Source organism: Klebsiella sp. GL120222-02, from assembly GCF_003097195.1.
Taxonomy (GTDB): domain Bacteria; phylum Pseudomonadota; class Gammaproteobacteria; order Enterobacterales; family Enterobacteriaceae; genus Klebsiella; species Klebsiella variicola.
In genome coordinates this window covers 298487-356157 of the sequence record NZ_QEQO01000004.1, presented here as the reverse complement: position 1 = coordinate 356157, position 57671 = coordinate 298487, and the positions used below count along the sequence as shown (strand labels likewise).

Here is a 57671-nt window from a genome sequence, read left to right as displayed (position 1 = left end):
CTCTCCACCGCGGTTCTCGCCCTCAGCTGTGCCCTGGCAACGATCACCGGCTGCACCTCGTCAAAATCGTCACCGGAACGCCACGCTTACGCGTTTGTCGCCCACCGCTCCGATTTTGTCGGCGGCAATTTCACCGTCAACCGCCAGGAAAATTACCGTTTAAACCTGCCGACCTTCACGGCAATGTACGCCCGCGGCCAGCAGGATAAAGCCGCTGGCATGAGTGAAAGCGACGCCCGCCGCACCGCTGAGGCCATCAAACAACAGGCGGCGCAGGGCACCCGCACCGAGCACGCCTTTACCGGCAACGCCAGCGACAAATGGGATAATGCGATGGAAAATAAAGATGCCGTCCTGTTCGGCAACGAGCTCTCCGGTGCCTATCTCGACGGCTATCTTGGGGTGAAATAATCCTGCGCCCCGCCTGCGCTCAGCGTTCGACGCTGACCCAGCGCTGCTGCTGATGGCTTTTGACGATCGCCTCGATGATGTACATCACATCGGCGCCGTCGTCGAAAGCGGCGAAGCGCCGGGCCCCGGCCTCCGGCATCTTCCCGGCGCGCACCGCCTGATAAAAATGCCCCATCATATTCTTGAAGGCATCCGGCCAGCCCTCAATATGGCCGCCGGGATAATGGGCGCTGGCGGCGGCCTCCGGCCGCAGCAGGCTCGGGTCGTCGCTGAGCAGGCGATCCGGCTGCTCGCGGTGGCCGATCCACAGTCGCTGGGGCACTTCCTGATCCCAGGCCAGAGAACAGAGGCTGCCGTTAATCTCCACCGCCAGACGGTTTTTCCGCCCGGCGCTCACCTGGGAGACCATCAAGCTGCCTTTGCTGCCATCGTCAAAACGCAACAGCACCGAGCCAAAGTCCTCAGTATCGACAGGCCGGGTTTCATATGCCTGCGCCTCGTGAACGGCGCTGAAGGTCGCTTTACCATTGACCGGCGCTTTACGCGTTGGCCAGACAATCGACAGATCCGCCATCACCTCGACAATCCGCCGACCGGTCATAAACTGTACGGTATCGCACCAGTGGGAGCCGATGTCGGCCACCGTCCGCGACGCGCCCCCCTGCGCCGAATCGACCCGCCAGTTGTAGTCGGTCTCCAGCAGCATCCAGTCCTGTAAATAGCTGCCGTGCGCCGCGAAGATCCTGCCGACCTCGCCATGGCGGATCATCGCCGCCGCCTGCTGGACCATGGCGAACTGGCGATAGACGAAGCTGACGCCATGCACCACGCCGGCCCGGGCGGCAAGCGCCACCAGCTCCCGCGCCTCCTCCGCCGTCATACACAGCGGCTTTTCCGAGAAGACGTGCAGCCCGGCGGCGAGGATCTGCCGGTTAATCTGGGCATGCAGATGGTTCGGCGTACAGTTATGCACCACCTGCAGCCCCGGATGGGCCAGCAGCGCCTCCACGCTGTCGTAGGCATGGGCAATGTTCAGCGCCTGCGCCTTGCGCTGCGCCGCCTCAAGGCGGCTGTCGCACAGCGCCACGACCTCGACATCTCCCAGCCGCCGCAGCGCCTCCAGATGCGCCGGGCCAATAAACCCTGCCCCGATTATCGCAACCTGAATCATGTTATTCCCTCCCGCCGGCGGCAAAGTCATCGAAGGCCCGTCCGGCAACGGGAATGATATGGCGGCGGATAAACTCGCTGCCCTCGCGCGCGCCGGTCTCGGCGTCCTTCAGGCAGCACTCCCACTCCAGCACCGCCCAGCCGTCAAAATCATATTCGGTCAGCTTACTGAACACCCCTTTGAAGTCGATCTGCCCGTCGCCAGGAGAGCGGAAACGCCCGGCCCGCTGCTGCCAGGGCTGGTATCCGCCATAGACGCCATTGCGCCCGTTGCGGCGAAATTCGGCGTCCTTGACGTGAAACGCTTTAATACGCGAGTGATAGATATCGATATAAGTCAGATAGTCCATCTGCTGCAGATGCAGGTGGCTCGGGTCATAGAGCATATTGCAGCGCGGATGGTTATCCACCAGCGCGAGAAAACGCTCAAAGGTCACGCCATCGTGCAGATCTTCGCCGGGGTGGATCTCATAGCAGACATCGACGCCCTGTTCGTCGAAGTGGTCCAGCAGCGGCCGCCAGCGCCGGGCCAGTTCGGCAAAGGCCTCATCCAGAAGCGGCTGATTGTGCGGCGGCCACGGATAAAAAAAGGGCCATGCCAGCGCCCCGGAAAAGGTCGCATGCGCCTTCAGCCCCAGGCGGCCGGAGGCCACTGCCGCCTGGCGCACTTTCTCCACCGCCCAGCGCTGGCGCGCCTGCGGATCGCCATGTAGCGCGGCTGGGGCAAAGGCGTCAAACGCCGCGTCATACGCCGGATGCACCGCCACCAGTTGCCCTTCAAGATGAGTGGACAGCTCGCTGATGACCAGCCCATGCTCCGCCAGGGTGCCGCTGACCTCGTCGCAGTAGGTCTGGCTCGCCGCCGCCCGCTCGACATCAAAAATCGCCGGGTGGTTGCAGGGGATCTGCAATGCCCGGTATCCCAGGCCGGCGGCCCACTGCGCCACCCCCGCCAGCGTGTTAAACGGCGCCTGCGGGCCAATAAACTGCGCCAGAAAAATGCCCGGTCCCTTAATCGTTTTCATACCCCCTCCTGAAAAATTAGTGCGGCTCTTTCTCGTTGTACTGGAAAGAGAAAAGGAAAATCAGCGCGATAACCGCGGCGGCCACCGCCGGGATCCACCAAAAGGTCACCCAGGCCTGCGGCACGCTCTGGCCGGCCACCAGATGGTTATACAGCGCGCCGGAGATCTGCGAGCCCAGCAGCATGCCGATCCCGTAGGTGAACATCACAATCATGCTCTGCGCCTGGCCTTTGACCTTCTCGCCCGCCACGCGGTCGGTGTAGATAAAGCCGACGACAAAGAAAAAGTCATAGCACACGCCGTGCAGCAAAATGCCCAGATAGAGCAGGAAGCGCCCCTCTTCGCTGACCCCGAGGGCAAAAAAGGCGTAGCGGACAAACCACGCCACCATGCCGATGAGCAGCATATATTTCACCCCGAGGCGACGGAACAGCAGCGGGATCACCAGCATAAAGACGATCTCTGACATCTGGCCGAACGACATCGCGGTGCTGACATCCTTGACGCCGGCATCCGCCAGATACGACGCGGTATAGGCGTAATAGGTGCCTAACGGCACGGAAATTAAGGTGGCGCAGAGGGAGAAAATCAGGAAGTGACGGGTTTTCAGCAGCGCGAAGGCGTCCGCGCACAGCAGATCGCGAAACTGCACCGGCATGCCTTTGGCCGGCGCCGGGGTATGGGGCAGCGTCAGGCTGTAGATCGCCAGCGCCACCGAACAGAGCGCCGCCACGGTGAAGATGCCGGTGGTATCAGAGATGCCGGTCACCCCGATGCAGATCCCGGCGATAATCCAGCCGATGGTGCCGAACACGCGGACCACCGGGAAGGTTTTATCGATATTGGCCAGGCTGTGGAACGCAATATTGTTGGTCAGCGCCAGGGTCGGCATATAGCACAGCGTATAGCCGAACAGCAGGCCAATCAGCAGGGCGCCGTTCTGCGCCACCAGCGCCTGGGGGACAAACCACAGGATCGCCGCCCCGGCCAGGTGCATCACCGCCATCACCTTCTGCGAGGCGAAAAAGCGGTCCACCAGCATCCCCAGCACAAAGGGGGACAGGATGGAGGCGATCGGCCCGGCGGAGAACGCATCGCCGATCAGCAGTGACATCTCATAGCGGGTCATCACCAGCCCCAGGGTCACCGACCAGCTGCCCCAGATAAAGAACTGCATAAACATCATTAACGACAACCGCGGCACCAGAAAACGGTGGCTCACGCGGACACTTTCCCGACCTTCTGTTGTTGTGACCATGTTGCTCGCCCTCAGAAAAGTAATCGATTACAAAATCGCTCAACACAAAAGTAATCGATTACAAAAAGAAGATCGTCAGGCAAATTCCCCACCTGCGAAGAGGATCACAATAAAAAGGCAGGCAGCCCCGCCGGACGGCGGGACGTCTCGCTTACGCCGGGCGGCGCAGCAGTTTGAAGGCGATAAACAGGAACAGGATCCACACCGGCAGCAGGATTGCCGACAGGCGCATGCCGTCGATAGTGCACATCAGCACCAGAATCAACCCAAGGAAAGCAATGCAGAAGTAGTTGCTGGCGGGCGCCAGCAGCGCTTTGAACTTCGATTCACGCCCTTTGCGGCGCTGGGCGGCACGGAACTTCAGGTGCGCCATACAGATCATGATCCAGTTCAGGAGCAGCGTCGCCACCACCAGGGCCATCAGCAGCCCCAGCGCTTCATGCGGCAGCAGGTAGTTCAGCACCACCACCAGCGAGGTAATGACGCCTGACAGCAGCAGCGAATTCACCGGCACGCCGCGTTTGCTGACGCGGGCGAGGAACGTCGGCGCATTGCCCTGCACCGACAGGCCGAACAGCATCCGGCTGTTGGAGTACACACCGCTGTTATAGACCGACAGCGAGGCCACCAGAATGACGAAGTTCAGCGCGGAGGCCACCATGTTGCTGTCGAGATGATGGAAAATCATCACAAACGGGCTGCTGTCGGATTTGATCTCCACCCACGGGTAGAGCGCCAGCAGCACCACCAGCGAACCGATATAGAACAGCAGGATACGATAAACCACCTGGTTCACCGCTTTCGGGATGCTCTTTTCCGGGTTTTGCGCTTCGGCGGCGGTGATGCCGATAAGTTCCAGCCCGCCGAAGGAGAACATAATCACCGCCAGCGACAGAATAAGACCGTGCCAGCCGGTGGCGAGGAAGCCGCCGTGTTTCCACAGGTTGTCGAACCCGGCTTTGCTGCCGCCGTGGCCGCCAAACAGCATCCACAGGCCAAAGGCAATCATGCCGATAATCGCCAGCACCTTAATCAGTGCGAACCAGAACTCCGCTTCGCCATACAGACGGACGTTGACCAGGTTGACGGCGTTAATAATGAGGAAGAAGGCCGCCGCCCAAACCCAGGTGGGCACGTCGGGGAGCCAGTACTGCATGTAGATCCCGGCGGCGGTCAGCTCCGCCATCCCTACCAGCACGAACATCACCCAGTAGTTCCAGCCGGACAGGAAACCAGCGAACGGGCCCCAGTATTTGTAGGCAAAGTGGGCAAAGGAGCCGGATACTGGCTCTTCCACCACCATCTCGCCCAGCTGGCGCATGATCAGAAAAGCGACAATCCCGGCCACGGCGTAGCCCAATAAGACCGCCGGGCCAGCCATTTGAATCGCAGGACCAATGCCAAGAAACAGGCCGGTACCAATCGCGCCGCCAAGGGCGATAAGTTGAATGTGTCGGTTCTGTAAACCGCGATGAAGCGTCGGGCCGCTCTCTTCTACGGCATCCGACGACGTTGACGCGTCTTTCACGTCGTTCCCCTGTGTGTTTTTGTGAAGGGGCACCTTTTATCACTTAGGGGGAATTGTCGCAAGTTGCGCGGGGCGAGCGTCAGCCGCCCGCCCCGCTTTTTTAGCGTCAGAAGTCGTAGCTCATTGAGACGCGCACGGTACGCGGATCGCCTTCGAACAGATAGGTACCGGTATCGTCAATGCCAGACCAGTACTTCTCGTTGGTCACGTTGGTCACCCCGACGCGCCAGGTCATTTCGTTCTGGTCGGCGTTCAGGCGCATACGATAGCGCAGGCCTAAATCCAGGGTGGTGTAGCTATCCAGCTTCTTGGTATTGGCCGCATCGGCATACTGCGACCCGCTATGATTGACGCGCGCGGTGGCGGTCAGGCCTTCCACCGGCTTGATATCATACTCGGCGCCGAGCACTGCGTAGAAGTTAGCCACCCCGATGGCATCTTTACCGTCGGTTGCGCCTTTAGCGGTTTTAGTTTGTTTGGCATCCAGCCACACCGTACTGGCGTTAAGACGCAGCCCCAGCATCGGCTCGCCGAAGACGTTCATCTCTACGCCGCGGTTACGCTGCTCGCCGTCGAGGCCGTAATTGCCAGCGGTATCGGAAATAGCGTTCGGTTTTTTGATTTCAAACAGCGCCAGCGATCCGCCGATCGTTCCGTAGTCGATCTTGACGCCCACTTCGTCCTGCTTCGAGTGCGCGATCCCGGTACTCTGCCCGGCATTGGCCGCCGTCGTCGGCGCCACAGAGCCCGGCTGCAGCGCTTCGGTATGGTTAGCATACAGCGACAGCTGCTCCCACGGCTTGTACACCAGGCCAAACGTCGGCATCCAGCGGCTTTGGTTATAACGCGAAGAAGTATCTTCCAGCCCGGTGGCGTTGCTGTAGTTGCGCACAACCACTTTCTGATGACGAGCGGCGGCGGTAAACAGCACTTTATCGTTAAAGAAGCCGAGGGTATCACTCAGCAGCCAGCCCTGCGTACGGCTGCGCGAGGTGACCAGCGGATCGTGGTAGTTGCCGCCAAAATAGGCGTTATCCGGCATCGCCACATCACGGTTGTCATAGATATTGGTGGTCGGATTCTTCGCCGACATCCGCCAGGCGGTAGCATCGGTATGCACCTGCGCCGCATAGCCGAGGTTCACCTTATGCGAAATCGCGCCGGTATTGAAATCGCCGCGTACCCCGCCCATGCCGCTGATCGCGTCAATAATGCGGTTAGTATCCAGGCGGCCCACCGTCGCATCGCCGTTTTTATTCAGAAGCTTCGGCGCGCTGTAGGTGCCAATTTCATGCGAATGCTGGCCGCCGAGGGCGCTGTATACCGTCCAGCTATCGGTCAGGTCATATTCTGCCTTCGCCATGCCGAATTCGCTTTCGATATCGCTATAGCCCCACTTCTGGCTGTAGTTTTTGCTGTTGTCCGGCAGCGCCGGAACGAAATCCACGCCGCTGATATTGACGCCCATCGTACCGCCGTGGAACGTTTTCTTCTGGTAGCCGAAATCGAGCGAGGAGCGGAAACGGTCGCCGCGGTAATCAAGCCCCAGCGAAGCCAGCGTAGTACGACGTTTATCATTATCGATAGCGCCTTCACCCTCGCGATGCACCAGGTTGACCCGGGCGCCGAACTGGTTGTTGTCGCCGAAACGGCGTCCCAGGTCGAGGGTGCCGCCCACCTGAGAATCAGAGGTATAGTCGACGCCAACGCGCGCGGTCGGCAGATCTTCCGCCCGTTTCGGCTCAAGGTTAATCATCCCGCCGACGCCGCTGCTGGCCGCACCGTTAAGCAGGCTGTTAGCTCCTTTGAAAATTTCAACGCGCTCCAGCATCTGGGTGTCCATCACCTGACGCGGCACCACGCCCGCCAGGCCGCCCATGGTCATGTCATCGCCATCGAGCTTAAACCCGCGGATTCGATAGGTCTCGGCGAAGTTGCCGTAGCCCTGTACGGCCTGCACGCCAGCGTCGTTACTGACGACATCGGCGATGGTTTTCGCCTGCTGATCCTGAATCAGCTTCGAGGTATAGCCGATAACGTTAAAAGGAACGTCCATCGCCTTTTGTTCGCCAAGCATCCCCAGACGGCCGCCGTGAGCGATCTGCCCGTCGAGGAATGCCGGAACCACCAGGTCGCCGCCGGATTTAAAATCGCTGGTTTCGTTAGCCTCGACGATGAGGCTCTCTTCGCCAGGTTGCTTCGCGGCGGCAGCGTCCGCGGCCATCGCCGTTTGACTGGCAGCGCCGATGGCTAAGGCCAGCAGCGTTTTACGCAGCGGGAAGGATGAATAGTGCGTGGTGTGCATAATTTGCCCCATGGATGAGGATAAATGAATCAAAGGGCCCGTCGCCGGACCCGTTATTTTTATTGCGCGTTCAGGTCAATGCGTACGACGCTGTCCGGGCCTTTTGTGGAGTGGTCTTTATTGAAGGGCTGTTTGACGGTGACAAATAGCGTCTGACCATCGGCGGAAAGCAGCAGGCTGTTGGGATTGGCCGGCAGCGCCCAGCTTTTCTTCAGCGTGTAGCGGCTGGCGTCAAGGCTGATAACCTTGCCGGATTCACGCTGCGAAATATAAATTTCGTGGCGTTTCTTATTGAACTGCACTGCCAGCGAATCGCCGACGTCGAGCTGTTTAAGCAGCTTGCCGCTGTGGATATCCAGCACCAGAGTGGTTTTCGCTTTCGAGTTATCAGTCACAAACAGGCGGCCGGTGTCGCTATCTTCGGCCATATTAAGCAGCAGCGCTGGCTTGTCGCCCAGCGGCTTCCAGCGCTGTTCAATGCGCTGGTTATGTGGGTTGATCACCAGAATTTCACCGCTGCCGTTAGCGGCGTACACGCGACCGGTTTGTGCGGAGTAGTGCAGGCCGGTCATCCATTTACCGGTATTTTTAATCCGCGTTTTCAGCTTCAGAGTGGTGGCGTCAACCACCCAGATTTGCGCCGGGTCGGCGACCGCACCAACGTAGAGAGTATTATTCAGCAACAGCAGCTGACGGGCCCCATAAGGGCGACCTTTTTCGTTGCGCTCGCTGAACAGCAGGCGGTTTTTTACCTTGCCGGTGGCGGTGTCGATAGCGCTGATGCCGCCGTCAAGCGAATTGCTGACATACAGCGTTTTACCCTCCGCAGAGAGCTGTAAAGCGAAGTTTTTCAGATCGGTGTGCGTCAGGCCGATGGTATTGAGGGTGTGCGGATCCAGTGTGTAGACCGCCCCGCCCTGCACATTTTTAAAGCCTTCGGCGCTGGCGACGTACAGCGCATCACCCTGCGGGCTTAACGCCATCTCGTACAGCCCTTCCGCTAGCTGGCGCTGCAGCGGTTGCGCCACGTTAGGGGCTGGCGAGTCGACAACCGGTTGGGAAACGGCAGAGGAATGAGGCGTCGCGCAGCCGCTTAACGCCGCGCTGATGGCCAGCGTCAACGTCGGAAGTGTGTATTTCATTGGATCAACCCTATAAAAAATCAATGACCCGATGGACGCGCAGCGACCGATATTGTCTGTTTCCAGCCTGCTGTCTTTACGTCACCCTACGCCTTCGCGACTCTTAGTGAACGACTCACTGGCGCAGCTCGAACCTTGCCAAAATTACGAATGAAAAAGAGAATGAGAACTATACTCATTATCCAATGTCAAACAAGTCCTGGCGGGCAAAAAAGATAATCTGCTGATTTTTTTTACGGCAATGGCGGATTACGAGGGGAAGACAGGATCCGTGACGGGAAAAGAGTCCCGGAAGCGATGCCGTGCACCGCCCGGGTTGCAGGCCAGAAGGCACACGATGTGTTGCCCATCTGGCGCAAAGCGACACATGACAGCGCTATGTCGCTGAACGGCGATTAATAGCGCACCATCACCGACTTCAGCTCCGTATAATCATCGATAAACGCGCTGCCGAATTCGCGCCCGATGCCCGAGCCCTTCATGCCGCCGAACGGTACCGCCGGGTCGAGGAAGGTATGCATATTGACCCACACGATGCCGGCCTCAATCGCCTCCGAGTAGCGCAGCGCCAGGCGGATATTATCCGACCAGACGCTGGCCGCCAGGCCATATGGCGACGCATTGATCCGCGCCAGCGCCTCTTCTTCACTGCGATAGCCGATAAAGCTGCATACCGGACCGAAGGTCTCCTCGCGCATCAGGGTGCTCTCTTCGCTGCGGACTTTGACCGCAGTCGGCTGCAGGAAATACCCCTCTCCCGGCAGCGCTTCGCCGCCGCAGACGATGGTATCCCCCTCGTCGCGCGCGGTCTGGATCAGTTTGAGCACTTTCTCGTACTGCTGGCGGTTGGCCAGCGGCCCCATCAGCGTCTGTTCATCCAGCGGCGATCCCGGCGCGAAGGCGCTGAGCTTGTCTTTCAGCAGCGCCAGCACTGCATCCAGTTTGCCCTGCGGCAGATAAAAACGCTCCGCAGCGGCGCAAATCTGCCCCTGGTTCAGGTAGCCGGCTTCAATAATGCCGTTGACCATCGCCTCCGGCGTTAGGTCATCGAGGAACAGCGCGGCGTTTTTGCCCCCCAGTTCAAGGGTCACCCGTTTACCTGACGCGCAGGCCGACTGCTGGACTTTTTCACCGGTGGCCACCGAGCCGGTGAAGCTCACCTTGGCGCAGGCCGGATGCGTCATCAGCCGCTGGGCAATCTCGCCGCCGGTGCCGTTGACCACGTTAATCACCCCATCCGGGATACCCACCGCTTTCGCCAGCTCCGCCACGCGCAGCAGCGTCAGCGGCGTATACTCGCTCGGTTTGAGGACGATGGTGCAGCCGCAGACCAGGGCCGCCGCCAGCTTCCAGATGGCAATCATGATGGAGAAGTTCCACGGCACGATGCCGACCACCACCCCCAGCGGCTGGCGGCGGGTGAAGGCGGTATATTTCTCACCGTTCATGGAGGGGAGCGAGATATCCAGCGTTTCGCCGGTGACTTTCCCCGCCCAGCCGGCGAAGTAGCGCAAAAACGCCACCGATTGATCCAGCTCCAACATCCGCGCCAGCATGATGGTCTTGCCGGAGCAGAGACTTTCCAGCTGCGCCAGCGCTTCGCGATGCTCAGCCAGGGCATCCGCCAGCTTCAACAGCAGCGTACCGCGCGCCAGCGTCGGCATCTCACGCCACTGACTGAACGCCTGGCGGGCGCTCTCCATGACGCGATCCGCCTGATCCACATCCGCTGCCGTCACCTCAGCAATTGCCTGACCGGTGGCCGGGTTAACCACCGCGAACGGCGCGCCGTGGCCCGCCTCACGTTGACCGGCAATAAACTGCCCGTGTGGCTGGCGTAAAAAGGCGGTCACTTCCGCCAGTAAGGTTATCTCGCTCATCGTCAGCACCCGTTTTTTTAGCAAAGTTGGCCTATCACAGCACGGTTGCTCTGCGCCGCCCATCGTTCTAAAGAACGTCATTCTTCCGGACGATATTCAACGCCCGCATGGCGTGCTGTGATGAGGACCTTGAGCCAGGCAAGACCACAGGGTAACGCGATGAACATTAAAATCGATGCGCTGAACTACTACGGCGCGACGAAGAAATACCACCTCCATTTCCCGGCGCTGCGGGAAGATATTGAAGCCGACGTGGTGATTATCGGCGGCGGCTTCTCGGGGATTAACACCGCCCTTGAGCTGGCGGAACAGGGTATCACCAACGTGGTGGTGCTGGAGGCGCGCCATCTTGGCTACGGCGGTACCGGGCGCAACGGCGGCCAGGTGATGGCCGGTATCGGTCACGACATCGAAGCGGTGAAAAAGCACGTCGGCAAAGAGGGGCTGGAGACGCTGTTTAAAATCGCCAACCTCGGCGCGGGCATCATTCGCGAACGCATCCGCAAATACCATATCGACGCCGATTTCGTCCCCGGCTACGGCTATCTCGCCTATAACCAGCGGCAGCTCAAAACGCTGCGCCAGTGGGAGAAGGAGTTTAAAGCCGCTACCCCGGATGAAGAAATCGAACTGTATACCGGCAAAGAGGTGCAGCAGGTGGTTGGCTCCGAGGTCTACTGCGGCGCGCTGAAACATATGGGCGGCGGGCAGATCCATTCGCTCAATATGCTGCTCGGTTCGGCGCAGGCCGCCCATTCGCTGGGGGTAAAGATCTTCGAATCCTCGCCAGTGGTGGAGGTGAATTACGGCAAACAGGTGCGGGTACGCACCGCGATGGGCAGCGTCAAAGCCGCCAAACTACTGTGGGCCTGCGACAGCTTCCTCAACAATATGGAGCCGGAGATCTACAACAAGACGCTGGTGACCTACTCCTATCAGGTGTCGACCGAGCCCCTTTCCGATGAACTGATCGAGCGCATCAGCCCACTGCACGGCGCCTTCAGCGATATTCGCCCGGTGATTAACTACTACCGCGTCACCCGGGAAAATCGCCTGTTGTTCGGCAGCGCGACTCGCTTTGTGGAATATACGCCGAACGATTTCGCCGCCTGGAATCGCACCCTGCTGGCGGAGGTCTTCCCCTATCTGAAGGATGTGAAGATCGATTTCGCCTGGGGCGGGCCGATGGCCTGTAGCGCCAACCTGTTCCCGCAGATCGGCACCCTACGCGATCACAACAACGTCTTTTACGTCCAGGGGTACTCCGGCTTCGGCGTCACCCCGTCGCACATCGTGTGCAAAATCCTCGCCGAAGGGATCAACGGCGGTTCCGACCGCTATCGCCTGCTGAGCAGCATCCCCCACGCGACCATCCACGGCCGTGACAGCCTGCGCTTGCTATTAGTCACAGCCGGAAAATTGATGCATCAAACCGCCGGTTTCTGGAAAGGCCGGAGTTAACCAGGAGAACGCTATGCACGCTTTTAAACTTAAACACCCGGTACCTGACCTGCAGCCGATCGGCAGCGTCAGCCTGCTCGGCGCGACGCCGACCGCGGGAGACCCGCAGGTGGCCGGGGCGATGATCTACGGCGAGCCGCAGGACGCCTTTACCTGCGGACTGTTTTCGTCCACTGAGGGGAGCTTTACCATGACCTATCCGTTTACCGAGCATGCCACCGTGCTGGAAGGCGAAGTGGAGCTGACCGTCGCCGGTGGCGAGCCGCAGCGCTTTGCGCCGGGCGACAGCTGGTTTGTTAAACAGGGCACCGAAGTGGAGTGGAAAATCCTGACGCCGCGCTTTGTGAAGCACTACCTGGCGAACGTCGAGACGCGCTAACACGCTGATAATGCCCGGCGGCGCAGGGAGCGCACAGGGGGACCCGGAGGCGGCGCATTGCGCCTTCTCCGGGCTACCAAATCGCACAGCGCTGTAGCCCCGGTAAGCAGCAGCGCCACCGGGGGTTTTGAGGCCGCCAACACCGGCGTTTCAGTCAGCATGGTGAATAAATTAAAGGCAGGCCGCACGGACCGTAGGCCGGATAAGGCGCAGCCGCCATCCGGCAGAAATACGCGCAACGTGGCAAGACGGATGGCCCCGGTTTTCGGGGTCATGTTGTTTATCCACCGCGACATTCATCGACTGCGTCACAGAATCATGCGCCGCCCTCCACCTTCCGGACGATATTCATTGAGCAGGATGCCCGCCTAAATTATGACTATCCGGGAGTGGCGCTGGCTATTCCCTGCCCTACCCCATTATTGTGCAGAGGTTGACTATGTTTAGTAACAGACTCGCCAGCCATCTTGAGCGCGGCGTCGTCGGCTTCCCGACCACCCTCGCCAGCTCCGTCGGGCTGATCATGGCCAGCCCGGTGATCCTGACGGTCACCAGCGGCTTCGGCATGGGCGGCGATACCTTCGCGCTGGCGGTGCTGCTGGCCTTTATTATGATGCAGGCGCAGGTCACCACCTTTGCCGAGGCGGCGACGCTCATTCCTACCACCGGTTCGGTGTACGACTATATCGCCTGCGGCATGGGCCGCTTCTTCGCTATCACCGGCGCGCTGTGCGCCTATCTGATCGTCCATATTTTCGCCGGGACGGCGGAGACGATCCTGGCGGGCATTATGGCGCTGGTAAACTTCGAATCGATCAACGCTCAGATGGCCGCCCACCAGAACACCTGGATGGTGGGTGTCGGCATGGTGGTGATTTTCGGCTTGCTCAACGCCATCGGCGTGGAAATCTTCGGCAAGGTCGAAGTGGTGCTGACCTTCGGCATGTGGACCACACTGACTATTTTCGGCCTGTGTGGCATTTTTATGGCGCCGGTAACTCATCTTTCCGGCTGGTTCGGCACGCCGCTGAACATCAGCGATATCAACGGTCTGTTCGGCTATATCGGCATGGCGATGTTTATGTTCGTCGGCTGCGAACTGGTGACGCCGATGGCGCCGGAGATTAAACAGGCCCACCGCACTATTCCGCGGGCGATGGCGCTGGGCCTGCTGGGGGTCGCCAGCTGCATGTTTATCTACGGCGCGGCGATCAACCGCCAGGTGGAGAATACCGTGCTCGACGCGGCCAACAACGTCCATCTGCTGGATACACCGATGGCGATCCCGGCCTTCGCCGAACGGGTGATGGGCCACGCCGGCCAGTACTGGCTGGGGGTTGGGCTGCTGTTGGCTGGCTGCGCCACCATCAATACGCTGATGGCCGCCGTGCCGCGTATTATCTACGGCATGGCGCTGGACGGCGCGCTGCCCCGTTTCCTGACCTGGCTGCATCCGCGCTTTAAGACGCCGGTGATCGCCATCGCCATCGGGGTGGCGATCCCCTGCCTGCACGCCTGGTATCTGAACGGCGATCTGGACCGCATCGTGCCGCTGATCCTCGCCGCGGTCTGCGCCTGGGGCGTCGCCTATCTGCTGGTGACGCTGTCGGTGGTGATGCTGCGCATTCGCCGCCCGGACCTGCCGCGCGCCTACCGCTCGCCGTGGTTCCCGCTGCCGCAGATTATCTCCAGCGTCGGGATCATCATCGCTATCGTCAATATCACGCCACCGGGGATGGACAGCCGCCAGGTGCTGGTACCGTTCGGCATAATGCTCGGCCTGACCGCCGCTTACGCCCTGTTCTGGACGGTGTGCGTGCAGCGCGTCAATCCGTTCAAGCCGCTGGTAGTGGAAGAGGTGGTGGAGCGCGCCATCAACAATTATGAAAAACAGACCCGCGGGGAGATGACGCCAGATGTCCTCCGTCCCCTGGTTTGAGACGCCGTTAATGAACGCGGTGCAGCGCGATCTGGCGGGCTGGCCGTGCGAAAAGCTGAGCGAACGCAGCGCGCTGCTGCGCTTGAACGACGCCACCGCCGTGACCTTCAGCGTGCGTCAGAAGCGGCTGTTTATGGCCAGCATTCACAGCTGCGAGTTTGTCGTCGAGGGGCCGGTGACCCGGCCCGTGCGCGGTAACATTCGCGCCCATCAATCCGGCTGGTGGAAACGCCAGCCGATCCGCTTTATCGGCGGCAAAGGCAGCGAGGAACTCGCCAGCTATCTCAACGGTTTTCCTAATCTCCAGCAGACCTTAAGCGAGCTGGATTACCGCCGCTTTTCGCTGACCTTTGATAGTAGCGGCTGGCGCTGCAGCATTGAACCCTGGGCCGCCAGCGAAGTGGTCTGTAAAATGCCGCCGCTGCGCCGTTATCTGCGGCTGGAAGCGCAGCAGCGGATGCTGCTGCTCAGCGTGCTGGCGATGATTAATCAGGCGGTAAGTCAGTGGATGGATGAGTGAGCGGATGCCCGCGCCATCACGCGCCGATCAGGCTCTCAAGGGGGATGCCGAACTGCGCATGAAGCCGGCGAATCATCGGGAGCGTCAGGTTGCGCGTACCATTGAGAATTTCATAGACACGATTCGATTTACCAATCGCCGGCTCCAGATCTTTGACGGTCAGCCCCTGCTGCTCCATGCGAAACTTGATCGCCTCTATCGGCGTCGGCGGCTCGATGGGATAGTGCTTTTTTTCATACTCAGCAATCAGCAGGCACATCACCTCAAAAAAATCGCCCTCTGGCGTATCAAGCGCTGGTTCATTATCAAAAAAAGGTTCAACCGCGCTTAGCGCGGCTTCGTAATCTTGTTCAGTGCGGATAGGTTTTATTTTCATCATTTACTTCCTCTCAATCGTCTCAGCGTTTATCTCGTCATATTCCTTATGCGAACCGATAAACTTAACGAACACCCACCCCCGCAGATAAGCAACGGCTACGATTAACCGGTAATCATTTCCTTTAATGTTGAATACCACCCGCTTATTTTTCAATATGCTTGCGCTGCGGTATTGGTCCTTTATCTCCGCCGGGGTTTTCCAGTCTGCTTTTGTCGCTTCGTCTACCCAGGCCTTTAGCGGTTGTTCAGCGTCGGGATTCTCCGCCCAGAAGTCCCTTAAGGTTTTCACTGAGATTATCTTCATGTGCAGAGACTAGTCCCATTTCGGGACTAAGTAAAGAAAAAGTCCCGTACCGGGACTTTAGCGATCACCGTGAGCGTGAGCGATTACTGCAGGCCAAACCGTTGCGCCAGCCGATCGAGAGCCAGCCTCTGGAACTGCGCAAACTCCGCCCGCGGCTGCTGCTGCTGAATAAATTCCAGCAGCGGATCCTGGACCTCGGTACGGATACCGCTCAGCGTTTCCATCACCGCCAGGCCGCAGAACGGCACGTAGGATTCGGCGTAGCCGCCCTCGTGCACCATCACCAGTTTCCCGCCGCACAGGCGATCCGCCGCCTGCTGGACCTGTTCGGTCATCGCCCGGAAGCTGTCGCTATGTAGCTGCATCCGCGCTAATGGATCCATGGCGTTGGCGTCATAGCCGCAGGCGATAATAATCAGCTCCGGCTCAAAACGCGCCAGCGCAGGAATGACGATAGTTTCCAGCGCATAGCGCCAGCTGTCATCCCCCGCCCCGGCCAGCAGCGGAATATTAATGTTGTAACCTTCGCCCGCGCCCACGCCGCGATCGTCCTCGCCGGCGTAGCCCGGCGGGAAGCAGCCGTCCTGATGCAAGGAAATAGTCAGTACGTCGTCGCGCTGCAGGTAGATATGCTGGGTGCCGTTGCCGTGGTGAACATCCCAGTCAATGATCGCCACCTTGCCCAGCCCCAGCTGCGCTTTCGCCCGCTCGACGGCAATGGGAATATTGGCGAGGAAACAAAATCCCATCGACTGGTCCGGCAGACAGTGGTGTCCGGGCGGGCGCGACAGCGAATAGGCATTATCCAGCTCCCCCTCCAGCACCGCTTCCACCGCCGCACAGGCCAGCCCGGCGGAAAGACAGGCGATTTCATAACTGCCCGGCCCCAGCGGCGCCTCTTTGCCGAGCATGCCGCCGCCGTTATCGCTGATCGCCTTGAAGCGCTCCAGATAGCTGTCGGGGTGGATCCGCCGCAGGTCCTCAAGGCTCGCCGGCGCCGCGCTGCGCAGCGCCAGCTGCGGCGTCAGCCCGGAGACGTCCATCAGGTTTTTCATCCGCCGTTTGGTCTCCGGCGATTCAGCATGACCGCCGCCTGCGGGCGGCTGCACCCACCCGCCCACCGGCAGCGTCACCGCGTGCAGACCGGTACTGTGCCAGAAACAACGTTCATCAAAAAAGAAACCGGTTTTTCTTTTCACTCTATCCTCCCGTGGGCTAACTCTTCCCGGCGGCGGACGCCGCCGCAATCAAAATCAATGACAGCAGCGCGCAGACGCCTGCCGCCGCCAGCAGCGGGTCGGCGCTGGCAAAACGCTGCAGTAAGGCCCCGGCTAAGGCCGGACCGGCCGCCATGCCGCCGCCGATCACCAGATTGATGCTGTTCATCAGCCGGCCGTTGTTATCGAGCCCGGCCACACGGGCAAGAATAAAGGGCAGCACGAAGGTCCAGGTGAACTTAAACAGCAGCGCCGCGATGGCGTAGCGCACCAGCAGCGGCTGGCCGATCAGCAGCCCAACGCTGACGATCAGCAGGCCGTAGCCCAGCCACACCGGTAAACGATCGGCCCGCTGGGTACCCCGCAGCGCCGCGCCGCCGGCGCCGATAATGCCGCAAACCGTCGCCGCCGCCAGCACCAGACCGACCTGCGTCGGGGTTAGCCCCGCCGCGCTGCCGATGGTGCCGATAAAGGTCCACACTGCGCTGAGGCTGATATAGAAAGTGAGTACCGCCAGCACCGCCAGCGCCTGACGCCACAGCGCCGTCGACGGCTGCTGGTGGGAGGCAGAGAGCGGTTGAAAGCGCGGAGGGAAAGCTGACACCAGCGGCAAACAGCAGAGCATAATGGCGGCGAGGATCAGATAAACCACCTTCAGGCCAAAGGTCGCGAACAGGCCGGGCAGCACCAGCAGGCCAAGCATGCCTAACAGCAGTTGCCCGAGCACCCAAAAGGCGTAGACCCGCGACGGGTTCGGCGTCCCCGCCGCGCAGCTGATACACAAAATCATCAGCGTGCCGCCCGCCAGCGAGGCGAGAAAGCGCGCCGCCAGCAGCGTCTCGTACTGGGTGACCACCGCCGAAGCGAGGTTGGCGGTCAGAAACACCACCCCGGCCATCAGGGCGACCCGCCGCCAGTCGAGGCGGCTCATCCACCACCACGCCGGGAGCGTCGCCAGACTCATCGCCCCCAGCTCCGCCGAGAACAGCCAGCCGATCTGCCCAGGTTTAAGCTGCCATTCGCTGGCCAGCTGCGCCGCCACCGCCGGCGCGGTCATCAGAATACCCGGCGCAATAGCGGCAAAAATCACGATCGCCGCCAGCAAACGCAGGGAGACCACCAACCCGGCGGGCCGGGAAAGCGCATTATCAGTGAGAGGGGTACTCGACATCGTAGGCGTGCTCCGGTCAAAAAAGCCTCCCCCCGGAGGATCCTCCAGGGAGTGATACCCACAGGCATCAGGAAAACGCCGTGCTGCCACGGCGCGCGCGGGATGCGAAAGTCAGATCACAGATGCAGCGTACGCTGAGCGGCCGGCATCCAGGTTCGGGAAACCAGTTCGGTACGATTGACGACTTCGGTCTTGGCGAAAATGTTGCGCAGGTGCGTTTTTACCGTCGAGAGCGAGATATCCAGCTGGCGGGCAATCAGCTTATTGCTGGCGCCTTCGCGCACCATGCCGACGATTTCCCGCTCTTTCGCCGTCAGGATGGCGGGCAGGTCATCGTCTTCCTGCAGACAGTCGCGAATGGCCAGCTCCACCAGCGGCAGCACCGCCTGAGCCCGTTGGCGCTCTTCGCTGGAGAAAGGCACGTCGCGCATCAGCGAGATACCGGCGATGATCCGCCGCTCGCGGCGAATAAAGATCTCGGTCATGTCGCGTACGTTATTCGGCAACATGAATTCATGATAGTAATGGCGGTTGCGGTCGCAGAGCCGCGGCGTCATCGCCGCCACGGTGGTGTTCTGGTGGCTAAAATGCGAGGGCAGAAGCGGATCCAGCGGCTGGAAGTTTTCCAGATATTGTTGGTGCGTATTATCGGAAATATTATGCAATATATAGCTTTCGGGTTTTAAACGATTATTTACTCGATAAAAGACCGCTGAAGTCAGTGGAATTAGCTGGGAAATAGTCTGTAAACAACGGGCTATTATCGCATCATTACGGCTGGCTTTTAACAAAGCAGACATGATAGGGCCTCCCCGTCGAGATGATGGTACATGACACATGGATGACTACTGATAATTGAAGCATACATTTCACATTTAAGTAACACAATCATTAACATATTAACAATGTGATAGCCGTTACATAATTTTCAACAAACCATTGTTATATAAAGCATTTAAAAAACACACCCGCCATGCTTTACGATAGCCGCGTTAAAATATAAACAAAAAAGATTAACACCCGGCGTACCTGCCCCTGGTGATAAAAAAAACCTATTCCCGACGCGTCATTCTCATCCTAAAGAACGATGGATTTCTGTTTTTTTTCACTTATACCCTTAACAGGATGCAATTAATTTTCGCCGCGGCGTAATCATGTGATGACGCCTGACCCACTGTTGCCGAAATAATGAGAACGGCGCCCTGTGAGAGAGATCCATTAACCGCCACGGCTATCGTTCTTCCGGACGATAGCCGGGACCTGACGCGCTTTTTAAGGTAATCGAAGACCCCATAACAGGAGAGAGCGAATGGCGAGAGTCGTGGTGATCACCGGCGGTGGAACCGGAATTGGCGCCGCCTGCGCGCGGCTGATGTGCGCCGCGGGCGACCGGGTGTTTATTACCGGACGGCGCGAAGCGCCATTGCAGGCTGTCGCCGATGAGACCGGCGCCACGGCGCTGGTGGGCGATGCCGCCGACGGCGAGGTCTGGGGTCAGCGGCTGCTGCCGGCGATCCTCGACCAGGCTGGCGGTATTGATGTCCTCATCTGCAGCGCCGGCGGGATGGGCAACAGCCCCGCCGCCGAGACCAGCGACAGCCAGTGGCGCGAGGCGCTGGACGGCAATCTCACCAGCGCGTTCGCCAGCGTTCGCGCCTGTCTGCCCTCGCTCATTGCCCGCCGAGGCAATGTCCTGTTTGTCGCCTCCATCGCCTCACTCGCCGCCGGGCCGCAGGCCTGCGGCTACGTCACCGCCAAACACGCCTTAATTGGCCTGATGCGTTCCGTCGCCCGCGATTACGGCCCACAGGGGGTACGCGCCAACGCCATCTGTCCCGGCTGGGTCACGACGCCGATGGCGGATGAAGAGATGCGCCCGCTGATGCAGGCAGAAGGGCTATCGCTGACGGAGGCTTATCAGCGGGTCTGTCGCGATGTTCCGCTGCGCCGCCCCGCCAGCCCCGAGGAGATAGCCGAGGCCTGTCAGTTTCTCTGTTCGCCGCAGGCCGCCATCATCAGCGGCGCCACGCTGGTCGCCGACGGCGGCGCCAGTATCGTCGATGTTCCCACTCTGGCGTTTGCCTAACGCCCTACTCTGTTCAGGAGCCCCTATGACTTCAGAAGCCGTATTTATCCAGGTCGGCGCGCTGGCCGATGGTTTTGCGCCACACGGTAATTTACTCGCCACCACCAGCCTGCCCGCCGGCGAAACCTTTACTTTTTATGTCGCAGGCAGTAAGCCGCAGCAGTTGGTTATCGAAGATGACCAGACGCTCAGCTGGAACGACAAGCGCGCGCCCTGGCGGGCAACCGCCCTGCGCCCGGACATTCTGTTTATCGACTTCCTTGACCCGGAGCGGGATAACGCCAGCATTAGCGCGGTATGCAACCTGACGCAGCGCAACGCCACCCTGGTCTACGGCCAGCTGCCGGACGAAGCCGCCGCGCGGCTGGACGCCTTCAGCCGGGTGGAGCAAGGCCTGCCGCTGACCGCGGTAGAGGCACGGTTTGTTTTTGCCCGCCTGGATGAGCAGTCGGGGCCGCTGCCGGACTTTACCGATGCGCTCATTGGCATGCGCAATCAGTACACCTACAGCCCGACCGAGCGCTATGAGCACATCTATCTCAACAACAATTTTTACACCTGGCAGTGTCTGGACGGTGTGGAAAAGGGGCTGGCGGATGTCGATCGCTGCCACTATGTGCAGGTGGCTGAGGATCTCTATCTGTTCGTCTGGCGGGAGAAAATCATTCCCACGCTGGGGGTGATCCTGATCGATCTGCAGCAGATGCGCACCGACGGCAAGATCATGGGCTATCAGGGCAGCGATTTCGGCGCCCTCAGCAATTTCCCGGTCGGCGCCAGCGCGAAGATCCTCAACGTCACCCGCCATCAGGAATAAAGGGGCGCCGCCGGGCACGCTTTCAGGCACCACACCCGTCATTTCGCCGGGTGGCGGCTGGCGCCTAACCCGGCCTACGGGAGCCTCTCACAGGATCACACTTCCCAGGCCCGGTAAGCGCAGCGCCACCGGGCGATGCCATCAGGCACGGAGCCGCTTTATTGCCGGGTGGCGGCTGCGCCTTACCCGGTCTACGTTCGTACGACCTGTCGTTAATTTATTTACCATTGTTGCTGAAACTGCCGGTGCTGACGGCCTCAACATCGCTGAGACGTTCCCGGAAGGCCGGGGCAGCCCGCATGGATGCGGGCTGAGGGCCGTGTTTTGCAGGGACGCTGCCTCGGCCCGACCCGAAGCCTGCAGGGAAAAGTCGAAGGTACCACGCAGTGGCGATGTTGCTGGCCGGAGCCCGGGGGTACAGGGGGCGGCGGCGACTGGCCGCCCCCTGTGCGCTCCCTGTGCCATGAGTGACATAACGCAGAAAAAATATCGGGAGCGCAATCAGCCCGGAAATAGCACAGGAGTGGTAGCCCTGCTAAGCGCAGCGCGAGCAGGGGCATTTCCGGTTGCGCCGTCATTTCGCCGGGTGGCGGCTGGCGCCTTAACCGGCCTACGGTCCGCGTCATGTATAGCCCTTCTCCCTCTCCCCGCCGGGGAGAGGGAGTGACTCAGGCGCTGGCGCTGTCCAGTCGCGCCACTTGCTCCGCGCTCAGGCTCAGCGCCGCCGCGCGGGCAAAACTCTCCACCTGAGCCACGCTGGTGGCGCTGGCGATCGGCGCGGTCACGCCTTCGCGGCCGATCAGCCACGCCAGGGCCACCTCAGCCGGCTTCGCCCCCTGCTCGTCCGCGACCGCCACCAGGGTATCGATAATCCGCATCCCGCGCGGATTCAGGTACTTACCAATCCCCCCTCCGCGCTGGCTCTGGGCCAGATCCGACGGCTGGCGGTACTTACCGGTTAAGAAACCGGAGGCCAGGCTGTAGTAGGTCACCACCCCGATATCGCGGCTGACGCAGAGATCGCACAGCGCGCCTTCAAACGCGGAGCGGTGGTAGAGGTTATATTCCGGCTGCAGCACCTGCCAGGCAGGCAAGCCGCCTTTACGCGCTACCTCCAGCGCCCCCGCCAGCTGCATCGCATCCAGGTTAGAGGCCCCCATGGCGCGGATTTTTCCGGCCTGCTGCAGGCTGTGGAAAGCCTCCAGCGTTTCCTCCACCGGGGTTTGCGGATCCGGCCAGTGGGAGAAGTAGAGATCAATGTAGTCGGTATTAAGGCGGCGTAAGGAGTCATCTACCGCCTGTTGGATCCAAGCTTTGCTGAGCCCTTTATGGCCGGGTAGGCCTAAATCGGAGCCGACTTTGGTGAAGATTTTGACCTTATCGCGCATGCCGGGGCGCGCCTGCAGCCAACGACCGATGATGGTTTCGGATTCGCCGCCCTGGTTGCCTTCCGCCCAGCGGGAATAAACATCCGCCGTATCGATAGCGTCAAAACCGTGGTCAACAAAAGCATCAAGAAGAGCAAAACTGGTTTTTTCATCGATGGTCCAGCCAAAGACGTTGCCGCCAAAGACTAATGGGGCGATGGAAAATCCGGTTTTACCCAATGGACGTGTCATCATGCCGAGTACTCCTTAGCTTATATTCTGCTTCCCTCAGGTAACCGCAGGGGTCAGGAGAGGAGGTGATTGGATAATCAGAAAAGGAATCTTACGGCGGGCGCTCCACGCCCGCAGGTACACTCAGACATTATGTCCCGGAATAAACATCAAAGCTAAAATATTTGCCGGCTAATTTTTTATAGGTGCCGTCGGCCAGAATCTTCGCAATGGCACCGTTAATTTCCTGACGCAGTGCCTCATCGTCTTTACGCAAGCCGATCGCCGCCCCGGCGCCAAACAGCGTATCGTCCTGCAGATGGCCGCCGACAAAGGCGAATTCCTTACCCTGCGGCTGCTGCAGGAAGCTGTAGTCGGCCATCATCCCGGAGAGCACTGCGCCGTCGATGCGCCCGGACTCCAGGTCACGCACCACGCTATCGGCCCCCTGGTAGGCCACAATGTTAATCCCCTGCGGCCGCCAGTGCTGGTTAACATAAGTCTCCTGCGCCGAGCCCTGCTCCACGCCGATGGTTTTGCCCTTCAGCTGTTCCGGCGTATTGCCCTGCAGGGTATTTTTACGCGCCACGAGGAACACCGGCCCGTTATATAGCTTGTCGCTAAAGGCAATCTGCGCTTTGCGCTTCTCGGTCATGTACATCCCGGAAAGGATCGCGTCGAATTTACGCGCCTTCAGCGCCGGGATAATGCCGTCGAAATTGCTTTCCACCCACACGCATTTCGCCTGCAGCTGCTGGCAAATGGCGTTGCCTAAATCGATATCAAACCCCGCCAGCTTGCCCTGCGGATCTTTCCATTCAAACGGCGCGAAAGTCGGGTCGACGCCGAAGCGGATCTCCTTTCCCCCTTCGGCCAGCGCCGACGTCGACGCCATTAATGCCAGCCATAGCAACAGTGATTTTTTCATTCGCGTTCTTCTCCAGAGATTAGCGACAGTGCTTTTCCACCAGGCGGGCGAACAGCGTCGCGCCGGTGGTGATAATGTCATCGTTAAAGTCGTAGCCGGGGTTGTGCACCATGCAACCGCCCTTCTCCCCTTTCTCACCGTTGCCGAGCAGGAAGTAGCTCCCTGGGCGTTCGCGCAGCATAAAAGCGAAATCCTCGCTGGCGTTCATCGGCGAGACCGACTCCAGTACCCCTTCGCGGCCAAACACTTCCAGCGCCAGCGCCCGGGCGAAATCGGTCTCTTCAGGGCTGTTGGTTAATACCGGGTAGGAGTCGTACACCTCCACTACGCTGCTGGCGCCATAGCTTTTGGCGGTAAAATCAGCGAGCTCGTGAATACGCTTGATCAGCAGATCGCGAATGTCCGGCTTCATCGCCCGCACGCTCAGCTCCATCACCACGCTCTCCGGAATGACGTTGGAGGCGATACCGGCCTGGAAGGTGCCGACGCTGACCACTGCCGTTTCCCCCGGCGGCACGTTGCGCGCCACGATGCTCTGCAGGGCCATCACCAGCGCTGCGCCGGCGACGATCGGGTCGACGGTACGCTCCGGATGGGCGCCGTGGCCGCCGTAGCCGGTAATCGTAATTTTGACGGTGTCCGCCGAGGCCATAAAGTTGCCGGCGTAGAAGCCCAGCTTGCCCACCGGTAGCCCCGGCATGTTGTGCAAGCCAAAGATGCGTTCGCAGGGGAACTGCTCGAACAGCCCGTCTTTAATCATTAAATCGGCGCCGCCGATAGCCTCTTCCGCCGGCTGAAAAATCAGATGCACCGTGCCGTTAAACTGGCAGGCCGGCGAGGCGATGTATTTCGCCGCCGCCAGCAGAATGGTGGTATGGCCGTCATGGCCGCAGGCGTGCATTTTTCCGGGTACCGTACTGGCCCAGGGCAAATCAGTAGTTTCATGGATCGGCAGCGCGTCCATATCGGCGCGCAGGCCAATAGTACGCGGCGAGTCGCCCTTGCTCAGGCTGCCGACGACGCCGGTTTTACCGAGGCCGCGGGTGACCTGATAGCCCCACTCCGCCAGTTTGCCAGCCACCAGCTCACTGGTATTAAACTCTTCCAGACTTAATTCCGGATTGGCATGTAAATAATGACGGATAGAAATCATTTCATCTTCCGTCGCTTTAATTTCGGGGATTACATAATCACTCATGCCGTTCTCCGGGAAATAAATTAAGGACTTAACACGGTAACGTGGTGGAAACTTTATGCAAGCAGCATTTCTAATACCTGGAATGAACTCATCTTATTTAATAATCCGCACATTACAGAGTAATAAATAATCAAAATAGTGAAATTTAAAAATAAACGTTTATTTTATGGAGGATTTACCGTTATTTAACCTACCATTCCCGACCATATTCAGATTTAAATAAAATAAACGTGTATGAAATTACAGACGCTTTCCCTCGCCGCCATCGTCATGCTAGCGGGCTGCAGCGCGCAGGGCGATACCGCCAGCCAGCAGCGGGCCAGCATCCAGAAGATGCGCAGCGAAACCCTCAACAAGCTTTACGCCCTGCAGCCTGAGGCCCGCAGTGATATTCAGCATGCGAAGGGGTATGCGGTGTTTGCCAATAACAGCAGCAAGATCCTGCTGTTCGGGTTTGGCAGCGGTTACGGCGTGGTGCGGAATAAGGCCACCGGGAAGGATACCTATATGAAAATGGCCCAGGGCGGCGCCGGCCTGGGGATGGGGATTAAGCAGCAGCGCACGGTGCTGGTTTTCCATGATAAAGCGGCCCTGGAGACCTTTATTCGCCAGGGATACATGGTTGGCGCCGATGCGAATGCCGCCGCAAAATATGATGACAAAGGCATCGCGCCGATCGCCGCCTCCACCAGCGGCGTGGCGTCAGATACCGCCTCCCTGCCCTCGAAGGTCAACGTCTACGACCTGACCGAAAAAGGGCTGGCCGCCCAGGCAATGATCAATGGTTATAAATACTGGCCGGATGCTGCGCTGAACCCGTAGCTTTCCGCGAGTGCGCCATCGCCGGATCAGGCTTTCCCTGACCCGGCGTCGCGGAGCAGCGCATTTAGTGGCCGAGGGCGCCGCTCACCAGAATCGAGGTGATGATCCCGGTCGCCGCAGCGATCAGCACATAGTTACCGTCGATATAGGACCAGTGATGGCCTTCCGGCGGGGGCGGCAGGCCGCGGTCGCTCCAGTCGCGGACGCGATATTCATCGCCACGGAACGGCGCCGGAGCCGGGTGGCCTTTGCGGAAATCGTTCCCGCGCCAGGCGAAATGGTCCTGCTCATGACGTGCCTGATCGCGTTTGTCATGACCGTCGCGATCCGGGCCACGCTGGTCATGGTCGCCCTGATGATGCGCGTCAGGTCCGCCCTGCGGCGCATGCCCATCATGGTCCGGACCGTTCTGCCACACCGTTGGCTGCCCCGGGCGATGGCCGTCGTTCGGGCCATCGGCAAAGGCCGGGACGCTCAGCACACACGATAAAATTACTGCCAGAGAAATCATCTTTTTCATGGTACACCTCCTGATTCAGCTCCTTTGTACCGGGCAAATGTGAAGAAAGAGTGAGTAACTGGTTAACCAGGACGATTCCTGGCATCGGCTGTCGGGAAGAGGTGTGCTGATGGCGGGGCAATAAAAAAGGCCGCTTTCGCGACCTTGATTCAGACAGGTAAAAGGACTTATTCAGTCACTTTATTTTTTAACTCTTCGGCGCCGGTTTTGGTTTTATCCCAGCCCTTTTCCGCACCGGATTTGGTGGCATTCCAGCCTTTTTCACTGACCTCTTTGGTCTTATCCCACCCCTTCTCGGTGCCTTCTTTGGTCTTGTTCCAGGTTTTCTGCGCGCCTTCGCTCACCTGGCTGCCAACGCTGTCCTGCTTGCCTTCGGCAGCATGTTTCGCCTTCAGCTGCTGCTCTTCGCCCTCATGCTGGGCCTGGTGCAGCTTCTCTTTGGCGGTGTTGGCATTGGCATTCGCCGCCGCGACGGTATCATCTGTTGCATGTGTTGTCGCAGCAAAAACCGGAGCTGCAACCAGAATAGCCGATAACGCAATCATTGCTTTTTTCATAATATCCTCTCTCACGTGTCGTGTTATGAGTCGCATTCAGGATGGCACAACGAACCGGGGATGACATTAGGAATTAGCCTGAAAAACGTCTTCGACCTCCAGCCATGGCAGAAAATGCTGCCGCCGTGCGCGCCCTGTCGGCGTTGGCATAATTTCCAACATGTTTGTTACATTTTATGAAATTTGTCCTTGATATACTTGCCGTTGATGTTTGTTCGAGAATAATTCTCAGAATCATTATATTTATAAATTGGCAAACGGAACTCCTTTTATGGCAAGAAAATCAGTAAGATCGCTGTTACTTACTGCGCTGATCGCGACGCCCCTCTTCAGCTATGCAACCCAATATCCCCTGACGGTCACTGACCTCGACGGCCGGCAGGTCACCCTGGCCAAAGAGCCGCAGCGTATTATTTTGCAGGATGGCCGCGACATTATGACCCTCGCCCTGCTGGACCGGGACAATCCGTTTAAACGGCTGGTGGCATGGAATAATCTGGCGAAAAAGCAGGATGTTGCCACCTGGCAGATGCTGAAAACGACGTGGCCGCAGTCGGCCACGATCCTTGACATGGGCTTCAGCGACAAAGGGAACGTCGATCTTGAAAGCGTCATCGCCCGTCAGCCGGATCTGATGATCGCCCAGCTGCGCGCCAGGCCAGCGCTGATGGAGAGCGGCGTCATCGACAAGCTCAGCGCCCTGCACGTTCCGGTGCTGTTTGTCGACTATGAGATAGACCCGGCGAAAGATACCGCCCCCAGCATCGACCTGCTGGGCAAAGTCCTTAACCGCGAGAGCCAGGCCAAAGCCTTTACCGATTACTATCGTCAGCAGCTGCAGACGATTCGCCAGAAAACCGCGGCCATCACGCCGAAGGCCAACGTCTTCGTGGAAGCGCTGGCCGGCAACAGCGACGCCTGCTGCTTTACCCACGGCCACAGCGGCTGGGGCGGGCTGGTGGAGGCGGTCGGGGCGAACAATATCGGTTCGCAGCTGCTGCCGGGCGCCTCCGGGTTCGTCTCGCTGGAGAAAATCATCAGCATGAAGCCCGACGCCTGGATCATGACCGGCTCGAAGCGCGGCAACAGCCAGGTGCTGCCCCTGGGTTATGAGGTTAAGCCGGAGGCGGTGAAGGCCCAGGCGCAGATCCTGCTGGCGCGACCTGGGGTCAGCCAGATCCCGGCGGTACAGGCAAAGCGGACCTATGGCGTCTATCACCACTTCTATAACCACCCGTGGAATATTGTCGGCATGGAATACCTGGCGAAAGATATCTACCCGCAGGCCTTCGGCGATCTCAACCCGGATGAGACTTACCATTATATCGTGCGCCATTTCACCGACCTGCCGGACCAGCCGTTCGTCTTCTCCTGGCAGCAGAGCGAGTAATCCGGCATGCGTTTAACCTCCGACTCCGTGCTCGACGGGCTGCCCGCCGGGACCTCTGGCGTGATAGATGACTATCGCCGTATCGTGCGTCGCCGTCTGCTGCTGATGCTCCTGCTGGCGCTGTTGATTGTCGCGTCGCTGCTGCTCGATTTTATGCTCGGCCCCTCCGGTCTGCCGCTGCAGAGCCTGTGGCAGACGTTAACCGATCCGGCCAGCGCCGATCCGGGCACGCGCGCCATCGTCTGGGATATCCGTCTGCCCTATGCGGTGATGGCGATTATCGTCGGTCTGGCGCTGGGACTGGCCGGCGCCGAAATGCAGACCATCCTCAATAACCCTCTGGCCAGTCCGTTTACCCTTGGCGTCTCCTCGGCTGCGGCGTTTGGCGCCGCGCTGGCGATTGTGCTGGGTATTGGCCTGCCCGGTATTCCCGGCCAGTGGTTTATCTCGGCCAACGCCTTTATCTTCGCCCTGCTGGCGGCCCTGCTGCTGGACGGCATCACCCGCTGGACCCAGGTGGCCACCTCCGGGGTCATCCTGTTCGGCATCGCGCTGGTCTTTACCTTTAACGCCCTGGTCTCGATGCTGCAGTTCATCGCCAACGAAGACACGCTGCAGGGGCTGGTGTTCTGGACCATGGGCAGCATCGACCGCGCCTCCTGGAGCAAAGTCGCCATCCTGCTGGTCGCCCTGGCGCTGGTGATGCCCCTGTCGCTGCGCAGTGCGTGGAAGCTGACCGCCCTGCGGCTGGGTGAGGACCGGGCCATCAGCTTTGGCATTAACGTTCGCCGCCTGCGCCTGACCACGCTGCTGCGGATCAGCATACTGTCGGCGCTTTCGGTGGCCTTTGTCGGGCCAATCGGCTTTATCGGCCTGGTGGCGCCGCATATTGCGCGGATGCTCTTCGGCGAAGACCATCGCTTTTATCTGCCCGCCAGCGCGCTGATCGGCGCTCTGGTGCTCTCCCTGGCCTCCATCGCCTCGAAGAACCTGATCCCGGGGGCCATTATTCCGGTGGGGATCGTCACTTCCCTGGTCGGGGTCCCGTTCTTTTTGAGCATTATTTTACGTCATCGGGGGCAGGTATGAGCGACCAGACGTTATCCGGGCTGTCGCTGTCTCACTTCAGCGCCGGCTACCCCAGACGCAAGGTGATCGAGAACCTGACGGTTCCCCATCTGCCGCGAGGGAAAATCACCGCGCTGCTGGGGCCAAACGGCAGCGGTAAATCAACGTTAATGCGGGCGATGGCGGGTCTGGGACCCTGCCGCGGCGAGCTGCTGCTGGAGGGGGAAAATCTGCTGACGCAGCCGTTCTCACGTCGCGCAGAGCAGGTGGTCTATCTTCCGCAGACGCTGCCCGCCGGCGTGCATCTGCATGTGCTGGAGTCGATTATCGTTGCCCAGCGCGCCGCCGGAGGACGCCACAGTCCGCAGCACCAGGAGGAGGTGATGGCGCTGCTGCGGCAGCTGGGGATTGCCCATCTGGCGATGAGCTACCTCGATCAGCTCTCCGGCGGGCAAAAGCAGCTGGTGGGTCTCGCTCAGTCGCTGATCCGCCAGCCGCGCCTGCTGCTGCTCGACGAACCGCTCAGCGCCCTTGACCTCAACTACCAGTTTCACGTGATGGATCTGGTACGCCGGGAGACCCGACGGCGCAACATCGTAACCCTGGTGGTGGTGCACGATATCAATATTGCCCTGCGTCATGCCGACCACGTGCTGATGCTCAAGGCGGGCCAGTTGCTCGGCGACGGCACCCCGGCCGCGGTCATCACCCCCGAGACCCTGGCGGCCGTCTATGGGGTGCGCGGGCGTATTGAACCCTGTTCGCAGGGGGTGCGGCAGGTCATTATTGACGGCCTGGTGGACAGCGAGGCCTGACTGCGGCGCGGGGCGGCACGTCCGCCCTGCGCCCGCCGGCTTAGTGATCGAGATAGAGGTAGTTTTCCCAGCTTTTCATGCGGATCAGGATCTTCCTGATCAGCGACAGCTCTTTCAGGTGATCCGAGTAGACCGCCGCCTCAAGGGTGGCCCCCTGCGGCAGAGCGTATTCGGCAAATCGCGGATCGGTCACCTTCAGCACCACCAGCGCCCGGCCATGGGTATTGAGCGCGTCTGTGGTCAGCAATTTGCCCTGCCCCTGAAACTGACTCTCGCCAATCGCCGGCAGCACGTCGGCCACTTCTCCGCGAAAGACGGTGCCCGGGATGGCCGGAAACATCAGCTCCGCGGGCTCGCCTTTGTGCAGACGCTGCAGGGCGTTCTGGCGAAATGCCGCGACGTACTCCCGCGAGGCGGCGCCCTCCACCGGCACAAAGGTCATCAGCGGGATCATCCCCAGGGCAGTGGACATGGTGCCCGGCCGTAAGCCGACGGTACTGACATAGCCATCCTCCGGGGCACGGACGACGGTGTTCTCCAGCTGAAACTGCGCCTTTTGCAGCTGCGCCAGCAGGGAGGCCACGGTGGTATTTTTGCCCTTCACCACCGAGTCCAGCGCGTTGCGCGCCTGCACCACCTTTGCCTGAGCCGCGCTGACGCTGGCTTCATCGGCCTTCCACGTCTGCAGACGGGTATCAACCATTTGATCGGAGAAGGCACCCTGGGCATGACCCTCCCGATAGCGGGCATATTCCCGCCGCGACTGGTCGCGCTGGGCCACCGCTCTGCTCAGCTCGGCCTGCGCCTGGCTTAACGCCGCGTTTAAGGAGAGCGCATCCTGACTGGCCGCTTTTATCTGCGCCTGCAGATCGTCTACTTTTGCCTGGAACGGCGTCGGGTCGAGGGTAAACAGCACATCGCCCTTATGCAGCATCTGGTTAGGCTTCACCGGTACGCTCTGCACCCGGCCGCGCACCTGCGACACAATCGGCACGGTACGAAATACCTGGTTACCAACGTCGGTATACGGGAAGTTGTAGTTCATCCCGAAGATCACCGCGCCAATCAGGGCGATACCGCCGAGCACCGCCGTCGGTACGGTCCACTTATTGAGCGGGATGCGGAATACTTTAAACACCACGATGCACAGCGCGGCGTAGGTCAGTAACATTAACGTTTCCATTAGTTTGCCTCCTCCGCTTTCAGCGCAGCCACCTCGCGCTGGACCTGTTCCAGTTGCTGGACCACCGTTTCCAGACGCTGATGCAGCGCCTGCTGATCGTCGGCAATGTGGCGCATTCCCCACCCGCGATCTTCGCGCCACAGCGTTGCCCAGATCCATAACAAAGGCCACAGGGCGTGCAAGGTAAATAAGCTAACCCAGCCGGCATAATGAATCGCATCCTGATGAGGATGGCGCCGCTCTTTGGCAATTTCATAAGGAATATCGTGAATAACAATCACGCCATAAAACAGTATTAAGGCCACGGCGATCAGAATGGCCAGCGCAACATAATCCAGGGTCATAAAATAACTCCAGAGTGAAAGGTTAACTTAATAAAACAGCCAGATTCAGACGTAACGGGGCCGGGGAAAAAGCGCGCTTAGCGCTTTCCCTGGCGGTGATAGCAACGTGATGGCGTGAATCTGCCGAATCGGGTTCAGAATTTCTCAGGAATATGACGGTCGATGGAGATCAGCTTGCCTTTTTTCACCGTGATATATCCCCCCTCGCGCAGCGCGGCCAGCACCTGGTACACATAGCTGCGCGAGAGATTGGTTCGTTTAATAATAAATGCCGACAGGCTCTCATGCTGACCACCATCGATTTCGCTGCGATATAGATAGCGCGACAGCATCGATTTAATGGTCTGAAAACTGGTCTGGCTGCCACGTTCATAGTGGGCATCAAGGGCAAATATGCCCATATAGGCCAGGATCGTGGTCAGCTCTTGCATATAGCCCGGCGACGAATGAAAGAATATTCGCTCAAAATCGCTGGCGGTTATTTTCGCCAGCTGGCACTCGCCCAGACACCGATAATAGAGCGCGACCGACGGACAATAATGTTCCAGTAATCCTAACGGCATATGCGCGATAACAATCCCGACCAGGTTCTGCTCATCGCCAAAGGCCAACGTCATTTGCCCCTGCAGCAGAAAGTAGAGATAGCCCGGCTGCGGAATAAAGCCCTGGTCTTTGCCCAAACTCAGCGTTTCACTGCAGGCGATCACCGCCGGCAGATGCGTGGTCAGCGTCAGATTCTGGTACCGATCGTAAATATCGCCAAAACTGGGGTTCATCGCGCTGCGCACTCCTTTACCTTTGGCCACCGCGGCGGGGCTAACCGCGACCTGTTGAACTATACCTAAGCGGGTGGGGAAGGAAAAGTCCAGATCTGGAGTGGCGAAATATTCCGCCTGGCTCACATTTTTTACCCTCGCCTCCCTGTTTCGTGACCCGATCGTTCCGCTTACCGGTGGGCTATGCTTTAATTAGCTAAACCGGTTTAACATAGTTTAGCTAAGAGGAATTTGTCGAATGAATGGAAAAATCTGGGTACTCGGCGATGCGGTCGTTGATCTCCTGCCCGATGGCGAGGGCCGCCTGCTGCAATGCCCCGGCGGCGCACCGGCCAACGTCGCGGTCGGCGTGGCGCGGCTCGGCGGCGACAGCGGGTTTATTGGCCGCGTCGGCGACGATCCCTTCGGCCGCTTTATGCGTCACACCCTGGCGCAGGAGCAGGTCGATGTGAATTATATGCGCCTCGACGCCGCGCAGCGCACCTCCACGGTGGTGGTCGATCTCGATCAGCACGGGGAGCGCACCTTTACCTTTATGGTCCGTCCGAGCGCCGACCTGTTCCTTCAGCCCGAGGATCTCCCGCCGTTTGCCGCCGGCCAGTGGCTGCACGTCTGCTCCATCGCTCTCAGCGCCGAGCCGAGCCGCAGCACGGCATTCGCGGCAATGGAGGCGATAAAACGCGCCGGGGGCTATGTCAGCTTCGACCCCAATATCCGCAGCGACCTGTGGCAGGATCCGCAGGACCTGCGTGACTGTCTCGACCGGGCGCTGGCCCTCGCCGACGCCATAAAACTCTCGGAAGAGGAGCTGGCCTTTGTCAGCGGCAGCGACGACATCGTCAGCGGCATCGCCCGGCTGAACGCCCGCTTCCAGCCGACGCTGCTGCTGGTGACCCAGGGCAAAGCGGGGGTCCAGGCCGCCCTGCGCGGGCAGGTTAGCCACTTCCCCGCTCGCCCGGTGGTGGCCGTTGATACCACCGGCGCCGGCGATGCCTTTGTCGCCGGGCTGCTCGCCGGCCTCGCCGCTCACGGTATCCCTGACAACCTCGCCGCGCTGGCTCCCGACCTTACGCTGGCGCAAACCTGCGGCGCGCTGGCCACCACCGCCAAAGGCGCCATGACCGCCCTGCCCTACAGGGACGATCTTCAGCGCTCGCTGTGATCCCGTTGGGCCGGCTAACGGCCCACTTTGCTGGCGACATCACAATTCTTAAACCGGTTTAGCAATTTTTATTTTCACCGCGTTACTGACATGTTTACCATATTAACTAAACCGGTTTAGCAAAAGTTAGCACACTCACTGATTTTCACCTTTGGATGTCAACAGCATGTATAAAAAACGGAAGTTAGCCATTCTTATTGCTTTGCTAACCGGCACCGCCGCCGCCCATGGGCAGACAGACCTGAACAGCATTGAAGCGCGTCTCGCCGCCCTGGAAAAACGCCTGCAGGACGCCGAAACCCGCGCCAGCACTGCCGAAAGCCGTGCCGCCTCGGCGGAGCAGAAAGTTCAGCAGTTAACCCAGCAGCAGCAGCAAACCCAGGTCACCACCCAGCAGGTGGCCAAGCGCACCACTCAGCTGGAAGAAAAAGCCGAACGGCCTGGCGGCTTTGATTTCCACGGCTATGCCCGTTCCGGCGTGATCATGAACGACTCGGCCGCCAGCACCAAATCCGGCGCTTATATGACCCCCGCCGGGGAGACCGGTGGCGCCATTGGTCGTCTGGGCAACCAGGCCGACACCTATGTGGAAATGAACCTCGAACATAAACAGACGCTGGACAACGGGGCGACCACCCGTTTCAAAGTGATGGTGGCCGACGGGCAAACCACCTATAACGACTGGACGGCAAGCAGCAGCGACCTGAACGTGCGCCAGGCGTTTGTCGAGCTGGGCAACCTGCCCACCTTCGAAGGCCCGTTCAAAGGCGCAACCCTGTGGGCCGGGAAACGCTTTGACCGTGACAACTTCGACATCCACTGGATTGACTCGGATGTGGTGTTCCTCGCCGGGACCGGCGGCGGGATCTACGACGTGAAATGGAACGACAGCCTGCGCAGCAACTTCTCGTTATACGGCCGCAACTTTGGCGATATCGCTGACAGCAGTAACAGCGTGCAGAACTATATCGTCAGCATGAATAACTTTGCCGGCCCGGTGCAGATGATGGTCAGCGGGATGCGGGCGAAAGATAATGACGAACGCCAGGACACGAACGGCAATCTGGTGAAAGGCGATGCCGCTAACACCGGGGTCCATGCTCTGCTGGGCCTGCACAATGAGAGCTTCTATGGCCTGCGCGACGGGACCAGCAAAACGGCCCTGCTGTACGGCCACGGGCTGGGCGCCGAGGTTAAAGGCATCGGCTCCGACGGTGCGCTGCGCCCGGGGGCCAATACCTGGCGCTTCGCCAGCTACGGCACGACGCCGCTGAGCGATCGCTGGTTTATTGCCCCGGCCGTGCTGGCGCAGAGCAGTAAAGATCGTTATGTCGATGGCGACAGCTATCAGTGGGCCACTCTCAACCTGCGTCTGATTCAGGAAGTGACGCAGAATTTCGCCCTAGCCTGGGAGGGCAGCTATCAGTACATGGATCTGCAGCCTGAAGGCTACAACGATCGCCACGCGGTGAACGGCAGCTTCTACAAGCTGACCTTCGCCCCAACCTTCAAGGTGGGCAGCATCGGCGACTTCTTCTCGCGTCCGGAGATCCGCTTCTATACATCGTGGATGGACTGGAGCAAAAAACTGGATAACTACGCCAACGATGATGCATTAGGCAGCAACGGGTTCAAATCGGGCGGCGAATGGTCGTTCGGTATGCAAATGGAGACCTGGTTCTGACGGTAACCCGGACGACAGGGTAAGTAACACATAAATATAAGGTTCGCGGTGCCTGCCACGGCCGGCACCGCCCACGCCATATCATCATGCATTCAGAGGGTACTATGGATTTTGATCAGATTTCCCGCTCACTGCTTCCCCTGTTGGGCGGCAAGGAAAATATCGCCAGCGCCGCGCACTGCGCCACCCGCCTGCGGCTGGTGCTGGTCGACGACGCGCTCGCCGACCAACAGGCCATTGGCAAAATCGACGGGGTGAAAGGCTGCTTTCGCAATGCCGGACAGATGCAGATCATCTTCGGCACCGGGGTGGTCAATAAAGTCTATGCCGCCTTTATCCAGGCCGCAGGCATCAGCGAATCAAGCAAATCCGAAGCCGCCGACCTGGCCGCGAAAAAGCTGAACCCGTTCCAGCGCATCGCCCGCCTGCTGTCCAACATTTTCGTACCGATCATTCCCGCCATCGTCGCCTCCGGCCTGCTGATGGGCCTGCTGGGGATGGTGAAAACCTACGGCTGGGTCGACCCGAGCAATGCTATCTATATCATGCTGGATATGTGCAGCTCGGCAGCGTTTATCATTCTGCCGATCCTGATCGGCTTTACCGCCGCCCGCGAATTTGGCGGTAACCCTTATCTGGGCGCGACCCTTGGCGGGATCCTCACCCACCCGGCGCTGACCAACGCCTGGGGCGTCGCCGCCGGCTTCCACACCATGAATTTCTTCGGCATCGAAGTGGCGATGATCGGCTACCAGGGTACCGTCTTCCCGGTGCTGCTGGCGGTGTGGTTTATGAGCATGGTCGAGAAACGGCTGCGCCGCGTTATCCCTGACGCGCTGGACCTGATCCTCACCCCGTTCCTGACGGTGATTATCTCCGGCTTTATCGCCCTGCTGCTGATCGGCCCGGCCGGTCGCGCGCTCGGCGACGGTATTTCGTTTATCCTCAGCACGCTTATCAGCCACGCCGGCTGGCTGGCGGGCCTGCTGTTCGGCGGCCTCTACTCGGTGATCGTCATTACCGGTATCCATCACAGCTTCCATGCCATCGAGGCGGGTCTGCTGGGCAACCCATCGATTGGCGTCAACTTCCTGTTGCCGATCTGGGCGATGGCCAACGTCGCTCAGGGCGGCGCCTGCTTTGCGGTGTGGTTTAAAACCAAAGATGCCAAAATCAAAGCCATCACCCTGCCGTCGGCGTTTTCGGCGATGCTGGGGATCACGGAAGCGGCAATCTTCGGGATTAACCTGCGCTTTGTGAAGCCGTTCATCGCCGCGCTGGTCGGTGGTGCCGCCGGCGGCGCCTGGGTGGTGTCAATGCACGTCTATATGACCGCGGTGGGCCTGACGGCGATCCCGGGGATGGCCATCGTGCAGGCCAGCTCGCTGCTGAACTACATTATCGGAATGGCGATCGCCTTCGCCGTGGCCTTCATGCTCTCTCTGACGCTGAAATACAAAACGGACGCTGAATAATGTCATTACCGTCACGCCTGCCTGCGATCCTGCAGGCCGTTATGCAGGGCCAGCCGCAGGCGCTGGCCGACAGCCATTATCCGCAATGGCATCTGGCGCCGGTCAGCGGACTGCTGAACGATCCCAACGGCTTTTGCCAGGTCGCCGGGCGTTACCACCTGTTTTATCAGTGGAACCCGCTCGCCTGTGACCATACCTATAAGTGCTGGGGACACTGGAGTTCAGCCGATCTGCTGCACTGGCGGCATGAACCTATCGCCCTGATGCCGGACGAAGAGTATGACCGCAACGGCTGCTACTCCGGCAGCGCGGTCGAGTTCGAGGGCGCCCTGACCCTGTGCTACACCGGCAACGTGAAATTCCCCGACGGCGGGCGTACCGCCTGGCAGTGCCTGGCGACAGAGAATGCCGATGGCACCTTCCGCAAGCTGGGGCCGGTGCTGCCGCTCCCTGACGGTTACACCGGCCATGTACGCGACCCCAAGGTGTGGCAGCAGGACGGGTGCTGGTACATGGTCCTCGGCGCGCAGGATTTGCAACAGCACGGTAAAGTGCTGCTGTTCACCGCCAGCGATCTGCGGGAGTGGCGCCTGGTGGGCGAGATCGCCGGACATGGCGTTAACGGTCTGGCGAACGGCGGCTATATGTGGGAGTGCCCGGATCTCTTTCCGCTGGCGGATACCCACCTGCTGATCTGCTGCCCGCAGGGGCTGGCCCGTGAAGCGCAGCGCTTTCTCAATACCTATCCGGCGGTGTGGATGGCAGGCCGCTTCGACGCCGAACGCGGCACCTTCGACCACGGCCCGCTGCACGAGCTGGACAGCGGGTTTGAGTTCTACGCGCCGCAGACCATGCTGGCCGAGGATGGCCGCCGTCTGCTGGTCGGCTGGATGGGCGTCCCGGACGGGGAAGAGATGCATCAACCCACCCGCGCACAGGGATGGATCCACCAGATGACCTGCGTGCGCGAGCTGGAGTGGCAGGCGGGCACCCTGTATCAGCGCCCGCTGCGCGAGCTGGCCGCTCTGCGCGAGGAAGCCCAGGGCTGGCGCGGGCAGACCCTGCCCCTCGCCCCGATGGAGCTGGCCTTTGACATCGCCCCCAACAGCACGCTGGGGCTGGACTTTGCCGGCGCCCTGCAGCTTACCGTCAACCGTGACGGCCTGCGTCTGTCGCGCCGCGGGCTGCAGACCGCCGAGATGCATCACCGCTACTGGCGCGGCGAAGCGCGGCGCCTGCGGATCTTTATCGACCGCTCCAGCGTGGAAATTTTCATCAACGATGGCGAAGGGGTGATGAGCAGCCGCTTCTTCCCGGGCTATCCGGGGCAGTTAATCTTCAGCGGTGCGACGCCGGTGGCATTCTGCCGCTGGCTGCTGCGGCCATGCATGGTAGTATAAGCGTTTTGCTTTCAGGCTCCTGAGTGGTGATGAAAACCAAACGCGTAACTATCAAAGATATCGCCGAACTGGCGGGCGTCTCCAAAGCGACCGCCAGTCTGGTGCTCAACGGCCGTGGCAAAGAGCTGCGCGTGGCGCAAGAGACGCGCGAGCGCGTGCTGGCGATCGCCCGCGAGCAGCACTATCAGCCCAGCATTCATGCGCGCTCGCTGCGCGATAACCGCAGCCATACCATTGGCCTGGTGGTACCGGAGATCACCAACTACGGGTTTGCCGTTTTCTCCCATGAGCTTGAGACGCTCTGCCGGGAAGCCGGCGTGCAGCTGCTTATCTCCTGCACCGACGAAAACCCCGGTCAGGAGAGCGTGGTGGTCAATAATATGATTGCCCGCCAGGTCGACGGGCTGATCGTCGCCTCGTGCATGCACAGCGATGCCGACTACCTGAAGCTCAGCGAACAGCTGCCGGTGGTGCTGTTTGACCGCTCCCCCAGCGACAGCGCCCTGCCGCTGGTGATGACCGACTCGGTGACGCCAACCGCCGAGCTGATCTCCCGCATTGCGCCTCAGCATGCGGACGAGTTCTGGTTTCTCGGCGGCCAGCCGCGGCTGTCGCCGTCGCGCGACCGGCTGGCGGGATTCACGCAAGGCCTGGCTCAGGCGGGGGTCACGCTGCGCCCTGAGTGGGTGATCAACGGTAACTACCACCCCAGCTCCGGGTATGAGATGTTCGCGGCGCTCTGCGCGCGGCTGGGACGTCCGCCGAAGGCCTTGTTTACCGCGGCCTGCGGCCTGCTCGAAGGGGTACTGCGCTACATGAGCCAGCATCATCTGCTGGACTCCAATATTCATCTCGCCAGCTTCGACGATCACTACCTGTATGATTCGCTTTCCCTGCGCATTGATACCGTGCAGCAGGATAATCGCCAGCTGGCCTGGCACTGCTACGATCTGCTCAGCCAGCTGATCGACGGCCAGGCGCCGGAGCCGCTCCAGCGCTACCTCCCCGCCACCCTGCAGTTTCGCCATCCCTGACGGCGCCGTCGGCAATTAGCGTTTTCGCCGGGCGTGCGCTGCCTGCCTCACCGCCAGCAGCGCACCGGCAAACAGCATGCCCAGGCCGATCGTCACCGGCCAGCGGTAAGCCATCAGTAACGAGGGCAATCCGCCGTCCGGCGCCAGCACCACCAGATTCCAGCCCGTTAGCCCCGCCTCGCCGTTCAGCGCGCGGGTTAACATCCGCTGGTGCGGGGCGAAAGGCTGGATAGTCTGGTAGTGGCTGCCGAACAGCGGCGGCTGCATCTCCCTGGGGAACTGCGCCTGCACCTGGGCCAGTACGCTGGCCGGCAGCGCATGCGACGCCGCCAGCAGATGCCCGTCGCCATTCACCAGCAGCAGCCGATAATGCCGCTGCCGGGCGAGGGTATGGAGTTCGGCGCGCATCGCCGCCAACGGCCAGGCGGCTTCCCGCTGCGGCGCCGGCGTGTTCATTCGCCGCTCAAGGCGTTGCGCCACCCACTGCGCATCTTCCTCCAGCTGGCGGGTCTGCATCTCACGGTAAACCTCTCTGGCCGGCAAATTCACGCCCCGACCGAGCGCCAGGATCGCCAGTCCGGCGATCAGCGTGACGATAATGCCCCTGCTTGCCGGTCGCCAGAGCGGCGAGGATTTGACGACGGATGGTGTATTCATACGACTCCAGAAACCAGAGGCCACGCGTGGGCCCCCTGACGAATAGACAACGGAAGTGGCAAAACTGTACAGGATGAGCCGCGTGGGCAAAACAGACAGGCCGCGCCTGGCGGGGCGTATTTTGTTTATTTCTGGACAGGACGGGCGGCAACGACATCCTTCGCCGCAGCCGCCCGTTGATAAGATTAGTGTTTTTTCCGGTTGCGACGCATGTCGATGGTCACCGCGGCGACGATAATGATGCCCTTAATAATATCCTGCACGTAGGCATCGACGCCGACAAAGGTAAAACCGCTTTTGATCAGACCAAGGATCATCGCGCCAATCAGGGTGCCGGTAATGCGCCCCACCCCGCCCATTAAGCTGCTGCCGCCGATCACCGCGGCGGCAATCGCGTCCAGCTCGTAGGACATCCCCATGCTCGACTGGCCGCTGCTGACGCGCGCTGCCAGCACCACCCCCGCCAGCCCGGAGAGCGCCCCGGCGATGGTGTAGACAATCACCAGGTACTTATTCACGTTGATGCCGGACACTTTGGCCGAGGTCATGTTGCCGCCGATGGCATACACATATTTGCCATAACGGGTATGCTTCAGCGCAATGTGAAACACGGCGGCGATCACGAAGAAGATAATCACCGGCATCGCCCCCTGACCTATCGCCGTAAAGCTGTCGGAGAGGAAGCTGATCGGGTTGCCCTGGGTGTAATACTGCGCCAGACCGCGCGCCGAAACCATCATCCCGAGGGTGGCGATAAACGGCGGAATACCGGTCCGCGTCACCAGAAAACCGTTGGTCAGCCCGCACAGCAGGCCGACGCCGATCCCCGCGCAAATGGGGATCACCGCCGGCAGGTTGACCAGCGCCGGGAACATCGGCGACAGGCTGTCGGAAGTTTGCGCCAGGCTCGCCGCCACCACCGCCGCAAGGGCGATAACCGAGCCGGAGGAGAGGTCAATCCCGGTGGTGATGATCACCTGGGTGACGCCGACGGCGATGATGCCGATGATCGCCACCTGCAGCACAATCAGCACCAGGCGGTTGGTATTGAGCAGGAACGACTGGTCGCGAACATACCAGCCGGCAATTTCAAAAGTCAGGGCAATCACCAGCATCACCACAAAGATGCCGGTATCTTTCGGCATTTTATGCCGCAAATTAGCGAAGAAGGAGGAACCCTCGCTGGCCGGAGCCGCCGTTAATTTCATATTACTCATTCTCTGTGCCTCAATGGGATGCCAACGACAAAATGGTTTCCTGGTCGGCTTCGTCTTTTTCCAGGATGCCGGTGATACGGCCTTCATGCATCACCATAACCCGATCACTCATGCCAAGGATTTCCGGCAGCTCAGAGGAGACCATAATGACCGCCACCCCCCGATTCGCCAGTTCACTGATCAGATGATAAATCTCCGCCTTCGCCCCGACGTCGATACCGCGGGTCGGCTCATCGAGAATTAAGATTTTCGGTTGCGCTAACAGCCAGCGCGCAATCAGGACTTTTTGCTGATTCCCCCCGCTGAGGTTATTAATAATTTGATCCATCGTCGGCGTTTTAATATTGAGCCGGCGAATTTGCTCCATGCAGTCTTCGGCCATTTTCACGTGCTGGACAAAACCGCTCTTGCCGATATATTCCGGCATTTTGACGATACTCATATTTTCCAGCACCGACAGCACCAGAAACAGGCCCGACTTTTTGCGATCTTCGGTTAATAACGCCATCCCCTTTTCAATCGCCACGGAGGGGGAATCAATGGTCACCGGCGCCCCGTCGATCAGCACTTCGCCGCTGTCGAAGCGCTCCATACCGAACAGGCTTTCCATCACCTCGCTGCGCCCGGCGCCCACCAGCCCGGCCACGCCAAGGATTTCACCGCGGCGTACAGTAAAGCTGACGTCATGGAACACGCCCTGGCGCGTCAGGTTGCGCACCGTCAGCACCTCTTCGCCGATGGTGTTATTAAATTTCGGAAACAGCTGGGTTAATTCGCGGCCCACCATCTGGGTGATCAGCGACTGCCGGGTAAATTCGGTGGTGTTTTTGCTCCCCACCCAGGTGCCATCGCGAAACACGCTGATCTCATCGGTGATGGCAAAGATCTCATCCATTTTGTGGCTAATATAGATGATCGCTTTACCCTGGGCGCGCAGGTCGCGGATGATGGTGAACAGGTGAGCCACCTCGCCTTCGGTCAGCGCCGAGGTGGGCTCATCCATGATCACGATATCCGCGTTCCACGAGACCGCTTTGGCAATCTCCACCATCTGCTGGGCGGCGATGCTCAGGTCGCCCACCAGCCGGTCGGCGGTTAAGCGGATATTAAGCTTGTCCAGCAGCGCCTGGGTCTGGCGGGTCAGCTGGCCGTGGTCGACAAAGCCGTACTTCATCGGCTCGCGCCCCAGCCAGATATTCTCCGCCACCGTCATATGCGGCACCAGATTGAGCTCCTGGTGGATCATCGAGATCCCCGAGCGCAGCGCATCCATGGTGTCGGTAAACTCCACCGGCTCCCCTTTCACGCGAATCGACCCTTTATCGGGGCGATAGATACCGATCAGGCACTTCATCAGCGTGGATTTACCGGCGCCGTTCTCGCCCATCAGGGCATGCACCGTTCCCGGACGCACGCGCAATGAGACATTATCGAGCGCCTTCACGCCGGGGAAGAACTTACTGATACCTTCGGCTTCAAGTGCAAAAGCGTTCATACATCCACCTCCGTACCACGGGTTGGCCAGGACTATTTCTGATTACGGTTAGTAAATTCAGCCATGTTCTCTTTGGTGATCAGCTGATACGGCACGTCGATGATTTTTTCCACTTTCTCGCCATTCGCCAGCTTGATGGCCGCGTCGACTGCGCCTTCACCCTGGCCTTTCGCATCCTGGAAGATGGTGGCGATCATTTTGCCGCTCTTCAGCATCTGCAGGGCATCCGGAGTGCCATCCACGCCAGCGATGAGAATATGGTTCGGGTTTTTGCCCAGTGCCTGCAGGGCGCCGATCGCCATTTCATCGTTGTTGGAGGCGATGGCCTGGATATCCTCACCGCTGGTCATCCAGTTGCTGACCACGTCCACGGCGTCATTGCGGGTAAATTTCGCGGTCTGCTTCTGGACGATTTTGATGTTCGGGTATTTCGCCACCACCTCTTCCACCCCTTTGGTACGATCGCGGGTGGACTCATTCGCCAGGTCGCCGAGCAGGATCGCCACATTGCCCTTACCGTTCATCGCTTTCGCCAGCGCTTCCATCTGCAGACGGCCGGCGAGAATGGAATCCGACCCCACATAGGCCATCTTGTCGGTCAGCTCCGCCTGCGGACGGCGGTTCACAAACACCAGCGGGATCCCGGCTTTGGTGGCCTGATCCATAATCGGTTTCACCGCATTGGTATCCACCGGGTTGACGATAATGGCGTCCACCCCCTGACCGATAAAGTTTTGCACCTGCTGCAGCTGCTGGGAGACATCCCCTTTTGCGTCCTCGATCTGCGATTTAACGCCGTCTTTTTTCATCTCTTTTTGCATCGAGGTCCGCAGGATCGTCAGGAAGTTATCGTCAAACAGCGCCATGGAGACGCCAATAGAGACGTCTTTTGCCATAACCACCGCAGGCAGCATGCAGGCTAACAAAGAGGCAACAATCGTTTTCTTAATATTCATAGTTGATCCTTGATTTTGTAGGTACGCCGGTGAATGAAACAAAATGAAAAATTAATTTCAGTTACGTTGCGGCAAATGTCTGCTGTGATATCGACGACGCTGCGGCACCTCTCGCACTCCATCGTGATCTAAATCACAAATTACGGCTGTTTTTTCATCACTTTTTTGAAACGTTAGTCCATTTACGCCGCAACCTGGATTTCAGACCATTTATTTCATTAACAAGACATTTGAAACTTTTATAAGTAAATAACTGAAATGAAAATTTTAAAACTATGCAGTAACAGAATTTTGACAGACATCTAACATTGCCGCATAAATGAGCGAAAAATGAGAGGCAGACAACGCTTTGACGCGATCGCTTCCCCGCCAGGCGGGTATTTACCCGCCAGGGATAGTCATGCGGTCAGGAGGGGATACGCCGACCGACTCAGTCGACGTTTTCGGCGCTGTAGAGGATAAAGTCGACTTTACCGTCGGCATAGGTTTGCGGCTGGTAGCCGGACTCCAGATGGCGCAGCATCAGGTCGATCGCCAGCTGGGCGTGTTGGCGGGTGTTCTGATCGAGCGTTAACGCCAGACTCCCCTTCGCCAGCTGCTGCCGGGTGGTGTTGTAACGCTCATGGGTGATCCAGCAGACGTCGCCTTCGCGGCGGTGGCGGGCCAGCGCCTCGGCAATCTGGGTATTGCCAAGCCCGGTGTTATAGATCCCAACAATATTCCGGCTGCGGCACAGGGCTTGTTCCAGCAGGCGGGTGATCTGCTCCCGCCGCTCCTCACCCGCCAGCACGTCGCTGAGCTGCAGGTGGGGAAAGCGCTGGCTCAGCACCTCGCGAAACCCCTGAATGCGCAGGCGATGCGCGCTGTAATCTTGCCGGCCGCTGACCATCAGCACCTCGCCGGGCCGCGGCGTCATCCTCCCCAGCATTAACCCCGCCGTGCGGCCAGCCTGCAGCTGATTGATCCCCACGTGGCAGAGTCGGTCGGCGCCGGGCAGGTCCGTCGCCAGGGTGATCGCCGGGACGCCCGCCTCCCGGCAGCGGCGCAGCGCGTCGTGCACTGCGGGATGGTCATTGCCGAAGACGATGATCCCCTGACGCTGCTGGCAGCTGCGCACAATGCGCCGGGCCAGGGTCGTCGGCTGCGACTCCGGGACAAAGGTGCGGTGCAGGGTCAGACGGCGATAGCCGAGGCTATCCGCCACGGCGGCAAAATCCTGCGCCAGCTGGGGAAAGAAGAACGAGTCATTGCTGCTGAGAAAGACCTCAACCTGCCAGGGAAAGCGGTGCTCCTCCGGCAGGATCCGCTTCAGCCCCGCCTCGCGCGCCGCCTGCAGCACTTTGCGGGTGGTCTGCGGCGATACGCCGCCGCGTTCGTTCAGCACCCGGTCAACGGTGGCCACGCCGACGCCAATCTGTCTGGCCAGCACCGCCAGTGAAATGTTTTTCATCGCCCCTCTCTTCATGATGGAAATCCATCAAAACGGCAGTGTCAGTGAGTTTAGCAAACCGATTATGGTGGCAACGTCCCCTCGCCATTCTGGAGAAAAAAATGATCTGCAAACGTTTTGCCCTGGTAGGCAGTGGTTTTATCGGTCAGGTTCATGCCGCCAGTCTTGCCCGTCATGAAGGAAGTGCGCTGACGATGGTGGCCGATGCCGCCCCAGAGCGCGCCCAGGCGCTGGCCGCCCGCTATGGCGCCCGGGCGGTGACAGTGAGCGAGGCGATCCATAGCGACGCCATCGACGCGGTGCTGATCGCCAGTTCAACCCCGTCGCATGCCGAACTGCTGGAAGCCGCCGCCCGGGCGGGCAAGGCGGTCTATTGCGAAAAACCGATCGACCTCTCCCTGGCGCGCGCCCGTGAGGTGGTGGAGCGGGTGCTCCCCCTGAACGTGCCGGTGACTGTCGGCTTTAACCGGCGCTTCGACAGCAGCCATCAGCAGCTCCGCCGCCAGCTGGAGCAAGGGCTGATCGGCCGGGTCGAGCTGGTGCAGATGGTCTGCCGCGCCTCCACCATGCCGCCGCTCGACTATCTGCGCAGCTCCGGCGGCCAGATGCGCGATCAGGCGATCCACTTCTTCGATCTCCTGCGCTTTCTCACTGGCGATGAAGTGCGTACCGTGGCGGCGATGGGCGCGGCGCTGGCCCTGCCGGACATTGCCGAATTTGGCGATGTCGACACCTCCATCCTGATGATGCAGATGCGCGGCGGCGCGCTGGCGCAGCTGGACAACACCCGCCGCACCGGCCACGGGTATGATGAACGGATCACGCTGCTGGGCGCCGAAGGCGCGCTGGAGTCCGGTAGCCAGTCGCCGGCGGGCCCTACCCTGTGGCGCGGCAATCAGCGCATTGAGCCGGGCCTGTGGCCGGACTGGTTCAGCCGGGTACAGGGATCTTATTACCAGCATCTTGACGCCTTTATTCGCGCCCTGAATGGTGAAACCGTGGCCGATCTGCCCGGCCTGCTGGACGGCCTGCAGGCGCAGGCCATTGCCGAAGCGGCGGTTCAGTCCCTGCAGCATGGCCAGTTTGTCGCCGTCGACGACTGTCGCTGAGTGGTTGCGTGGCAACCGCCATCAGGCGCTGTACCAGCCTTTATGCCGGGCGGCGGCGACGCCTTGCCCGGCCTACATAACACAGGCATTAATCCGATTTAATATCAAACGGTTGCAGTAAAATCGTAGGCCCGCGCAAGCGCAGCGCCGCCGGGCAACAGACATCCGGCATCGTACGCGTCCTGGTGCCGGGCAATGGCAGACACGCTCGCGCTATCTGCAAACCAAAGCCCGGCCGGCTCCTTAGCGTTCTTCGTTAAACACCGCGCCCACCTGGCGCCGCACTTCATCCATCACCTGCAGATTCTGCAGCACCCGACTGAGCGGCCGCAGCGGCGAGTCCTGCAGCCCCTGCCCGATGCACCAGGCAAAATGCTCCGCCTGCCAGAACAGCTGGTCGTAGCGATTGCGCGGCTCTTCCCAGCGCAGCACCTGCCCGCCCTGGCTGGCGGCGAGCGTAAAGCCGCCGGGGGCGTAAAACTGACCGTCGATCGTCAGGGTCGCCTGGCGTCCGGCCACCACCGCCCCGCCCGGCGTGTTGCTGAACAACGTCGTGTTTAACAACCCCTGCATCCCGTTCTGCCAGCTAAACAGCATCGACGTCTGACCGTTAAGCCCCTCCGCCGTGGCGCTGCCGCGGGCGACAATCTCCTGCGGCATGCCGCCCACCATCAGCGCAAACGAGGTCAAATAGCTGCCGAGGTCCATCATCGGCCCGCCGGCAAGGTCGGCATTGAAGATGCGGTGGTCGGAGGTGAAATACTCGCCGTGATCGGCCAGCAGGGTATGCAGGTCGCCGAGCGCCCCATCCTCCAGCAGCTGGCGGATCACATCATATTTCGGCGCGTAATCGCACCACATTGCCTCCAGCGCCAGCTTCCCCTGGCGGGCGGCTTCGGCCTGCAGCTCACGCCCTTCGCCGAGGTTGAGCGCGAAGGGCTTCTCAATCAGCACGTGTTTACCCGCCTTCAGCGCCTGCATGCCGTCAGGAAAGTGATGGTTGTGCGGCGTCGCAATGTACACCGCATCAATATCCGGGCGCGCCAGCATCTCCTCCACCTGGCCGTAAGCCTGGGGGATCCCCCATTCCGCGGCCACCCGCTCGGCCTTCGCCTGGCTGCGGGAGGCCACCGCCACCACCTGCTGTCGGCTGTAGGTTTTCAATGCATGAACAAAGCGCTCGGCGATCCAGCCAGGACCGATAATGCCCCAGCGCAGGGAGGGAATGCTCTGCGCCGCCGGGCGGCGCGGGATCGGTAAGTGTGAGGGAAACATAGCGGCTCCTTAGTCTTTAACCACGTTCACCCAGCGGCGGCTGACCATCGAGGCTTCAATCGCCGACAGCACGCGCTGATTCTGCAAACCAAATTCGAAGTTGGGATAGCAGTCGCCCTCCCCGCAAATCCCCTGCACCAGGTCATGCACTTCGATCACCTTGACGTCAAAATAGCCCAGCCCACCGCCGCCAAAATCGAAGCCGAAGAAGCCGGCATAGGCCGGGATCTGGCTCCCGGCATACAGCGTCTTAAAGCCGCGGTCGTGTTTATCATCGTTGAAGCGATATACCTGCAGTTCGTTAAAGCGCTCCCCGTCCATATACAGCGTGCCTTCGGTGCCGGAAACCTCCCAGAACACGCCGAAGATCCGCCCGGCGGCGATGCGCGAGGCCTCAATCACTCCCGCCGCGCCGCTGTCGAAATTGACCAGGCACTGAACCTGATCGTCATTTTCTACTTCCCGCCACTCGGCATCGGCCGCGACCCGGCTGGCATACCCGGCATCGCGCTGCGGCACCGGACGCTGGCGCAGGCAGGTTTGCGCGCTGGCGGTCACTTCGCGGATCCCGCCCAGCAAAAACTGGGCGACCGACAGGGTATGGGCGCCAAGGTCGCCAAGCGCCCCGCTGCCGCCGAGGGTTTTCGAGCAGCGCCAGGACCAGGGCAGGTTAGGGTCGTTATAAAACCCCTGATCAAAGGTGCCGCGAAAGCGCACCGGTTCGCCAATATCGCCCCGGGCGATAATCTGCTTTGCCAGCAGTGCCGCCGGCGTTTTGATGTTGTTAAAGGCCACCATGGTCTTCACCCCCGCGCGCCGTGCCGCCTGCGCCATCTCCTGCGCCTGCTGCTCGTTGACCGCCAGCGGCTTCTCGCAATAGACATGTTTACCCGCCGCGATCGCCGCCATCGCCATTGTGTAGTGCAGATGGTTCGGCGAGGTGATATCCACCACATCAACCTGCGGATCGTTTACCAGCTCGCGCCAGTCGCCGTAGGCCTTTTCCGCCCCCAGTTTCGCCGCATGGCGTTCAGCCAGCGCCTGATCCTGATCCGCCAGCGCGTAGAGATGCGGGCGCTTCGGCAGATCGGGATAGAACATGGCCGCGCGACGGTACGCGTCAGCGTGTGCCTGACCCATAAAACCCGAGCCGATAAGACCGATATTTAACCGCGCGCTCATGCTGCGTGCTCCTCTGACGGTGAAGGGGAAGATAAATGGTGCGCCAGCCAGGCATAGGCGCGGCGGGCGGTGGCCAGCGGCGGCGCCATCGCCGGGTCCTGCTCGGCTTCGATAATCAGCCAGCCGCGGTAGTCACTGCGCCGGACGAAGTCGAGGATCGGCGCATAGTCGATGCAGCCGTCGCCGGGGATGGTAAACAGCCCGGCGCGCACCGCCTCGTTAAAGCTCAGGTTTTCACGATACAGACGCCCCAGCACCTGCGGACGGACGTCTTTCAGATGCAGATGGCGGATACGGTGGCCATATTTTTGCAGCACGCGCGGGATCTCGACCCCGGCGACAAAGGCGTGTCCGGTATCAAACGCCAGCCCGACGTTGTCATGGGTATGGGACAGAAACCGCTCCAGCTCGTCATCGTGCTCCACCAGCATCATCAGATGATGGTGATAGGCCAGCTGGAGGCCATAGTCGCGCAGCAGCAGGTCGGCAAAGGTATTTAGCTTGTGGCAATACGCCGCCAGGCTGACACGGCTTAACGGCGGCGAGAGTGAAATAGGCTCATCAAGCGGGGTTTCACCCGGCAGTTGCCCGCACTCGCCGTAAACCATCACCCTCGCGCCGAGCTGCCGGAGGAGCTGCGCGTGCTCCCGCACCGCCTCCAGCTCCGCTTCCACGCTGCGCTCGGCCAGCAAGCCGCTGTACCAGCCGGACGCCAGGCGCAGGTCAGCCGCCGCCAGCAGCGGGCCCAGCGTCTCTGCCTGGCGGGGAAATTTCCGTCCTAACTCAATGCCCTGATAGCCCGCCTCCCGCGCCTCGCGCAGGCAGGTATCCAGGGGGATATCGCCGCCTAAATCCTCCAGCACATCGTTGGTCCAGCACAGGGGGCTCACGCCCCACTGCAGATGCTCTGTCGCCATCTTGTTCTCCTTTTCACCCTGTGGTCTTGTCTGGCGTCACTATAAGCAGGCGACGACCGACGATGAAAACGGAGAAATGATGGAAATCCATCATTGCGCTGGCGATATATCCGCTATTTCAGGTAACCCTGAAAAATAAATGGAAATAATGCTTGCCGCCGGCTTATTTTGCGGCTAAAAATTACTGGCTTAATAACCCGCTTCAGAGGTTATCCCTTTCATTCGAAATATGATGATAGCAATATGAAAAAAACTCAACACCGCACCGGCGCGGGCTTTAGCCGCGCGCCCAGGCCGGGCCTGCTGTTATTTGCGTAAGTGACAAATAGTCACTTTTAAAACATCAATTACTTAACATTCTCTCTGCAATAATATGACATGCAGCGGGAAGGTACAGTGATAAATAAAATCAGGGTAATGATGTTTTACCAATAAATAACCCATCTCCTTCCTGCTAGTTATTTATCAGGAATGGCTGCGGTTATATTTATTCTGACGCACCGGGAGAATGCACCAATGTGTATCAACCTTTATGACCATGCACGCCGCTATCGCGATGAGAAACAATAAGATGAATAAGACCTGGCTTTTCACCACCCTCACCCTGGCGCTGGTCGCCGCCGCGCCGGCCCACGCCATTAGCGCGAAATACCGGGAACAGCTTGAACGTTCCGGCTGCACGCAGATGACCGACGGGACCACCTGCGATATTCATAAAACCAAAGCCGAGAATGCCGCCGCCGCGCAGCAGGCCAGCAGCGGCTTCGGCCCCTGGGTGGGCACCTGGTATGTTTATACGGAGTATGGCGATAAAATTGATGAGATTGTCGTCACCGCTAAAACGGTGAAAACCCATGGTCATCTGGTCGAGGCGGCGAAAGCCAGCCAGGGCAAACTGACTTTCCGGGTGAAAAGTTCAGCCTTTACCCTCAACGACGCCTTTAACGGCAGCTGGACAAACGGCAGCCAGCGCGGCTCCCTGCAAAAAGTGCAGTAATCTCTCCGCCCCTGCCGTCCGGCGGGGGCGGAAAGCCGGGTGCGCTAAGGCTTAAAATCCAGTAGCGGATGGTTAAAGATCTGGTAGACCCCTTCGCTGGCAAAGGGCGGGAAGGTCGTGCGCAGTACCGCATCGGTCACTACCGCGCAGAACGCCGGATCGCCCCCCTCCTGCTGCAGTCCGGTCAGTTTTGCACTGCGGTTAAGCGACAGCCGCACGGAGCATATTTTCCCCTGGTAGCGTGCGCTGTTGGGCAATTGAACCATAACCGCCTCTCTGAGCGTGAAGGCGTAGCGCATCAGTTGGTCCTGCGTGGCTTTGCCCGGCGGCAGTGTGTGCGTATCCGGGGCCGCGGCCCGCTGCTGCATCTGGCGGATCAGTTCCTCCTGCGTCGGATGCTTCTCCTTCGCCGCCTGGCAGCCGCTCAGCAGGCTAATAGCCGCCGCGGTCATGAGGGCAATACCAAATTTGCTCATAGCGTCTCCTTGCGAAATGGTCACTATTGTCGCGCGTCTGGCCACGGCAAAACATCCCGATAAATAGCGGTTAGCGGTTCATAAAGCAGGGCAAAAGACAGGATGGGGATAATGCAGGGAGGACCTCCCGGCGCAGGCCGGGAGGGAGTGCAACGGATTACTTCTGCGGACGCATGGCCGGGAAGAGGATCACGTCGCGGATGGTATGGCTGTTGGTAAACAGCATCACCATGCGGTCGATACCGATACCCAGACCCGCGGTCGGCGGTAAACCATACTCCAGGGCGGTGACGTAGTCTTCGTCATAGAACATCGCTTCGTCATCGCCCGCCGCTTTGGCGTTCACCTGATCCTGGAAGCGCTGCGCCTGATCTTCGGCATCGTTCAGCTCACTGAAACCGTTACCGATTTCACGGCCGCCAATGAAGAATTCAAAGCGGTCAGTGATTTCCGGGTTGACGTCGTTACGGCGCGCCAGCGGGGAAACTTCCGCCGGGTATTCGGTGATGAAGGTTGGCTGAATCAGATGCGCTTCCGCCACTTCGTCAAAGATTTCGGTGACGATACGTCCCAGACCCCAGCTTTTCTCTACCTGAATACCGAGAGATTCCGCCAGCGCTTTCGCCGCGTCGAAGTTATCCAGATCCGCCATGTTGGTTTCCGGACGGTGTTTCTTGATTGCTTCGCGCATGGTCAGTTTTTCAAACGGCTTACCGAAATCAAACACCTGGTCGCCATATGGCACTTCGGTTTTGCCCAGCACCGTCTGCGCCAGGGTGCGGAACAACGACTCGGTCAGTTCGATCAGGTCTTTGTAGTCAGCATACGCCATATACAGTTCCATCATGGTGAACTCTGGGTTATGGCGTACCGAGATCCCTTCATTACGGAAGTTGCGGTTGATTTCAAACACGCGTTCAAAACCGCCGACCACCAGACGTTTCAGATACAGTTCCGGCGCGATGCGCAGGTACATATCCAGATCCAGCGCGTTGTGATGGGTGATGAACGGACGGGCGGACGCCCCGCCAGGGATCACCTGCATCATCGGGGTTTCGACTTCCATAAAGCCACGAGCCACCATGAACTGGCGCATGGTCGCGAGGATCTGCGAACGGATACGGAACGTATGACGTGACTCTTCGTTGGCGATCAGATCCAGATAGCGCTGGCGATAGCGGACTTCCTGATCCTGCAGGCCGTGGAATTTATCCGGCAGCGGGCGCAGGGCTTTGGTCAGCAGACGCAGCTCGGTGCAGTGAATAGAGAGTTCGCCGGTTTGCGTTTTGAACAGCTTGCCGCGGGCGGCGATGATATCGCCGAGGTCCCATTTTTTAAACTGTTCGTTGTAGACGCCTTCCGGCAGGTCATCGCGCGCCACGTACAGCTGAATGCGGCCGCCGACGTCCTGAAGAGTGACGAAAGAGGCTTTGCCCATCACGCGGCGGGTCATCATCCGGCCAGCCACCGCAACTTCAACGTTCAGGGAAGCGAGTTCATCGTTATCCTTCGCATCGAATTCAGCATGCAATTGGTCAGAGGTATGATCGCGACGGAAGTCGTTGGGGAAGGCTACGCCCTGCTCACGCAGTGCAGCCAGTTTTTCGCGACGAGTTTTCAGTTCATTATTAAGGTCAATGGCCTCATCGGCACCTTGTGCTTGTTGTTCAGACATATGGATTCCTCATAACCTTGCTTTCAAACTAGCTTCGATAAATTGAACCAGGTCACCCTTCCGCGCGGCCTGTCTCTGGGAAGACACCAGAGCACAATCTTAACGATCCTGGATTCACTCCAAGCTGATCTCACTCAGCTATGGCTTCAGTAACGGTATTTTTTATCGTTGGCCTCCGCGCATGCCAGAATATCCTCCTCCTGTTCACTAAGCTGTGCAAGGAGCGACTTCGCGCTCCGCTGTTGATGTCATGCCCCCGGTCGCGCTGCGCTTATCGGGGCTACGAATAGCGGCCCGGATAAGGCGTTTACGCCACCAGCCGGGACGAGCGTCAGGCGCCGCCGCCGGTAACTTCACCGGCAGCCGCACGGCGTTTGCCCACACTACAGGCCGCGGCAAAGGCGATAACGACCATCACCGCCACGCAGCCGAGGGTCCATTCGCCCATCTGCGAGAAGAAATGTTGATAGGCAGCAATCGCCGTGTCGCTAATTTGCGATTCGGTGGTTTGCTGCGCCACCACGCCCGCCAGCCAGTTGGCCACCGCGCCAGTGGCCAGCATATAGATCCCGGTCAACACCCCGGTGACGCCGGGCATGTTCAGACGGGTGATTTGCGCCATCGCCACCGGGTCGATAAACAGTTCGGCAAAGCCCATCATCGCCAGCCCGGCGACCATCATGCCCATCGAGGCCTGGCCGTCAGCCGCGCCGTGGCGGGCATTGAGCGCCAGCAGCATAAAGCCGCCGCCCATCAGCAGCAGGCCGAAAGCGAATTTCAGCCAGACGCGCAGCACCGAACGCACGCTGCCTTCCGGGCGCATCAGCCACGCCAGCACCACGCCGGCCGCCATCACCGCCACCGCGTTGACCGACTGGAACAGCGCGGTTGGCACGTCCCAGTTCAGCAGGCGACGATTGACGAAGTGGTCGATAAACAGGCTAATCGAGCTCCCGCCCTGCTGCGCCAGCACCCAGAACAGCGTTCCTGCGAGCATCAGCAGGACGATCTGCCACAGCGCGCGACGATGCTCCGGGGCTTTGATCATGATCCGCGCCACCATCTGGGCGGCGAACAGGCAGACGATCGCCAGCAGATAGCCGGACCAGTTGTTTTGCAGCAGCAGCGTGAAGAACACCGGCGCCAGGCACAGCATCACCAGCAGCCAGCCCCAGGTCGGCAGCACAAATTTCACTGCCCGCAGCGCCGGTTTATCGACGCCGCGGGTATGCCGGAAATGGCGGCTGCCGCTTAAGAAAATCATCAGGCCGATAAACATGCCGATCCCCGCCAGCGCAAAGCCGATATGCCAGCCGTACCACTGCGCCGCCAGTCCGCAGGCGATGGGCGCGGCGATCGACCCGACGTTGCCGGCGGCGTACAGCAGCGAGAAACCGCCGTCGCGACGCGGGTCGTCGTGAGCGTACAGTTCGCCGAGCAGGCAGCTGATATTGGATTTGAACAGGCCGTAGCCGCAGATGATGATCGCCAGCGCGACGTACAGACTCCATGCGGAGGTCGACTCGACGCCCAGCACCACGTGGCCGAGGGTCATTAACAGCGCCCCGGCAATCACCGCCGTGCGGTTGCCGAGCAGGCGGTCGGCAAGCCAGCCGCCGAGAATAGGGGTAACGTAAACTAAAGATGCGTAGGCGCTGAACAGACTGATGGCATGGCTGTCGTCAAAGCCAAGCTGGTGGGTGAGATAAAGGATGAGTAAGGCACGCATGCCGTAAAAGCTGAAGTACTCCCAGATCTGGATCGCAACGATGTAGTAAATCGCGCGCGGCTGTGAGGGTGTTTTCATAGGTTCTCCTTGCAGCGTGAAAAAAGGGAAGTGGCAAGCCACTTCCCTGGTGTGCGTCTATTACTTGTTGTTTTCTTCTTTCAGCACTTTAACGGTGTAACGACCATCCGCCTGACGATAGGCGCCGTGGATATCGGTTTCGAAGCCCGGGTAGTGGGCGCCGATTTCGCACAGCATCTGCAGGAACTCCAGCACCGGGCGGCTTTCTTCGGTGATCATTTCACCCGGCATCACCAGCGGCACTCCCGGAGGATACGGCAGGATCATGTTGGCGTTGACGCGGCCGACCATCTCTTCGAGATAAACCTCTTCAGTCTGACCGTGCAGCTCTTTCTGGAACGCGGCATACGGGGTCATCACCATCGATGGCAGCACTTCAAACGCGCGGAACATCAGGTCCGGCAGGTTGTGATGCTCAATCAGTTTGTGAATGTTCTGCGCCAAGTCCTGAATACGCATGTTTTCATAGAATTCAGGATCTTCACGGTACAGCGACGGCAGCATGTTTTTCACCCGCAGGTTCAGGTCGAACGCGCGTTTGAAGTCGGTCAGCGCACGCAGCAGGCTCAGCGCTTTGGTTTTGTCGATACCGATGCTGAACAGGAACAGCAGGTTGTACGGACCGGTTTTCTCAACCACGATGCCGTGTTCGTCGAGATATTTCGCCACGATGCTCGCCGGAATACCGAAGTCATCCATGGTGCCGTCTTTCTTCATCCCCGGCGTCAGCAGCGTGACTTTGATCGGGTCGAGGTACATGTGCTCGTTATCGATGTTTTTGAAACCGTGCCATGCGCTGTCGGAACGCAGCGGCCAGCATTCAGGACCATCGATATGCTCCGGCTGCCAGACGTCGAAGAACCAGCCGTCAGACTCGCCTTTCAGACGTTTGATCTCTTTACGGAACTTGATGGAACGTTCAATAGAGCCGTCGATCAGACGCTTACCGGCGTTACCCTTCATCATCGCCGCCGCGGTTTCGGTGGACGCCACGATCCCGTAGTGCGGGGAAGTGGTGGTGTGCATCATGTAGGCTTCGTTGAAGGTCTCTTCGTTTACGTCGCCTTTCACGTGGATCATCGACGCCTGGGAGAATGCCGCCAGCAGTTTGTGCGTGGACTGGGTTTCGTAGATCACTTTCCCTTCGACGCGGCCGCCGCTCATCCCGCATTTGCCTTCATAGATCGGCGAGAAGTTGGTGTAAGGGACCCATGCGGAGTCAAAGTGGATGGATTTCACATCCAGGGTTTTCTTGATGAAGTCGGTGTTATACAGCAGACCATCATAGGTTGAGTTGGTGATCACCGCGTGTACCGGCCAGGTCGCATTCGGCGTCTCTTTCACACGCTTGGCGATAGTCGCGTGCTGAAATTCGCTCTGCGGAATACCGCCGAGGATACCGTAGGCGTTACGGGTCGGACGGAAGTAGATCGGCGTAATGTCGCTCATCATCATCAGGTGAGTCAGCGATTTGTGGCAGTTACGGTCAATCAGCACGGTGCTGCCGGCCGGCGCGGAGTACATGCCGACGATTTTGTTAGCAGTAGAGGTACCGTTGGTCACCATGTAGCTGCGTTCTGCGTTAAAGACGCGAGCGATATACTCTTCCGCTTCTTTGTGCGGGCCGCTGTGGTCCAGCAGGGAACCCAGTTCAGAAACCGAAATGGAGATATCGGATTTCATGGTATTCGGGCCAAAGAAATCATAGAAGATGCTGCCTACCGGGCTTTTCTGGAACGCGGTACCGCCCATGTGGCCAGGGGTACAGAAGGTGTATTTGCCTTCACGTACATATTTGAACAGCGCTTTGGTCAGCGGCGGCAGAATGGTGTCGATGTATTCGTCAGTGTTCTGTTTGATTTTGTTCGCGATATCTTCCGCAGCGCCCAGCGCATATTCGAAGAAGCGAACCTGCATGCGCAGATCGTTCAGGCTAACGTCCAGAGTCGAGTAGGTGTTAGCGAACGCGTACAGCGGCATGTACTCGTTCATTTTGCTGATTTCTTCGCACAGTTCGAGATTGTATTTATCCCAGTCGAAGATCACGCCGCACAGACGAGAGTTGTTTTCGATAAGTTTTAATAAGTCGTCACGGTCGTTCGGGTAGACAATACGGAAGTCCAGGCGTTCGAGAGCACGATGCAGTTCACGGATGGGTTCTTCTTTGAAGTAAACACCCATGTGATTCATGATTGCAATAACGTTCATAGTCAAATCTCCAGATGTAGAAAGCCCCTCCCGTCGCGTGATGACAGGTGATGGAAGGAGCCTCAGGAAAAAGGGTTACTGATTAGTGCGCGTTAGCGGGGCTGTTGTTATCCGTTGCGTTGTTCTGGCGCTGGTGCATTTTGCGACCGTAGAACATCAGGATAATCAGGCTAACGATAAAGGTGCCGGCCAGTTCGAAGGAGCTTGCGCCCATCAGCGCGATGAAGCAGAACACGCAACCCAGTACCGAACAAATCAGGCTAACGAAGTTACGAATGTTGATGCCTTCGAAACGAATCAGGTCAACACAGGAGTAGAAGTAAGGCAGCATGGTCAGCAGTACCGCGATACCGGTCAGTTCGCCGAACAGGTCAGAAGCTTTACCACCGGCGGAGTTCATCAGGGTAATCAGCACCATCAGCGCGGTCATTTTCACCGCCGCCAGCAGCAGGCCTTTTTTCGGGATACCGTTGCTATCGACTTCGCCATACACTTTCGGGAAGTTACCGTCGTTGGCGGCACGTACACCGGCCTGGCCAACCAGCATCATCCACGAGCCCAGAGAAGTCAGGCAAGCGAAGGCAGTGAAAGCGGAAACCATCGGAGCAGCCCAGCCGCCGAGAATGGTAGAGGCGCTAATCGCGAACGGCGCACCGGACGCGGCCATCTGAGAAGCAGGATACATACCGGCGATAACCTGAGTCGCGGCGATATAGACGATACCGGCCATCGCAGTACCCAGCATGGTTGCCAGCGGTACGGTACGTTTCGGGTTTTTCACCATCCCGGTACTCACGGCGGCGGATTCGACGCCAACAAAGGCCCACAGGCAGAGCAGGATACTTTTAATGACCGCGTGGCTATCGGTGGTGCTGGAGGTGTTCCAGTTCGCCTGATAGGTGGCGACATCAAACCAGTGCCAGCCGACAACCGCGGTCATGACCACTGGAATAAGCACCAGTACCAGACCAATAGTGGTCAGACGGCTGACCCAGGTCCCGCCGAGCATATTAACGAAAGTAAAGATCCACACGATGGCAATACAGGCAATACCTGCTGGCACCGGGTTATTTAAAATTGGGAAGAACGTTGAGAGATAAGAAACTGCGGTAATCCCGATGGCCAGGTTACCAATCCAGTTTGCATGATAATAAAGCACACCGGTCTGGAAACCGAATGCGGGAGATATTTCCCCGGCGTAGGCAATTGGACCACCCTGTTGCGGGTTCTTAGTGGCCAGTCGGGCATAAACATAAGCCAGAGACATCGCACCAATAATTGAAATTACCCAGCCCCAAATGGCAA

At 59.5% G+C, this 57671-nt stretch carries 50 protein-coding genes and 1 pseudogene (2 of these 51 running past the window's edge); 18 read left to right on the top strand and 33 right to left on the bottom strand.

All coding sequences use genetic code 11. The features are described from left to right. On the top strand, nt 1-411 hold the 3' portion of the coding sequence (locus tag N438_RS15625; RefSeq protein ID WP_004183289.1) for an Exc2 family lipoprotein. It extends 6 nt beyond the left edge of the window; 411 of the gene's 417 nt are visible here — the last part of the coding sequence; its start codon lies off the left edge, out of view; it ends in the stop codon at nt 409-411. Nucleotides 412-430: 19 nt separating this feature from the next. On the opposite strand, the gene N438_RS15620 is transcribed toward N438_RS15625, so the two are convergent. From N438_RS15620 to N438_RS15590, 7 genes are all read right to left on the bottom strand, one after another. Beyond that, on the bottom strand, nt 431-1582 hold the full coding sequence (locus N438_RS15620) for a Gfo/Idh/MocA family oxidoreductase (RefSeq protein ID WP_012542529.1): 1152 nt from the start codon (nt 1580-1582) through the stop codon (nt 431-433). A gap of 1 nt (nt 1583) precedes the next feature. Beyond that, entirely contained in the window at nt 1584-2606 is a 1023-nt protein-coding gene (locus N438_RS15615; protein ID WP_012968760.1) for a sugar phosphate isomerase/epimerase family protein, read from the bottom strand. A gap of 16 nt (nt 2607-2622) precedes the next feature. Further along, nucleotides 2623-3828 (bottom strand): MFS transporter, encoded by a 1206-nt coding sequence (locus N438_RS15610; RefSeq protein ID WP_012542531.1) that lies wholly within the window; start codon nt 3826-3828, stop codon nt 2623-2625. Nucleotides 3829-4015: 187 nt separating this feature from the next. Beyond that, nucleotides 4016-5392 (bottom strand): phenylalanine transporter, encoded by a 1377-nt coding sequence (gene pheP, locus N438_RS15605; RefSeq protein ID WP_012968762.1) that lies wholly within the window; start codon nt 5390-5392, stop codon nt 4016-4018. A gap of 106 nt (nt 5393-5498) precedes the next feature. After that, complete coding sequence (locus tag N438_RS15600) at nt 5499-7697, bottom strand: TonB-dependent siderophore receptor (RefSeq protein ID WP_116696365.1); 2199 nt, start codon at nt 7695-7697, stop codon at nt 5499-5501. 59 nt (nt 7698-7756) lie between these two features. Then, the gene (locus tag N438_RS15595; protein WP_022065420.1) at nt 7757-8839 is read right to left on the bottom strand and encodes a YncE family protein; all 1083 of its coding nucleotides are present in this window, start codon (nt 8837-8839) and stop codon (nt 7757-7759) included. Nucleotides 8840-9234: 395 nt separating this feature from the next. After that, the gene (locus N438_RS15590; protein ID WP_116696364.1) at nt 9235-10719 is read right to left on the bottom strand and encodes an aldehyde dehydrogenase family protein; all 1485 of its coding nucleotides are present in this window, start codon (nt 10717-10719) and stop codon (nt 9235-9237) included. 159 nt (nt 10720-10878) lie between these two features. Between N438_RS15590 and N438_RS15585 the strand changes: the two genes are divergently transcribed. The 4 genes from N438_RS15585 to N438_RS15570 all read left to right on the top strand — a co-directional run bounded on the left by N438_RS15585 (nt 10879) and on the right by N438_RS15570 (nt 15018). After that, complete coding sequence (locus tag N438_RS15585) at nt 10879-12180, top strand: FAD-binding oxidoreductase (protein ID WP_116696363.1); 1302 nt, start codon at nt 10879-10881, stop codon at nt 12178-12180. Between the two features lie 13 nt (nt 12181-12193). Beyond that, complete coding sequence (locus tag N438_RS15580) at nt 12194-12559, top strand: cupin domain-containing protein (protein ID WP_002892824.1); 366 nt, start codon at nt 12194-12196, stop codon at nt 12557-12559. A gap of 439 nt (nt 12560-12998) precedes the next feature. Further along, nucleotides 12999-14498: an APC family permease gene (locus tag N438_RS15575; RefSeq protein WP_038422219.1), complete on the top strand. Its 1500-nt coding sequence runs from the start codon at nt 12999-13001 to the stop codon at nt 14496-14498. After that, a complete protein-coding gene (locus tag N438_RS15570; protein ID WP_048330777.1) occupies nt 14476-15018 on the top strand; it encodes a DUF3156 family protein in 543 nt (180 codons plus the stop codon). Before N438_RS15575 ends, N438_RS15570 begins: the two co-directional genes overlap by 23 nt. A 16-nt stretch (nt 15019-15034) precedes the next feature. On the opposite strand, the gene N438_RS15565 is transcribed toward N438_RS15570, so the two are convergent. From N438_RS15565 to N438_RS15545, 5 genes are all read right to left on the bottom strand, one after another. Then, the gene (locus tag N438_RS15565; protein ID WP_008805516.1) at nt 15035-15397 is read right to left on the bottom strand and encodes a helix-turn-helix domain-containing protein; all 363 of its coding nucleotides are present in this window, start codon (nt 15395-15397) and stop codon (nt 15035-15037) included. Continuing rightward, nucleotides 15398-15700, bottom strand: coding sequence for a type II toxin-antitoxin system HigB family toxin (locus N438_RS15560; RefSeq protein ID WP_004178884.1), 303 nt, complete (start codon nt 15698-15700; stop codon nt 15398-15400). 83 nt (nt 15701-15783) lie between these two features. After that, on the bottom strand, nt 15784-16899 hold the full coding sequence (locus N438_RS15555; protein WP_044614733.1) for a class II histone deacetylase: 1116 nt from the start codon (nt 16897-16899) through the stop codon (nt 15784-15786). A gap of 16 nt (nt 16900-16915) precedes the next feature. Then, nucleotides 16916-18088, bottom strand: coding sequence for an MFS transporter (locus tag N438_RS15550; RefSeq protein WP_116696362.1), 1173 nt, complete (start codon nt 18086-18088; stop codon nt 16916-16918). A 116-nt stretch (nt 18089-18204) separates the two neighbouring features. After that, nucleotides 18205-18888: a helix-turn-helix transcriptional regulator gene (locus N438_RS15545; RefSeq protein ID WP_012968769.1), complete on the bottom strand. Its 684-nt coding sequence runs from the start codon at nt 18886-18888 to the stop codon at nt 18205-18207. Between the two features lie 509 nt (nt 18889-19397). On the opposite strand from N438_RS15545, the gene N438_RS15540 reads away from it, so the two are divergent. Further along, nucleotides 19398-20174 carry an SDR family oxidoreductase gene (locus N438_RS15540; RefSeq protein ID WP_016160425.1) on the top strand — a complete coding sequence of 259 codons (777 nt, stop codon included), beginning with the start codon at nt 19398-19400 and terminating at the stop codon, nt 20172-20174. A 25-nt stretch (nt 20175-20199) separates the two neighbouring features. Next, complete coding sequence (locus tag N438_RS15535) at nt 20200-20991, top strand: MoaF C-terminal domain-containing protein (protein WP_048963760.1); 792 nt, start codon at nt 20200-20202, stop codon at nt 20989-20991. A gap of 668 nt (nt 20992-21659) precedes the next feature. Here N438_RS15535 and N438_RS15520 read toward each other — a convergent pair. The 3 genes from N438_RS15520 to N438_RS15510 all read right to left on the bottom strand — a co-directional run bounded on the left by N438_RS15520 (nt 21660) and on the right by N438_RS15510 (nt 24715). After that, nucleotides 21660-22613: an aldo/keto reductase gene (locus N438_RS15520; RefSeq protein WP_012968772.1), complete on the bottom strand. Its 954-nt coding sequence runs from the start codon at nt 22611-22613 to the stop codon at nt 21660-21662. A gap of 127 nt (nt 22614-22740) precedes the next feature. Continuing rightward, entirely contained in the window at nt 22741-23517 is a 777-nt protein-coding gene (locus tag N438_RS15515; protein ID WP_002892707.1) for an ABC transporter substrate-binding protein, read from the bottom strand. Between the two features lie 19 nt (nt 23518-23536). After that, complete coding sequence (locus N438_RS15510; protein WP_012542544.1) at nt 23537-24715, bottom strand: M20 aminoacylase family protein; 1179 nt, start codon at nt 24713-24715, stop codon at nt 23537-23539. Nucleotides 24716-24949: 234 nt separating this feature from the next. Between N438_RS15510 and N438_RS29085 the strand changes: the two genes are divergently transcribed. Then, nucleotides 24950-25537 (top strand): YSC84-related protein, encoded by a 588-nt coding sequence (locus N438_RS29085; protein ID WP_008805508.1) that lies wholly within the window; start codon nt 24950-24952, stop codon nt 25535-25537. A 64-nt stretch (nt 25538-25601) separates the two neighbouring features. Here N438_RS29085 and N438_RS15500 read toward each other — a convergent pair whose 3' ends face one another. Beyond that, nucleotides 25602-26057: an RcnB family protein gene (locus N438_RS15500; RefSeq protein WP_012542546.1), complete on the bottom strand. Its 456-nt coding sequence runs from the start codon at nt 26055-26057 to the stop codon at nt 25602-25604. A 167-nt stretch (nt 26058-26224) separates the two neighbouring features. Then, a complete protein-coding gene (locus N438_RS15495) occupies nt 26225-26614 on the bottom strand; it encodes a hypothetical protein (RefSeq protein WP_002892699.1) in 390 nt (129 codons plus the stop codon). A gap of 271 nt (nt 26615-26885) precedes the next feature. Here N438_RS15495 and N438_RS15485 point away from each other — a divergent pair, with 271 nt between their 5' ends. The 3 genes from N438_RS15485 to N438_RS15475 are packed head-to-tail and all read left to right on the top strand — an operon-like array spanning nt 26886 to nt 29887. Then, entirely contained in the window at nt 26886-28004 is a 1119-nt protein-coding gene (locus N438_RS15485; RefSeq protein WP_012968773.1) for an ABC transporter substrate-binding protein, read from the top strand. A gap of 60 nt (nt 28005-28064) precedes the next feature. Continuing rightward, nucleotides 28065-29093 (top strand): iron ABC transporter permease, encoded by a 1029-nt coding sequence (locus N438_RS15480; RefSeq protein WP_074075518.1) that lies wholly within the window; start codon nt 28065-28067, stop codon nt 29091-29093. Continuing rightward, nucleotides 29090-29887, top strand: a complete 798-nt coding sequence (locus tag N438_RS15475; RefSeq protein ID WP_021314466.1) for an ABC transporter ATP-binding protein — start codon at nt 29090-29092, stop codon at nt 29885-29887. The genes N438_RS15480 and N438_RS15475 overlap by 4 nt, the downstream gene beginning before the upstream one ends. Nucleotides 29888-29927: 40 nt before the next feature. On the opposite strand, the gene N438_RS15470 is transcribed toward N438_RS15475, so the two are convergent. The 3 genes from N438_RS15470 to N438_RS15460 form a co-directional block, all read right to left on the bottom strand. Then, entirely contained in the window at nt 29928-31070 is a 1143-nt protein-coding gene (locus tag N438_RS15470) for an HlyD family secretion protein (protein ID WP_012542548.1), read from the bottom strand. Beyond that, on the bottom strand, nt 31070-31414 hold the full coding sequence (locus N438_RS15465) for a DUF3302 domain-containing protein (protein ID WP_008805501.1): 345 nt from the start codon (nt 31412-31414) through the stop codon (nt 31070-31072). The genes N438_RS15470 and N438_RS15465 overlap by 1 nt, the downstream gene beginning before the upstream one ends. A 134-nt stretch (nt 31415-31548) precedes the next feature. Then, on the bottom strand, nt 31549-32190 hold the full coding sequence (locus N438_RS15460) for a helix-turn-helix domain-containing protein (RefSeq protein ID WP_072121882.1): 642 nt from the start codon (nt 32188-32190) through the stop codon (nt 31549-31551). A gap of 238 nt (nt 32191-32428) precedes the next feature. On the opposite strand from N438_RS15460, the gene N438_RS15455 reads away from it, so the two are divergent. The 5 genes from N438_RS15455 to N438_RS15435 all read left to right on the top strand — a co-directional run bounded on the left by N438_RS15455 (nt 32429) and on the right by N438_RS15435 (nt 38945). Then, nucleotides 32429-33352 carry an aminoimidazole riboside kinase gene (locus N438_RS15455; RefSeq protein ID WP_008805499.1) on the top strand — a complete coding sequence of 308 codons (924 nt, stop codon included), beginning with the start codon at nt 32429-32431 and terminating at the stop codon, nt 33350-33352. Nucleotides 33353-33518: 166 nt separating this feature from the next. After that, nucleotides 33519-35036, top strand: a complete 1518-nt coding sequence (locus tag N438_RS15450; RefSeq protein ID WP_116696360.1) for a carbohydrate porin — start codon at nt 33519-33521, stop codon at nt 35034-35036. A gap of 104 nt (nt 35037-35140) precedes the next feature. Beyond that, on the top strand, nt 35141-36511 hold the full coding sequence (locus tag N438_RS15445; RefSeq protein ID WP_008805497.1) for a sucrose-specific PTS transporter subunit IIBC: 1371 nt from the start codon (nt 35141-35143) through the stop codon (nt 36509-36511). Next, nucleotides 36511-37911, top strand: a complete 1401-nt coding sequence (locus N438_RS15440; protein ID WP_012968776.1) for a sucrose-6-phosphate hydrolase — start codon at nt 36511-36513, stop codon at nt 37909-37911. The genes N438_RS15445 and N438_RS15440 overlap by 1 nt, the downstream gene beginning before the upstream one ends. 23 nt (nt 37912-37934) lie before the next feature. Then, complete coding sequence (locus N438_RS15435; protein ID WP_162494424.1) at nt 37935-38945, top strand: LacI family DNA-binding transcriptional regulator; 1011 nt, start codon at nt 37935-37937, stop codon at nt 38943-38945. Between the two features lie 47 nt (nt 38946-38992). Here the strand turns inward: N438_RS15435 and N438_RS15430 are convergent. The 5 genes and pseudogenes from N438_RS15430 to N438_RS15410 all read right to left on the bottom strand — a co-directional run bounded on the left by N438_RS15430 (nt 38993) and on the right by N438_RS15410 (nt 44720). Further along, nucleotides 38993-39602: pseudogene (locus N438_RS15430) on the bottom strand (hypothetical protein). A 185-nt stretch (nt 39603-39787) separates the two neighbouring features. Beyond that, a complete protein-coding gene (locus N438_RS15425; RefSeq protein ID WP_004152946.1) occupies nt 39788-40810 on the bottom strand; it encodes an ABC transporter permease in 1023 nt (340 codons plus the stop codon). Nucleotides 40811-40829: 19 nt separating this feature from the next. Continuing rightward, the gene (locus N438_RS15420; protein ID WP_004202401.1) at nt 40830-42314 is read right to left on the bottom strand and encodes a sugar ABC transporter ATP-binding protein; all 1485 of its coding nucleotides are present in this window, start codon (nt 42312-42314) and stop codon (nt 40830-40832) included. Nucleotides 42315-42346: 32 nt separating this feature from the next. Beyond that, complete coding sequence (locus tag N438_RS15415) at nt 42347-43270, bottom strand: sugar ABC transporter substrate-binding protein (protein WP_002892597.1); 924 nt, start codon at nt 43268-43270, stop codon at nt 42347-42349. A gap of 430 nt (nt 43271-43700) precedes the next feature. Beyond that, a complete protein-coding gene (locus N438_RS15410; RefSeq protein ID WP_032691136.1) occupies nt 43701-44720 on the bottom strand; it encodes a LacI family DNA-binding transcriptional regulator in 1020 nt (339 codons plus the stop codon). A 101-nt stretch (nt 44721-44821) separates the two neighbouring features. On the opposite strand from N438_RS15410, the gene N438_RS15405 reads away from it, so the two are divergent. Then, the gene (locus N438_RS15405) at nt 44822-45829 is read left to right on the top strand and encodes a Gfo/Idh/MocA family oxidoreductase (RefSeq protein WP_012542555.1); all 1008 of its coding nucleotides are present in this window, start codon (nt 44822-44824) and stop codon (nt 45827-45829) included. A 243-nt stretch (nt 45830-46072) separates the two neighbouring features. Here the strand turns inward: N438_RS15405 and N438_RS15400 are convergent, their stop codons facing one another. From N438_RS15400 to iolE, 3 genes are read right to left on the bottom strand one after another with little or no spacing between them, the layout of a single operon-like run. Further along, entirely contained in the window at nt 46073-47104 is a 1032-nt protein-coding gene (locus N438_RS15400) for a Gfo/Idh/MocA family oxidoreductase (protein WP_032734910.1), read from the bottom strand. 9 nt (nt 47105-47113) lie between these two features. Continuing rightward, a complete protein-coding gene (locus tag N438_RS15395; RefSeq protein WP_023297162.1) occupies nt 47114-48286 on the bottom strand; it encodes a Gfo/Idh/MocA family oxidoreductase in 1173 nt (390 codons plus the stop codon). Next, nucleotides 48283-49203, bottom strand: a complete 921-nt coding sequence (iolE, locus tag N438_RS15390; protein ID WP_008805488.1) for a myo-inosose-2 dehydratase — start codon at nt 49201-49203, stop codon at nt 48283-48285. Before iolE ends, N438_RS15395 begins: the two co-directional genes overlap by 4 nt. 571 nt (nt 49204-49774) lie before the next feature. Between iolE and N438_RS15385 the strand changes: the two genes are divergently transcribed. Continuing rightward, a complete protein-coding gene (locus N438_RS15385) occupies nt 49775-50200 on the top strand; it encodes a hypothetical protein (RefSeq protein ID WP_032736131.1) in 426 nt (141 codons plus the stop codon). A 44-nt stretch (nt 50201-50244) separates the two neighbouring features. On the opposite strand, the gene N438_RS15380 is transcribed toward N438_RS15385, so the two are convergent. The 5 genes from N438_RS15380 to cadB form a co-directional block, all read right to left on the bottom strand. After that, nucleotides 50245-50676 (bottom strand): cell envelope integrity TolA C-terminal domain-containing protein, encoded by a 432-nt coding sequence (locus N438_RS15380; RefSeq protein WP_012968783.1) that lies wholly within the window; start codon nt 50674-50676, stop codon nt 50245-50247. Between the two features lie 157 nt (nt 50677-50833). After that, a complete protein-coding gene (gene lysS / locus N438_RS15375) occupies nt 50834-52351 on the bottom strand; it encodes a lysine--tRNA ligase (RefSeq protein ID WP_004202393.1) in 1518 nt (505 codons plus the stop codon). 331 nt (nt 52352-52682) lie between these two features. Further along, nucleotides 52683-54158 (bottom strand): dipeptide permease DtpD, encoded by a 1476-nt coding sequence (gene dtpD / locus N438_RS15370; protein ID WP_012542563.1) that lies wholly within the window; start codon nt 54156-54158, stop codon nt 52683-52685. 60 nt (nt 54159-54218) lie between these two features. Then, nucleotides 54219-56366: a lysine decarboxylase CadA gene (gene cadA / locus N438_RS15365; RefSeq protein WP_012968785.1), complete on the bottom strand. Its 2148-nt coding sequence runs from the start codon at nt 56364-56366 to the stop codon at nt 54219-54221. Between the two features lie 82 nt (nt 56367-56448). Next, a protein-coding gene (gene cadB, locus N438_RS15360; protein ID WP_008805484.1) for a cadaverine/lysine antiporter crosses the window boundary here: on the bottom strand, nt 56449-57671 show its 3' portion. 112 nt of this gene lie beyond the right edge of the window; the window shows 1223 of its 1335 coding nt (coding positions 113-1335); the start codon falls outside the window, past its right edge; it ends in the stop codon at nt 56449-56451.

Excerpts from the sequence above, each read along its gene's own strand:
- N438_RS15620 (WP_012542529.1), bottom strand. The coding sequence starts at position 1,582 with ATGATTCAGGTTGCGATAATCGGGGCAGGGTTTATTGGCCCGGCGCAT.
- N438_RS15615 (WP_012968760.1), bottom strand. The coding sequence starts at position 2,606 with ATGAAAACGATTAAGGGACCGGGCATTTTTCTGGCGCAGTTTATTGGC.
- N438_RS15600 (WP_116696365.1), bottom strand. The coding sequence starts at position 7,697 with ATGCACACCACGCACTATTCATCCTTCCCGCTGCGTAAAACGCTGCTG.
- N438_RS15595 (WP_022065420.1), bottom strand. The coding sequence starts at position 8,839 with ATGAAATACACACTTCCGACGTTGACGCTGGCCATCAGCGCGGCGTTA.
- N438_RS15590 (WP_116696364.1), bottom strand. The coding sequence starts at position 10,719 with ATGAGCGAGATAACCTTACTGGCGGAAGTGACCGCCTTTTTACGCCAG.
- N438_RS15585 (WP_116696363.1), top strand. The coding sequence starts at position 10,879 with ATGAACATTAAAATCGATGCGCTGAACTACTACGGCGCGACGAAGAAA.
- N438_RS15580 (WP_002892824.1), top strand. The coding sequence starts at position 12,194 with ATGCACGCTTTTAAACTTAAACACCCGGTACCTGACCTGCAGCCGATC.
- N438_RS15575 (WP_038422219.1), top strand. The coding sequence starts at position 12,999 with ATGTTTAGTAACAGACTCGCCAGCCATCTTGAGCGCGGCGTCGTCGGC.
- N438_RS15570 (WP_048330777.1), top strand. The coding sequence starts at position 14,476 with ATGTCCTCCGTCCCCTGGTTTGAGACGCCGTTAATGAACGCGGTGCAG.
- N438_RS15565 (WP_008805516.1), bottom strand. The coding sequence starts at position 15,397 with ATGATGAAAATAAAACCTATCCGCACTGAACAAGATTACGAAGCCGCG.
- N438_RS15560 (WP_004178884.1), bottom strand. The coding sequence starts at position 15,700 with ATGAAGATAATCTCAGTGAAAACCTTAAGGGACTTCTGGGCGGAGAAT.
- N438_RS15550 (WP_116696362.1), bottom strand. The coding sequence starts at position 18,088 with ATGTCGAGTACCCCTCTCACTGATAATGCGCTTTCCCGGCCCGCCGGG.
- N438_RS15545 (WP_012968769.1), bottom strand. The coding sequence starts at position 18,888 with ATGTCTGCTTTGTTAAAAGCCAGCCGTAATGATGCGATAATAGCCCGT.
- N438_RS15540 (WP_016160425.1), top strand. The coding sequence starts at position 19,398 with ATGGCGAGAGTCGTGGTGATCACCGGCGGTGGAACCGGAATTGGCGCC.
- N438_RS15535 (WP_048963760.1), top strand. The coding sequence starts at position 20,200 with ATGACTTCAGAAGCCGTATTTATCCAGGTCGGCGCGCTGGCCGATGGT.
- N438_RS15520 (WP_012968772.1), bottom strand. The coding sequence starts at position 22,613 with ATGATGACACGTCCATTGGGTAAAACCGGATTTTCCATCGCCCCATTA.
- N438_RS15515 (WP_002892707.1), bottom strand. The coding sequence starts at position 23,517 with ATGAAAAAATCACTGTTGCTATGGCTGGCATTAATGGCGTCGACGTCG.
- N438_RS15510 (WP_012542544.1), bottom strand. The coding sequence starts at position 24,715 with ATGAGTGATTATGTAATCCCCGAAATTAAAGCGACGGAAGATGAAATG.
- N438_RS29085 (WP_008805508.1), top strand. The coding sequence starts at position 24,950 with ATGAAATTACAGACGCTTTCCCTCGCCGCCATCGTCATGCTAGCGGGC.
- N438_RS15500 (WP_012542546.1), bottom strand. The coding sequence starts at position 26,057 with ATGAAAAAGATGATTTCTCTGGCAGTAATTTTATCGTGTGTGCTGAGC.
- N438_RS15495 (WP_002892699.1), bottom strand. The coding sequence starts at position 26,614 with ATGAAAAAAGCAATGATTGCGTTATCGGCTATTCTGGTTGCAGCTCCG.
- N438_RS15485 (WP_012968773.1), top strand. The coding sequence starts at position 26,886 with ATGGCAAGAAAATCAGTAAGATCGCTGTTACTTACTGCGCTGATCGCG.
- N438_RS15475 (WP_021314466.1), top strand. The coding sequence starts at position 29,090 with ATGAGCGACCAGACGTTATCCGGGCTGTCGCTGTCTCACTTCAGCGCC.
- N438_RS15470 (WP_012542548.1), bottom strand. The coding sequence starts at position 31,070 with ATGGAAACGTTAATGTTACTGACCTACGCCGCGCTGTGCATCGTGGTG.
- N438_RS15465 (WP_008805501.1), bottom strand. The coding sequence starts at position 31,414 with ATGACCCTGGATTATGTTGCGCTGGCCATTCTGATCGCCGTGGCCTTA.
- N438_RS15460 (WP_072121882.1), bottom strand. The coding sequence starts at position 32,190 with ATGAACCCCAGTTTTGGCGATATTTACGATCGGTACCAGAATCTGACG.
- N438_RS15455 (WP_008805499.1), top strand. The coding sequence starts at position 32,429 with ATGAATGGAAAAATCTGGGTACTCGGCGATGCGGTCGTTGATCTCCTG.
- N438_RS15450 (WP_116696360.1), top strand. The coding sequence starts at position 33,519 with ATGTATAAAAAACGGAAGTTAGCCATTCTTATTGCTTTGCTAACCGGC.
- N438_RS15445 (WP_008805497.1), top strand. The coding sequence starts at position 35,141 with ATGGATTTTGATCAGATTTCCCGCTCACTGCTTCCCCTGTTGGGCGGC.
- N438_RS15440 (WP_012968776.1), top strand. The coding sequence starts at position 36,511 with ATGTCATTACCGTCACGCCTGCCTGCGATCCTGCAGGCCGTTATGCAG.
- N438_RS15425 (WP_004152946.1), bottom strand. The coding sequence starts at position 40,810 with ATGAAATTAACGGCGGCTCCGGCCAGCGAGGGTTCCTCCTTCTTCGCT.
- N438_RS15420 (WP_004202401.1), bottom strand. The coding sequence starts at position 42,314 with ATGAACGCTTTTGCACTTGAAGCCGAAGGTATCAGTAAGTTCTTCCCC.
- N438_RS15415 (WP_002892597.1), bottom strand. The coding sequence starts at position 43,270 with ATGAATATTAAGAAAACGATTGTTGCCTCTTTGTTAGCCTGCATGCTG.
- N438_RS15410 (WP_032691136.1), bottom strand. The coding sequence starts at position 44,720 with ATGAAAAACATTTCACTGGCGGTGCTGGCCAGACAGATTGGCGTCGGC.
- N438_RS15405 (WP_012542555.1), top strand. The coding sequence starts at position 44,822 with ATGATCTGCAAACGTTTTGCCCTGGTAGGCAGTGGTTTTATCGGTCAG.
- N438_RS15400 (WP_032734910.1), bottom strand. The coding sequence starts at position 47,104 with ATGTTTCCCTCACACTTACCGATCCCGCGCCGCCCGGCGGCGCAGAGC.
- N438_RS15395 (WP_023297162.1), bottom strand. The coding sequence starts at position 48,286 with ATGAGCGCGCGGTTAAATATCGGTCTTATCGGCTCGGGTTTTATGGGT.
- iolE (WP_008805488.1), bottom strand. The coding sequence starts at position 49,203 with ATGGCGACAGAGCATCTGCAGTGGGGCGTGAGCCCCCTGTGCTGGACC.
- N438_RS15385 (WP_032736131.1), top strand. The coding sequence starts at position 49,775 with ATGAATAAGACCTGGCTTTTCACCACCCTCACCCTGGCGCTGGTCGCC.
- N438_RS15380 (WP_012968783.1), bottom strand. The coding sequence starts at position 50,676 with ATGAGCAAATTTGGTATTGCCCTCATGACCGCGGCGGCTATTAGCCTG.
- lysS (WP_004202393.1), bottom strand. The coding sequence starts at position 52,351 with ATGTCTGAACAACAAGCACAAGGTGCCGATGAGGCCATTGACCTTAAT.
- dtpD (WP_012542563.1), bottom strand. The coding sequence starts at position 54,158 with ATGAAAACACCCTCACAGCCGCGCGCGATTTACTACATCGTTGCGATC.
- cadA (WP_012968785.1), bottom strand. The coding sequence starts at position 56,366 with ATGAACGTTATTGCAATCATGAATCACATGGGTGTTTACTTCAAAGAA.